The organism is Bradyrhizobium sp. SZCCHNRI1029 (assembly GCF_032487555.1).
In the GTDB taxonomy this organism is placed as follows: Bacteria; Pseudomonadota; Alphaproteobacteria; order Rhizobiales; family Xanthobacteraceae; genus Bradyrhizobium.
In genome coordinates, this window is record NZ_JAUEUK010000012.1 from 113,763 (window position 1) to 168,909 (window position 55,147).

55 protein-coding genes and 1 tRNA gene (1 of these 56 running past the window's edge) are annotated in these 55,147 nt (G+C 66.7%); 24 read left to right on the forward strand and 32 right to left on the reverse strand.

From position 1 onward, the window contains the following. Positions 1–388, reverse strand: the 5' portion of a protein-coding gene (locus QW861_RS28520; RefSeq protein ID WP_315750504.1) for a L,D-transpeptidase. It extends 161 nt beyond the left edge of the window; only the first 388 of its 549 coding nucleotides appear in the window; the start codon lies at positions 386–388; its stop codon lies beyond the left edge, outside the window. A 247-nt stretch (positions 389–635) separates the two neighbouring features. Between QW861_RS28520 and QW861_RS28525 the strand changes: the two genes are divergently transcribed. Both QW861_RS28525 and QW861_RS28530 read left to right on the forward strand, forming a co-directional pair. Then, the gene (locus QW861_RS28525; protein ID WP_315716813.1) at positions 636–1,322 is read left to right on the forward strand and encodes a response regulator transcription factor; all 687 of its coding nucleotides are present in this window, start codon (positions 636–638) and stop codon (positions 1,320–1,322) included. A gap of 66 nt (positions 1,323–1,388) precedes the next feature. Beyond that, positions 1,389–1,832, forward strand: a complete 444-nt coding sequence (locus tag QW861_RS28530) for a cyclic nucleotide-binding domain-containing protein (RefSeq protein ID WP_315716814.1) — start codon at positions 1,389–1,391, stop codon at positions 1,830–1,832. 13 nt (positions 1,833–1,845) lie between these two features. Here QW861_RS28530 and QW861_RS28535 read toward each other — a convergent pair whose 3' ends face one another. The 4 genes from QW861_RS28535 to rsmI all read right to left on the reverse strand — a co-directional run bounded on the left by QW861_RS28535 (position 1,846) and on the right by rsmI (position 5,111). Further along, positions 1,846–2,664: an exodeoxyribonuclease III gene (locus tag QW861_RS28535; RefSeq protein WP_315716815.1), complete on the reverse strand. Its 819-nt coding sequence runs from the start codon at positions 2,662–2,664 to the stop codon at positions 1,846–1,848. A gap of 115 nt (positions 2,665–2,779) precedes the next feature. Further along, on the reverse strand, positions 2,780–3,721 hold the full coding sequence (gene gshB / locus QW861_RS28540; RefSeq protein WP_315716816.1) for a glutathione synthase: 942 nt from the start codon (positions 3,719–3,721) through the stop codon (positions 2,780–2,782). 33 nt (positions 3,722–3,754) lie between these two features. Further along, positions 3,755–4,165, reverse strand: a complete 411-nt coding sequence (locus QW861_RS28545) for a YraN family protein (RefSeq protein ID WP_315716817.1) — start codon at positions 4,163–4,165, stop codon at positions 3,755–3,757. Further along, complete coding sequence (gene rsmI, locus QW861_RS28550) at positions 4,152–5,111, reverse strand: 16S rRNA (cytidine(1402)-2'-O)-methyltransferase (RefSeq protein ID WP_315716818.1); 960 nt, start codon at positions 5,109–5,111, stop codon at positions 4,152–4,154. The genes QW861_RS28545 and rsmI overlap by 14 nt, the downstream gene beginning before the upstream one ends. A 300-nt stretch (positions 5,112–5,411) precedes the next feature. On the opposite strand from rsmI, the gene QW861_RS28555 reads away from it, so the two are divergent. Further along, on the forward strand, positions 5,412–6,620 hold the full coding sequence (locus QW861_RS28555; RefSeq protein ID WP_316193791.1) for a penicillin-binding protein activator: 1,209 nt from the start codon (positions 5,412–5,414) through the stop codon (positions 6,618–6,620). Positions 6,621–6,633: 13 nt separating this feature from the next. On the opposite strand, the gene hemW is transcribed toward QW861_RS28555, so the two are convergent. The 3 genes from hemW to rph are packed head-to-tail and all read right to left on the reverse strand — an operon-like array spanning position 6,634 to position 9,132. After that, a complete protein-coding gene (hemW, locus tag QW861_RS28560) occupies positions 6,634–7,791 on the reverse strand; it encodes a radical SAM family heme chaperone HemW (RefSeq protein ID WP_316193792.1) in 1,158 nt (385 codons plus the stop codon). Beyond that, on the reverse strand, positions 7,778–8,422 hold the full coding sequence (gene rdgB / locus QW861_RS28565) for an RdgB/HAM1 family non-canonical purine NTP pyrophosphatase (RefSeq protein WP_315716821.1): 645 nt from the start codon (positions 8,420–8,422) through the stop codon (positions 7,778–7,780). The genes hemW and rdgB overlap by 14 nt, the downstream gene beginning before the upstream one ends. Continuing rightward, positions 8,419–9,132, reverse strand: coding sequence for a ribonuclease PH (gene rph, locus QW861_RS28570; protein WP_315716822.1), 714 nt, complete (start codon positions 9,130–9,132; stop codon positions 8,419–8,421). Before rph ends, rdgB begins: the two co-directional genes overlap by 4 nt. Before the next feature lie 164 nt (positions 9,133–9,296). Between rph and hrcA the strand changes: the two genes are divergently transcribed. Together hrcA and grpE are read left to right on the forward strand one after the other, a co-directional pair. Continuing rightward, a complete protein-coding gene (hrcA, locus tag QW861_RS28575) occupies positions 9,297–10,385 on the forward strand; it encodes a heat-inducible transcriptional repressor HrcA (RefSeq protein ID WP_315716823.1) in 1,089 nt (362 codons plus the stop codon). Between the two features lie 132 nt (positions 10,386–10,517). Further along, positions 10,518–11,138, forward strand: coding sequence for a nucleotide exchange factor GrpE (grpE, locus tag QW861_RS28580; RefSeq protein ID WP_315716824.1), 621 nt, complete (start codon positions 10,518–10,520; stop codon positions 11,136–11,138). 156 nt (positions 11,139–11,294) lie between these two features. On the opposite strand, the gene QW861_RS28585 is transcribed toward grpE, so the two are convergent. Both QW861_RS28585 and QW861_RS28590 read right to left on the reverse strand, forming a co-directional pair. Then, the gene (locus tag QW861_RS28585) at positions 11,295–12,230 is read right to left on the reverse strand and encodes a hypothetical protein (RefSeq protein ID WP_315716825.1); all 936 of its coding nucleotides are present in this window, start codon (positions 12,228–12,230) and stop codon (positions 11,295–11,297) included. 209 nt (positions 12,231–12,439) lie between these two features. Next, positions 12,440–13,948 (reverse strand): hypothetical protein, encoded by a 1,509-nt coding sequence (locus QW861_RS28590; RefSeq protein WP_315750499.1) that lies wholly within the window; start codon positions 13,946–13,948, stop codon positions 12,440–12,442. 420 nt (positions 13,949–14,368) lie between these two features. Here QW861_RS28590 and dnaK point away from each other — a divergent pair, with 420 nt between their 5' ends. From dnaK to QW861_RS28630, 8 genes are all read left to right on the forward strand, one after another. Then, a complete protein-coding gene (dnaK, locus tag QW861_RS28595) occupies positions 14,369–16,264 on the forward strand; it encodes a molecular chaperone DnaK (protein WP_315716827.1) in 1,896 nt (631 codons plus the stop codon). Positions 16,265–16,409: 145 nt separating this feature from the next. Continuing rightward, a complete protein-coding gene (gene dnaJ, locus QW861_RS28600; RefSeq protein WP_315716828.1) occupies positions 16,410–17,540 on the forward strand; it encodes a molecular chaperone DnaJ in 1,131 nt (376 codons plus the stop codon). Positions 17,541–17,776: 236 nt separating this feature from the next. Continuing rightward, positions 17,777–18,379: a class I SAM-dependent methyltransferase gene (locus tag QW861_RS28605; protein WP_315716829.1), complete on the forward strand. Its 603-nt coding sequence runs from the start codon at positions 17,777–17,779 to the stop codon at positions 18,377–18,379. Between the two features lie 45 nt (positions 18,380–18,424). Further along, the gene (locus QW861_RS28610) at positions 18,425–19,003 is read left to right on the forward strand and encodes an NAD(P)H-dependent oxidoreductase (RefSeq protein WP_315750830.1); all 579 of its coding nucleotides are present in this window, start codon (positions 18,425–18,427) and stop codon (positions 19,001–19,003) included. Between the two features lie 6 nt (positions 19,004–19,009). Continuing rightward, positions 19,010–19,741 carry an orotidine-5'-phosphate decarboxylase gene (gene pyrF / locus QW861_RS28615; protein WP_315750498.1) on the forward strand — a complete coding sequence of 244 codons (732 nt, stop codon included), beginning with the start codon at positions 19,010–19,012 and terminating at the stop codon, positions 19,739–19,741. A 33-nt stretch (positions 19,742–19,774) separates the two neighbouring features. After that, positions 19,775–20,077 (forward strand): DUF1330 domain-containing protein, encoded by a 303-nt coding sequence (locus QW861_RS28620; protein WP_315750497.1) that lies wholly within the window; start codon positions 19,775–19,777, stop codon positions 20,075–20,077. A gap of 94 nt (positions 20,078–20,171) precedes the next feature. Then, a complete protein-coding gene (gene dapB, locus QW861_RS28625; RefSeq protein WP_315716833.1) occupies positions 20,172–20,990 on the forward strand; it encodes a 4-hydroxy-tetrahydrodipicolinate reductase in 819 nt (272 codons plus the stop codon). A 24-nt stretch (positions 20,991–21,014) separates the two neighbouring features. Beyond that, the gene (locus QW861_RS28630) at positions 21,015–21,638 is read left to right on the forward strand and encodes a 2,3-bisphosphoglycerate-dependent phosphoglycerate mutase (protein ID WP_315716834.1); all 624 of its coding nucleotides are present in this window, start codon (positions 21,015–21,017) and stop codon (positions 21,636–21,638) included. 603 nt (positions 21,639–22,241) lie between these two features. On the opposite strand, the gene QW861_RS28635 is transcribed toward QW861_RS28630, so the two are convergent. Beyond that, positions 22,242–23,141, reverse strand: a complete 900-nt coding sequence (locus QW861_RS28635; protein WP_315750496.1) for a bifunctional helix-turn-helix domain-containing protein/methylated-DNA--[protein]-cysteine S-methyltransferase — start codon at positions 23,139–23,141, stop codon at positions 22,242–22,244. 320 nt (positions 23,142–23,461) lie between these two features. Further along, positions 23,462–23,995, reverse strand: coding sequence for a DUF2244 domain-containing protein (locus tag QW861_RS28640; protein WP_316193793.1), 534 nt, complete (start codon positions 23,993–23,995; stop codon positions 23,462–23,464). Positions 23,996–24,017: 22 nt separating this feature from the next. Between QW861_RS28640 and nth the strand changes: the two genes are divergently transcribed. The 4 genes from nth to QW861_RS28660 all read left to right on the forward strand — a co-directional run bounded on the left by nth (position 24,018) and on the right by QW861_RS28660 (position 28,223). After that, positions 24,018–24,842 (forward strand): endonuclease III, encoded by an 825-nt coding sequence (gene nth, locus QW861_RS28645; RefSeq protein WP_316193794.1) that lies wholly within the window; start codon positions 24,018–24,020, stop codon positions 24,840–24,842. A gap of 209 nt (positions 24,843–25,051) precedes the next feature. Beyond that, complete coding sequence (locus QW861_RS28650; protein WP_315716837.1) at positions 25,052–26,104, forward strand: type III polyketide synthase; 1,053 nt, start codon at positions 25,052–25,054, stop codon at positions 26,102–26,104. Next, a complete protein-coding gene (locus QW861_RS28655) occupies positions 26,101–26,607 on the forward strand; it encodes an isoprenylcysteine carboxyl methyltransferase family protein (RefSeq protein ID WP_315716838.1) in 507 nt (168 codons plus the stop codon). The genes QW861_RS28650 and QW861_RS28655 overlap by 4 nt, the downstream gene beginning before the upstream one ends. After that, positions 26,604–28,223, forward strand: a complete 1,620-nt coding sequence (locus QW861_RS28660) for a DHA2 family efflux MFS transporter permease subunit (protein WP_316193795.1) — start codon at positions 26,604–26,606, stop codon at positions 28,221–28,223. The genes QW861_RS28655 and QW861_RS28660 overlap by 4 nt, the downstream gene beginning before the upstream one ends. Here the strand turns inward: QW861_RS28660 and QW861_RS28665 are convergent. Continuing rightward, complete coding sequence (locus QW861_RS28665) at positions 28,161–28,913, reverse strand: sulfate transporter family protein (RefSeq protein WP_316193796.1); 753 nt, start codon at positions 28,911–28,913, stop codon at positions 28,161–28,163. The two genes, QW861_RS28660 and QW861_RS28665, sit on opposite strands and share 63 nt — an antisense overlap. 76 nt (positions 28,914–28,989) lie before the next feature. Continuing rightward, positions 28,990–31,692, reverse strand: coding sequence for a heavy metal translocating P-type ATPase (locus QW861_RS28670; protein WP_316193797.1), 2,703 nt, complete (start codon positions 31,690–31,692; stop codon positions 28,990–28,992). Positions 31,693–31,738: 46 nt separating this feature from the next. On the opposite strand from QW861_RS28670, the gene QW861_RS28675 reads away from it, so the two are divergent. Next, entirely contained in the window at positions 31,739–32,014 is a 276-nt protein-coding gene (locus QW861_RS28675; protein WP_315716843.1) for a metal-sensitive transcriptional regulator, read from the forward strand. 12 nt (positions 32,015–32,026) lie between these two features. Here QW861_RS28675 and QW861_RS28680 read toward each other — a convergent pair whose 3' ends face one another. Then, on the reverse strand, positions 32,027–33,004 hold the full coding sequence (locus QW861_RS28680) for a YiiX/YebB-like N1pC/P60 family cysteine hydrolase (RefSeq protein WP_315750486.1): 978 nt from the start codon (positions 33,002–33,004) through the stop codon (positions 32,027–32,029). A gap of 193 nt (positions 33,005–33,197) precedes the next feature. Between QW861_RS28680 and QW861_RS28685 the strand changes: the two genes are divergently transcribed. Next, positions 33,198–34,610 (forward strand): flavin monoamine oxidase family protein, encoded by a 1,413-nt coding sequence (locus tag QW861_RS28685; protein WP_316193798.1) that lies wholly within the window; start codon positions 33,198–33,200, stop codon positions 34,608–34,610. Between the two features lie 139 nt (positions 34,611–34,749). Here QW861_RS28685 and QW861_RS28690 read toward each other — a convergent pair whose 3' ends face one another. From QW861_RS28690 to rpmI, 7 genes are all read right to left on the reverse strand, one after another. Then, the gene (locus tag QW861_RS28690) at positions 34,750–35,694 is read right to left on the reverse strand and encodes an MBL fold metallo-hydrolase (protein WP_315750484.1); all 945 of its coding nucleotides are present in this window, start codon (positions 35,692–35,694) and stop codon (positions 34,750–34,752) included. A gap of 33 nt (positions 35,695–35,727) precedes the next feature. Continuing rightward, positions 35,728–36,504: a sulfite exporter TauE/SafE family protein gene (locus QW861_RS28695; RefSeq protein ID WP_315750483.1), complete on the reverse strand. Its 777-nt coding sequence runs from the start codon at positions 36,502–36,504 to the stop codon at positions 35,728–35,730. Continuing rightward, entirely contained in the window at positions 36,501–38,909 is a 2,409-nt protein-coding gene (pheT, locus tag QW861_RS28700) for a phenylalanine--tRNA ligase subunit beta (RefSeq protein ID WP_316193799.1), read from the reverse strand. The genes QW861_RS28695 and pheT overlap by 4 nt, the downstream gene beginning before the upstream one ends. Positions 38,910–38,925: 16 nt before the next feature. Next, entirely contained in the window at positions 38,926–39,345 is a 420-nt protein-coding gene (locus QW861_RS28705) for an endonuclease domain-containing protein (RefSeq protein ID WP_315716850.1), read from the reverse strand. Between the two features lie 92 nt (positions 39,346–39,437). After that, positions 39,438–40,520, reverse strand: a complete 1,083-nt coding sequence (gene pheS / locus QW861_RS28710) for a phenylalanine--tRNA ligase subunit alpha (RefSeq protein ID WP_316193800.1) — start codon at positions 40,518–40,520, stop codon at positions 39,438–39,440. Positions 40,521–40,663: 143 nt separating this feature from the next. Continuing rightward, entirely contained in the window at positions 40,664–41,023 is a 360-nt protein-coding gene (gene rplT / locus QW861_RS28715; RefSeq protein WP_012040570.1) for a 50S ribosomal protein L20, read from the reverse strand. 76 nt (positions 41,024–41,099) lie between these two features. Continuing rightward, positions 41,100–41,300 (reverse strand): 50S ribosomal protein L35, encoded by a 201-nt coding sequence (rpmI, locus tag QW861_RS28720; RefSeq protein WP_008539890.1) that lies wholly within the window; start codon positions 41,298–41,300, stop codon positions 41,100–41,102. Between the two features lie 261 nt (positions 41,301–41,561). On the opposite strand from rpmI, the gene QW861_RS28725 reads away from it, so the two are divergent. Then, positions 41,562–41,933: a hypothetical protein gene (locus QW861_RS28725; RefSeq protein WP_315716852.1), complete on the forward strand. Its 372-nt coding sequence runs from the start codon at positions 41,562–41,564 to the stop codon at positions 41,931–41,933. Positions 41,934–42,023: 90 nt separating this feature from the next. On the opposite strand, the gene infC is transcribed toward QW861_RS28725, so the two are convergent. Continuing rightward, the gene (infC, locus tag QW861_RS28730; protein WP_315716960.1) at positions 42,024–42,563 is read right to left on the reverse strand and encodes a translation initiation factor IF-3; all 540 of its coding nucleotides are present in this window, start codon (positions 42,561–42,563) and stop codon (positions 42,024–42,026) included. A gap of 327 nt (positions 42,564–42,890) precedes the next feature. Here infC and QW861_RS28735 point away from each other — a divergent pair, with 327 nt between their 5' ends. Beyond that, on the forward strand, positions 42,891–43,676 hold the full coding sequence (locus QW861_RS28735; protein WP_315716853.1) for an alpha/beta hydrolase: 786 nt from the start codon (positions 42,891–42,893) through the stop codon (positions 43,674–43,676). Between the two features lie 11 nt (positions 43,677–43,687). On the opposite strand, the gene queG is transcribed toward QW861_RS28735, so the two are convergent. Together queG and QW861_RS28745 are read right to left on the reverse strand one after the other, a co-directional pair. After that, positions 43,688–44,872, reverse strand: a complete 1,185-nt coding sequence (gene queG / locus QW861_RS28740; RefSeq protein ID WP_316191544.1) for a tRNA epoxyqueuosine(34) reductase QueG — start codon at positions 44,870–44,872, stop codon at positions 43,688–43,690. After that, complete coding sequence (locus tag QW861_RS28745) at positions 44,821–45,513, reverse strand: glutathione S-transferase family protein (protein ID WP_315716854.1); 693 nt, start codon at positions 45,511–45,513, stop codon at positions 44,821–44,823. The genes queG and QW861_RS28745 overlap by 52 nt, the downstream gene beginning before the upstream one ends. 357 nt (positions 45,514–45,870) lie before the next feature. On the opposite strand from QW861_RS28745, the gene QW861_RS28750 reads away from it, so the two are divergent. Next, positions 45,871–46,677, forward strand: a complete 807-nt coding sequence (locus tag QW861_RS28750) for an undecaprenyl-diphosphate phosphatase (RefSeq protein ID WP_315716855.1) — start codon at positions 45,871–45,873, stop codon at positions 46,675–46,677. Positions 46,678–46,801: 124 nt separating this feature from the next. On the opposite strand, the gene QW861_RS28755 is transcribed toward QW861_RS28750, so the two are convergent. After that, on the reverse strand, positions 46,802–47,770 hold the full coding sequence (locus QW861_RS28755; protein WP_316173498.1) for a complex I NDUFA9 subunit family protein: 969 nt from the start codon (positions 47,768–47,770) through the stop codon (positions 46,802–46,804). Positions 47,771–47,992: 222 nt separating this feature from the next. Here QW861_RS28755 and QW861_RS28760 point away from each other — a divergent pair. Then, positions 47,993–48,079: transfer RNA gene (locus QW861_RS28760), tRNA-Leu, on the forward strand. A gap of 1,333 nt (positions 48,080–49,412) precedes the next feature. On the opposite strand, the gene QW861_RS28765 is transcribed toward QW861_RS28760, so the two are convergent. The 6 genes from QW861_RS28765 to QW861_RS28790 form a co-directional block, all read right to left on the reverse strand. After that, the gene (locus tag QW861_RS28765; protein ID WP_315750478.1) at positions 49,413–50,297 is read right to left on the reverse strand and encodes an NAD(P)-dependent oxidoreductase; all 885 of its coding nucleotides are present in this window, start codon (positions 50,295–50,297) and stop codon (positions 49,413–49,415) included. Positions 50,298–50,328: 31 nt separating this feature from the next. Further along, a complete protein-coding gene (locus QW861_RS28770; RefSeq protein ID WP_315750477.1) occupies positions 50,329–50,487 on the reverse strand; it encodes a hypothetical protein in 159 nt (52 codons plus the stop codon). Beyond that, a complete protein-coding gene (locus QW861_RS28775) occupies positions 50,474–50,902 on the reverse strand; it encodes a hypothetical protein (RefSeq protein ID WP_315750476.1) in 429 nt (142 codons plus the stop codon). The genes QW861_RS28770 and QW861_RS28775 overlap by 14 nt, the downstream gene beginning before the upstream one ends. 127 nt (positions 50,903–51,029) lie before the next feature. Next, complete coding sequence (locus QW861_RS28780; RefSeq protein ID WP_315716864.1) at positions 51,030–52,322, reverse strand: TRAP transporter large permease; 1,293 nt, start codon at positions 52,320–52,322, stop codon at positions 51,030–51,032. Beyond that, positions 52,313–52,858 carry a TRAP transporter small permease gene (locus tag QW861_RS28785; RefSeq protein ID WP_315750475.1) on the reverse strand — a complete coding sequence of 182 codons (546 nt, stop codon included), beginning with the start codon at positions 52,856–52,858 and terminating at the stop codon, positions 52,313–52,315. Before QW861_RS28785 ends, QW861_RS28780 begins: the two co-directional genes overlap by 10 nt. A 105-nt stretch (positions 52,859–52,963) precedes the next feature. Beyond that, the gene (locus tag QW861_RS28790; RefSeq protein ID WP_315716866.1) at positions 52,964–53,935 is read right to left on the reverse strand and encodes a TRAP transporter substrate-binding protein; all 972 of its coding nucleotides are present in this window, start codon (positions 53,933–53,935) and stop codon (positions 52,964–52,966) included. A 479-nt stretch (positions 53,936–54,414) separates the two neighbouring features. Here QW861_RS28790 and QW861_RS28795 point away from each other — a divergent pair, with 479 nt between their 5' ends. Then, the gene (locus tag QW861_RS28795) at positions 54,415–55,029 is read left to right on the forward strand and encodes a ribonuclease D (protein ID WP_315716867.1); all 615 of its coding nucleotides are present in this window, start codon (positions 54,415–54,417) and stop codon (positions 55,027–55,029) included. Positions 55,030–55,147: the final 118 nt, after the last annotated feature.

The following is a 55,147-nucleotide window of genomic DNA, read 5'->3' on the forward strand; positions in this document are numbered from 1 at the left end:
GGTCGATCTCGATGATGAAATCGTACAGATGGTCCTGGCGCGCCAGCCGGTCTCCGGGATGGTCGCCGTGCAGCCGGATCGCCTGGTTGTAGTGCCGGTCGGCCGGGTCCTCGCACCACGCATCCTCCGGGCCAATCGGCCGGATCGGCAGAAAGGTGCGCGGACGCGAATGACGATCGGCCCGCCACCACAGCCGCCGGGGCCGGAAGGTCCCTCGGGGGGTGCCGCCATCTCCCTCGCGCTTGTTGGCCAGGACGCCGCCGCGGCCGAGCGCCACCGGGATGACATGGCCCCAGACATGGAGCCAGCCGCGCTGCCGCGACCCGGCTTTGGTGCGAATCGAGATCCGCGATGCTGGTATGCCAGGCTTCACCTTCGCTAACGACATGAAACAACGTGCCTTTTCATTGCCATGGATTGCCCGGTAATTGCCTTAATGTCGGCAAATGGTCCGCCGCGAGGGTCGAACAGGACAATCATCTCAATCCCTGCTCAATTCTGGAGTAGAGTCTCGGGCGCTTGTGAATCGGTAACAGCCCCCTACTTCAAGACGGAACAGGGCTGATGAGCCTGTTTGCCCACCGTTGACGGCGCCACCCATCCGATCCCGCCGGCGCCACCTAGAGGATTGTACAATGGCCAATGCCCGCAAGATCCTGATCGTGGATGACGACACCGATCTGCGCGATGCCCTGATGGAGCAGCTCTCGCTGCATGACGAGTTCGAAGCCCAGGCCGTCGATACCGGCGCCAAAGGCGCCACCGCCGCAAAGGCCAATTCACCCGACCTGGTTCTGATGGACGTCGGCCTGCCCGACACCGATGGCCGCGAAGTGGTGCGGTCCCTGCGCAAGGGCGGCTTCAAGGCGCCGATCATCATGCTGACCGGGCACGATACCGATTCGGACACGATTCTCGGGCTCGAATCCGGCGCCAACGACTATGTCGCCAAGCCCTTCCGCTTCGCCGTGCTGCTGGCCCGCATCCGGGCCCAGCTTCGCCAGCACGAGGCCAGCGAGGACGCGGTGTTCTCGGTCGGCCCCTACAGCTTCCGGCCGGGCTCGAAGATGCTGACCGGCGCCAACGCCCGCAAGGTCCGCCTGACGGAGAAGGAAACGGCGATCCTGCGCTTCCTGTACCGCGCCGGCCAGCAGCCGGTGTCGCGCGAGACCCTGCTGCAGGAGGTCTGGGGCTACAATTCCGGCGTCACCACCCACACGCTGGAAACGCACATTTACCGTCTGCGGCAGAAGATCGAGAAAGATGCCGCGAATCCGGAGATTCTGGTGACGGAGGCCGGTGGCTACAAGTTGGTACCGTGATAGGTTCGGGGATGGCGGTTTCGCCATTTATGATATTGGTTCCATTCAGCCTTCCCCGGGCCCTTGATGTCGATCGAAGACGATATTGCGCTATTGGAGCGCGTCCCAACATTGCGCCTGCTGGGAAGCGACTCGCTGCGCATGATCGCCATCGGCTCCGAGCAGCGTAACATCCAGAGCGGAGAGACCCTGTTCCGCGAGGGTGACACCGCCGATTGCGGCTATGTCGTGCAGCGCGGGTCGTTGCGCATCAGCGACGAGGTCGGTGCCGAGATCGTCGCCACGCCGACCATGCTGATCGGCGAGCTGGCGCTGCTGGTCGAGATGCGGCGCCCGGCGACCGCGACGGCCCTGGAATATTCGACCGTGGTGCGGATCTCGCGCAGCCTGTTTCAGCGTGTGCTGGAAAGCGACGCCAAGGCGGCGCGCCGGCTGCGCGACGAGTTCGCCCACCGCGCCAGCCGAATCGCCAACGACATCATGGCGGCCGGGGCCAAGCTGACTTCGTGACCGCGCGGGTCCGCTACGACACGTCCAGAGTCACCGTGACCGGCACGTGATCCGACGGCCGCTCCCAGCTGCGGGCGTCGCGCAGGATCCTGAAATCGCTGACCCGGTCCTTCAGTGCGCGTGACACCCAGATGTGGTCGAGCCTTCGGCCGCGATCGCCGACGGTCCAGTCGGCCGCGCGGTAGCTCCACCAGGTGTAGACCTTCTCCGACATCGGGATGCGCTCGCGAGCGACATCGACCCATTCGCCATGGGTCTGCGCCGCCAACAGCTTTTCACATTCGATCGGCGTGTGCGACACCACCTTCAGGAGCTGCTTGTGCGACCAGACATCGTGCTCATGCGGCGCGACGTTGAGATCGCCGACCAGGATATGCCGGTCGTCGCCGCGTGGATGCAGCGGCTCGCACGCCTTCATTTCGTCGAGGAATTGCAGCTTGTGCTCGAATTTCGGATTGAGCGCGGGGTCGGGAATGTCGCCGCCTGCGGGCACATAGAAATTGTGCAGCACCAGCGGCTGCGCGAGCTGCGCCTTTTCGCCGAACGCCACCGTGATGTGGCGCGAATCCACCTTGTCGCAGAAGGTGCGGACGTTGGTCTCCTCGAACGGCCATTTCGAGATCACGGCGACGCCGTGATAGCCCTTCTGCCCGTTCAGCGCGACGTGCTCATAGCCGAGCCGCTTGAAGCGCTTCAGCGGAAAGGCGTCGTCGATGCACTTGGTCTCCTGCAGGCACAGCACATCGGGCCTGACCTGCTTGATGAGCTTGGCGACGAGGTCGATGCGCAGGCGCACCGAGTTGATGTTCCAGGTGGTCAGGACGAGACGCATGAGACCCGCGTCATATCATGAATTGCGGCGATGTCAGCGATTCCGCCTCGCCTCCGACGCATCGGACTGACCGCGTTGGTTGGCGTTATCCCCAGCCATGTGGGACGGCGACTGATCAGCGCCGTTTGCTCTCGATGACGTCCCATACGCGGGCGGCGATGTCGGGTCCGCCGAGCCGGGAGATCGCGCGGATGCCGGTCGGCGACGTCACGTTGATCTCGGTGAGGTTGCCGTCGATCACATCGATACCGACCAGCAGCAGGCCGCGCGCGCGCAATTCCGGACCGAGCGTGTCGCAGATCTCGCGCTCGCGTGCGCTGAGATCGGTGGCCTGCGCGGCGCCGCCGCGCACCATGTTGGAGCGCAGATCGTCTGCTGCCGGCACGCGGTTGACGGCGCCGGCGAACTCGCCGTCGACCAGGATGATGCGCTTGTCGCCGTGCTTCACCTCGGGGAGGAAGCGCTGGATCACCCAGGGCTCCTTGAACGTCACCGAGAACATGTCGAACAGCGAGCCGAAATTCATATCCTGCGGCATCACCCGAAACACCGCCGCGCCACCATGGCCATGCAGCGGCTTCATCACGACAGCGCCGTGCTGATCGCGGAAGGCGTTGATCTCGTCGAGATCGCGCGAGATCAAGGTCGGCGGCATCAGTTGCGGGAAGTTCATCACGAACAGCTTTTCCGGCGCGTTGCGGACGCTTGCGGGATCATTGACCACCAGCGTCTTCGGATGGATGCGCTCGAGGAAATGCGTCGAGGTGATGTAGGCGAGATCGAACGGCGGATCCTGCCGCAGCAGCACGACATCAAAGGATGTCAGCGCGGTCGGTTTCGGTTCGCCGAGCGTGAAATGGTCGCCGACCTGGTCGCGCACCGTCAGCGCCTGCACCGGCGCATAGAGCTCGCCGCCGCGCAGCGACAGCTTGTCGGGCGTATAGTAACACAGGCCATGGCCGCGCCGCTGCGCTTCGAGCAGCATCGCGAAGGTCGAGTCGCCGCGGATGTTGATGCGCGCGATCGGGTCCATCTGGACGGCGACGTTCAGTTTCATGGGCAGGTCCCTGCTCTCTGCAATCAGTTCATGTCAGGTGCTGGCGTCGAACGCCGCTACCAGATGGCGCGGCAGGCTGCGCGGCGCAACCAGAATCGCGTCGAAGCGCAGCTCCAATTCGGCATGGTCGGGATGCGCCATCAACCAGGCCTGCGCGGCATCGATGATGCGCTGCTGCTGGCGCGGCGTCACCGCATAGGCGGCATCGTCGAGCGAGGCACGCGCCTTGACCTCGACGAAGGCAACCAGGCCGCGCCTGCGCGCGATGATGTCGATCTCGCCTTGGGGCGTGCGGAAGCGTTTGGCGAGGATGCGATAGCCCTTGGCGATCAGCAGCGCTGCGGCGCGGGCTTCCGCCGATAATCCGGTGCGGAAGGCGGCGACGCGTTCGGGTGCCGCCGTCTTCGCCGGCTTGTCAGGGGAGACGCGCTCAGTCTTCGCCATCGGCCGACCCTGACCGCGCGTCCTTCACCAGCTCGAGCGCGCGCGCATAGACTTCGCGGCGCGGCCGGCCGGACAGCTCGACGGCATGCATCACGGCATCCTTGACGCTCGATCGCTGCAGCAGATCCTTCAACACGGCGTCGAGCGCATCCGGCGTCAGCACCCCGGCGCCGCGCGGCGGCGGACCGATCACCAGCACGAACTCGCCGCGCGTTTCGAGATCGCCGGCCTCCGCAGCGAGATCGCCGATGGCGCCGCGCAGCACCTCCTCGTGCAGCTTGGTGAGCTCGCGGCAGATCGCGGCCTGACGTCCCGCCATGGCATCGGCGAGGTCGGCCAGCGTCTCCTGCACCCGGTTGCCGGCTTCGAACAGGACCAGCGTCGCGTCGATCCGCGCGAGCTCGGACAGCCGCGTACGCCGCGCCTGCTGCCTGGCCGGCAGGAACCCCTCGAAGAAGAAGCGGTCGGTCGGAAGCGCGGCCACGCTGAGCGCCGCGAGCACGGCGGAAGGTCCCGGCAGCGCGGTGACAACATGCCCGGCCTCACACGCCTCGCGCACCAGCTTGTAGCCGGGATCGGAGATCAGCGGCGTGCCGGCGTCGGACACCAGCGCGATGGCCGCGCCTTCGGCGAGGCGCTGCAGGATCCTGGGTCTGACGGCTTCGGCATTGTGCTCATGATAGGCTGCGAGTTCCGCGCTGAGGCCGTAGCGCTCGGTCAGGCGCCGGGTGATTCGCGTGTCCTCGCACAAGATGAGGTCGGCGCCGGCCAGGGTTTCCAGCGCGCGCAGCGTGATGTCGCCGAGATTGCCGATCGGGGTCGCCACCAGATGCAATCCAGGCCGCGCCTTGGGCGCCGCAACGATCTGCCCCGCCACCAGATAGGTCGACGTGGTGGAAGATTTGCCGTCATCCGGCGACGTCTTGGGGATTGCCTTCGCGCCCATCGAGGTAATTTAAAGGGCCTGCCGCGGGATTGCCACAGGGGAACAGCCGCGCAGCGATTTTGAAGTGCCGATCGGCACGGGGGGGCCGTTCATCGCAGCTTCAAGTTCGAAGCTGCACCTCGATGAGGGTGTGTACGAGCAGGGGATAGGCCGTGCAAAACGTCGAATTGATCGGCTGTGTGGCGCTGACAGCCTTTTGTTTTGCTTAACTATTCGTCGACAATATGAGTGAATCTGCACGGCCTGCGGGACGTGCGTTTGGGGAACTTCTGGCCGGACTCGGCCGAACGAAGAGATGCCATGGTGGGCCCGCGTCATCCCAACTCTCTCGGTCCGGGACCCCATGGGGTCGCCCGGCGAACGGCGCTGGGCCTGATTGTCGGCGCGCCGCTGCTGTCGGCGTGCTCCAACGTCCAGCAGGGCTTCAATCCGTTCGAGCAGCCGACCGCGCCGGCGGGACCGCCGCAGCAGCCGGCGGTGGCCGGCAACGGCCAGGTCAAGGTCGGGCTGATTCTGCCGCTGTCGGCGTCGGGCAATGCCGGCGTCGCCGCGCAATCGATGAAGAACGCCGCCGAGATGGCGCTGGCCGAGTTTCAGAACCCCAACATCCAGCTCCTGATCAAGGACGACGCCGGCAGCCCGCAAGGGGCGCAGCAGGGCGCGCAACAGGCCTGCGACGAAGGCGCCGAGATCATCCTCGGCCCCCTGTTCGCGGGCTCGGTGCCGGCGACGGCCCAGGTGGCGCGCGCGCGCAACATCTCGGTCATCGCCTTCTCGACCGATTCGAGTGTGGCGGGGCGCGGCGTCTATCTGCTCAGCTTCCTGCCGGAGTCCGATGCCAGCCGCATCGTCGAATATTCCGCCAGCGTCGGCAAACGCTCGTTCGCGGCGCTGCTGCCCGACAATGCCTACGGCACCGTCGTCGAGGGGGCGTTCAAGACCGCGGTCAGCCGCCGCGGCGGACGCATCGTGGCATTCGAGAAATATTCCGGCGACCGCACTGGGCCTGCGCGCACGGTGGCGCAGGCGCTCGGCGGCGCCGATGCGCTGCTGCTGGCCGATGACGGCGAATCGGTCGCGGCGACGGCCGATGCGCTGACCGCTGCCGGCGCCAATCTGCGCAACATCCAGTTGCTCGGCACAGGGCTGTGGGACAATCCGCGCGTCTATGCCAGCGCCAGCCTGCAGGGCGGCCTCTATGCCGCGCCGGATCCCTCCGGCTTCCGCGCCTTTGCCGGCCGCTACCGGACGCGATTCGGCGGCGATCCCGTGCGTACGGCGACCCTCGCTTATGATGCGGTGGCGCTCGTGGCCGCGCTGGCGCGCACCCAGGGCAACCAGCGTTTCGCGCCCGATGTCCTGACCAATGCATCCGGCTTCGCCGGCATCGACGGGCTGTTCCGGTTCCGCAGCGACGGCACCAATGAGCGCGGGCTTGCGGTGATGCGCGTCGGTTCGGGTGGCGGACAGGCGGTCGCCGGCGCGCCGAAGAGCTTCAGCGCGACCTGAGTCGCAGCACTTCTCAGGCGGCGAGGTCGGCGACGACCGCGTCGAGCACCGGAAAGCCGTCCTGGGTCACGCGCAGCCGCCCGTCCGGATCGACCGCGATCGCGCCCTCCTCGCGCAGCAGCGCGATGCGGCGCGGATCGAGCGTGCGGCCGGAGATCCTTGCGTAGCGCTGCGGGTCGATGCCCTCGGCCAGTCGCAGCCCCATCAGCAGGAATTCGTCGGCGCGCTCCTCGCGGTTGAGCTCGTCGTCGGTCATGACACCATGACCGTTGGACTCGACCCGCATCAGCCAGGCCTCCGGCCGCTTGTCGGTCGCGGTCGCGTGTCGGATACCGTCGATGTCGAGACGACCATGGGCGCCGGGGCCGATGCCGGCATATTCGTGGCCGCGCCAGTAGACGAGGTTGTGCCGGCACTCCGCGCCGGGCCGGGCGTGATTGGAAATCTCATAGGCCGGCAGTCCGTGACGGCCACAGATCTCCTGCGTGACGTCGTACAAGGTGCGCGCCAGGCCTTCGTCCGGCGTCTTCAGCTTGCCTGCGGCGTGCAGGCCGAAGAACGGCGTGCCTTCCTCGATGGTCAGTTGATACAGCGACAAATGCTCAGCCGCCTCGCCGATCGCCCGCGTCAGCTCCTCGGTCCACATCGCCGGCGTCTGGTCGGGCCGCGCGTAGATCAGATCGAACGAATAGCGCTCGAACGCATTACGCGCGATCGCCACCGCCTTCATCGCCTCTTCGGCGGTGTGCAGGCGGCCGAGCATCTTGAGCGACGCATCGTCCATCGCCTGGACGCCGAGCGAGACCCGGTTGACGCCGGCGGCGCGATAGCCGGCAAAGCGGGTCGCCTCGACGCTGGTCGGGTTGGCTTCGAGCGACACCTCGACATCGCCAGCGACGTGCCAGTGCCGGCCGATCGCGTCGAGAATGGCGCCGACCGTCTGCGGCTGCATCAGCGACGGGGTGCCGCCGCCGAGAAAGATCGACGTGACGGTGCGCGGCCCAATGCGGGCGGCCGTGGTCGCGATCTCCTGCGCAAAGGCGCGGGCGAAGCGGTCCTGATCGATGGCGGCATGCCGGACGTGGCTGTTGAAGTCGCAATACGGACATTTCGACAGGCAGAACGGCCAGTGCACATAGACGCCGAACGCTTCGCTGTCAGCGCTGCTCAAGACAGATCTCCGCGAGTTTCACGAAGGCGCGCGCCCGGTGCGACAGGCCGAGCCCGAGCGGCGGCAGGCCATGTTTCTCGATGCTGGTCATCTCGCCGAAGGTCCGGTCGTGGCCCTCGGGCAGGAACATCGGGTCGTAGCCGAAGCCCGCCGTGCCACGCGGCGGCCAGACCAGGGTGCCGTCGACCCGCGCCTCGACCTCCTCGACGTGACCGTCCGGCCACGCCACGCACAGCGCCGAGACGAAATGGGCGCTACGCTTGTCGGCACCAGTCGCGTCCCGCTCCTGCAGGAGGCGCTCGATGCGCGTCATCGCGCCGGCGAAATCCTTGTCCGGTCCTGCCCAGCGCGCCGAATAGATCCCCGGCGCCCCATCGAGCGCATGAACCACGATGCCGGAATCGTCGGCAAAGGCAGGAAGCTGCGCGGCTCTGGCCGCGGCGACCGCCTTGATGCGGGCGTTGGCCTGGAAGGTCTCGCCGGTCTCATCCGGCTCGTCCAGGCCGAGATCGCCGGCCGACACCGCCTCGACGCCATGGGGAGCGAGCAGCTCGCGCATCTCGGCAAGCTTGCCGGGATTGTGGGTCGCAATGATGATGCGACCGGTGAGCTTGCGGTGCGGGCTGCTCACGCGACCGCCATCTTCTGCAGGTCGACCAGCCGCGCGACGCCCTTGCGGGCGAGCGCCATCAGCGCCAGGAATTCGGCCTCGGTGAACGGCGTCTTCTCCGCCGTGCCCTGCACCTCGATGATGCGGCCGTCGCCGGTCATGACGAAATTGGCGTCGGTCTCGGCCTCGGAGTCCTCGGCGTAGTCGAGATCCAGCACCGGCGTGCCGTTGTAGATGCCGCAGGAGATTGCGGCGACGTTGGCGCGCAGCACCTCGGTCTTGATCATGTTGCGCGATTTCATCCACTTGATGCAGTCGGCCAGCGCCACCCAGGCGCCGGTGATCGACGCCGTGCGCGTGCCGCCATCGGCCTGCAGCACGTCGCAATCGACCGTGATCTGGCGCTCGCCGAGCGCTTCCAGGTCGATCGCGGTGCGCAGCGAGCGGCCGATCAGGCGCTGGATCTCGACGGTGCGGCCGGTCTGCTTGCCGGCGGAGGCCTCGCGCCGGGTCCGTTCCAGCGTGGCGCGCGGCAGCATGCCGTATTCGGCGGTGATCCAGCCGCGTCCCTGGCCCTTCAGCCAGGGCGGCAGCCGGTCCTCGAGCGTGGCGGTGACCAGGACATGGGTGTCGCCGAACTTCACCAGGCAGGAGCCCTCGGCGTATTTGACGACGCCGCGTTCCAGGCTCACGGCCCGCAGTTCATCCGGTGCACGGCGGCTCGGCCGCATGATTCTCTCCGTGAAAGCGCGCGAAAGACCGACTTTGACGGGCCTTGTAGGAGCCGGGACCGGCAGCGGCAAGGGTTTATCGTGGCTTCGCCCGCGAGCGCCGACCGGCTTGCCACCGAGCCGCCGCATGGACACATTATAGGCAGCTGGGAGGAGTGCATCTGGTGGCCCACCACGATCCGATCAACCTGATGACACCGCCGGCCGGTCTGGCGCACCTGAACGAGCGCTCGCGCGAGATCTTCCGGCAGATCGTCGAAAGCTATCTGGCGACCGGCGAACCGGTCGGCTCGCGCAACATTTCGCGGCTGATCGCGGTTCCGCTGTCGCCGGCCTCGGTGCGCAACGTCATGGCCGATCTCGAGCAGCTCGGCCTGATCTACGCGCCGCACACCTCGGCCGGCCGGTTGCCGACCGAGGCTGGCCTGCGCTTCTTCGTCGACGCCCTGATGCAGGTCGGTGACATGACGGAGGCCGAGCGGCAGTCGATCCAGAGCCAGCTCGCGGCCGTCGGCCAGGCGCAGTCGGTCGAAGCGGCGCTGGACGAAGCGCTGACCCGGCTGTCGGGTCTGACCCGTGCCGCTGCCGTGGTTCTCACCGCCAAATCCAACACCCGCCTGAAGCACATCGAGTTCGTCAGGCTCGAGCCCGAGCGCGCGCTCGTCGTTCTGGTCGGTGAAGACGGACAGGTCGAGAACCGGGTCCTGACCCTGCCGCCGGGCGTGCCGTCGTCGGCGCTGACCGAGGCGTCCAATTTCCTCAATGCCCGCATCAGAGGACGGACGCTGGCGGAAGCGCGGCTCGAGCTCGAGACCGCGCTGGCGCATGACCGTGCCGAGCTCGATCAGTTGACGCAGAAGGTGATCGCCGCCGGAGTCGCGAGCTGGTCCGGAGGGGACAGCGACGAGCGGCAGCTCATCGTGCGCGGCCACGCCAACCTGCTCGAGGACCTGCATGCGCTCGAAGATCTCGAGCGTGTCCGGCGGCTGTTCGACGATCTCGAGACCAAGCGCGGCGTCGTCGATCTGCTCGGACGGGCGGAGAGCGCGGAAGGTGTCCGCATCTTCATCGGCTCGGAGAACAAGCTGTTCTCGCTGTCGGGCTCGTCGACGATCGTGTCGCCCTATTCCGACGCCACGGGGCGCATCGTCGGCGTGCTCGGCGTCATCGGTCCGACCCGGCTCAACTATGCCCGGGTGATTCCGACGGTCGATTATGCCGCGCGTCTGGTCAGCCGGCTGCTGGGTGGCTGACGCGTGACTTGGTTCACCCGCGGACAGCGCCTCCGGGCGCAATGGTCAGGCTGCGCTTGATTTTCGACGCCCAAAGCACGATATCCCGCCCCATATCCCCCAAACCCGTCAGCCGAACTTGCGAGTCTGTCCATGACCGATCCCGACCTGCATAAGAATGATCCGGAAAACCCGGCGCAGGCCAGCGAACCCGTCGTCTCCAAGCCCTACATCATGCCCGATGATCCTGAGGCCGGCTCGGCCGAGGCCCTTGCCAAGGAGGCGGCCGACGCGCGCGACAAGATGCTGCGCACGCTCGCGGAGATGGAGAACCTGCGCAAGCGGACGGCCCGTGAAGTCGCCGATGCGCGCATGTACGGCATCACCGGCTTCGCCCGTGACGTGCTCGATATCGCCGACAATCTGCAGCGCGCGCTCGATGCCGTGCCGGCCGAGACACGCGCCAATGCCGATGCGGGCCTGAAGTCGCTGATCGAGGGCGTCGAGCTCACCGAGCGCTCGCTGCTCAACACGCTGGAGAAGAACGGCGTCAAGAAGTTCGATCCGACGGGACAGAAGTTCGACCCCAACTTCCAGCAGGCGATGTACGAGGTCCCGGATCCGTCGGTGCCGTCCGGTACCGTGGTGCAGGTCGTGCAGGCCGGCTTCATGATCGGCGAGCGCGTGCTGCGCCCCGCGCTGGTCGGCGTGTCCAAGGGTGGCGCGAAGGCGGCGCCGGCGGCGAGCAACGATCAGTCGAACAGCGCCGCCTGACGGCGAGCCTAGGCAGGCGTCCCGCTGCCGTCCTGTCGATCGAATGAACAAGCCACGGGCAACGATGCCCGTGGCTTCTTGTTTGTCGGCGCGACTTTGTAGTCCGTCTCACGGCGAGTGGCCAACGTGATCACGACGTCCGATGCCGGGCTGGTCTCAGCCTCTCGGCTGGATGCCGTCGCGGACGGCGCGGAAGCGCGGGAAGGCCGCCGACCACTGGTCGCGCGGCGCGCTGCCGATGATCCGCAACGTGTTCGGCCCGCCGAAGCGCAGCCACTGCACCACCGTCACCGGCGTATTGTCCTTGCCGCTGGTGGCGTCGATCCGGGTCTCATAGGCCGGCTGGCCGTCGATGCGGATCGGCTCGGACATCGTGATGCGCGCTTCGCGGACGCCCGGAATGGTGGTGGCCGCCTGCTGCGCGACGCGCGCGCGGTCGCCTGCCTCCGGGGCGACGCCGGCCACCAGCCCGATCACCACGAAGGGCGCGGCCTCGAAGCCCTTGTCCTCTTCGCCATCGGCCAGGATCAGGGCGCCCGGCCCGAGCGTGCGGATGGTCTTGAACCCGGAGAGGTCGGTGACCTTGAACGGCATCATCGCGAGCTGCTCGTCGACCGGAACGTCCTTGCGGACGACGGCGGAGGCGAACATCTGGCGCACGGCATCGTCGGTATAGATCCGGCTCGCGGTCTCCGGGATCTGCACGGCCACGTAGCCGGAGAAGCCGTTGCCGGGCAGGATCATCGAGTAGCGCCGCACTGGCGTGGCGCCATCCCGGCCGTTCTCCACCGTGTAGTAGGCGGTGCCGGCAGCGGTCTCGATGCTCTCCGGCTTGACGCTGCCGGTCCCGGCGGGATTGGCGGTAAACGCATTCTTCACCTCGCCATAGGCGGCCGCCGGCAGTTCGGTCAGCAGCACCTTGACGCTCTGGTCCTCGGTTTCGAAGCCGGAGAACGTCTTGGCCTTGGCGAGCCCCACCAGGGGCGCGAGCCCGATGCGGACGCCGGGCGGAAATATGGCGTCGGCGGCCAATGCGGGGTGCAGCAGCGACATCAGCAGGGTGGCCGCGGCGAAAAATCGAACGATCATCATCAACATTGCCTCGTTGACCGAGGCCTCGTGCCGAGGCGGTCGGGATCCTCGCCAGCGTGGTCTTCGGCGGGCACGCTTTTAGCGGCTTTACGCCCCCCGCAACAGGCCGGGCGCGCGGTTTTGATCGCCTGCGGCGATTGGCGGGACCCCCGCGGGGGCGCATTTCGCGGATAATTCGCCTCGAAAGGCGGATTCAGGATGGTCCAGCGCTAGCTGCGCTTCAGGATTTCGACGCCGTCGACGGTCTGTACCAGCACATAGGGCTCCAGCAGAGCCCTGAGTTCGGGGTCGGAACGCGCCCAATCGCCCCAGTCGCTGTTCTGATTGTCGATCAGGACGACGTCGGGCGGCTGTTTCCGGAAGTCGGCGACGATCCCGGCGCGTTCGCGTTCCACGTAGGGCGCGAGCCTCTGCGCCGTCTGTGAATCGATGGTTCCGTCCTGTTGCGAGCGGCGAACGATTTCCCGGACCCAGAACGCCTCCTGGCGCGAGATCCAGGTGCCATCGAGGGTCCGCACCATGGGGTGGCCGATGACCGCAGCCGCGCTGAGCACCAGCATGCTCGGGTGCGGACCGAGCCGCGCCACCTGGGCTTCGATCTGCCGGACGTCGACGCTGCCATTGAACCAGAAGCAGGTCTGCACGAACAGCACGGCGCCGGCGAGAGCGGTGGCGGCACGCGGCCAGCGTCGCGCGTCGCGGCTGCTGTCGATCGCCGACAGCGCAAGGCCGGCGGCCAGCAGCGCCAGCGCGACCATGGGGTAGGCGTGATAGCCCCAGCCTTTCTGCTGCGCGACGAACGACACCAGGAAGCCGAGCGATCCGGCCAGCGTGGTGAAGGACGCCGCGTCGCGCTCGTATTGCCGGCGCTGCAGGAGGAGGACGATGATTGCCGCGGCGAGCCACAGGCCCATCGGCAGAGTGACGAGGATGGTCGGTACGGGCGCCTTCAGAAGCAGATAGACGTCGCGGACCAGCGGATAGATGACCGTGAAATATTCGGGAAAGAACAGGTAGATGCACGCCGCGTTGAGCAGCACCAGGGCCGCGGCGATCCAGTTCTCCAGCGCGAGCAGCACGCGCCAGTCGCGCGCCTGCGCGGCGGCGGCGAGAATGCAGAAGCCGACGCTGAAGGCGAAATAGGGCTTGAAGCTCATCGTGAGGCCGGCGCTGAGCCCGGCGATGAGGATGGCCGTCGGGGCTACCCGCTCGCCCTCGGCGCGCAGGATATACACCGCGATCGCCGGCAATATCGTGATCAGGGCCAGATGTTCCCGCTGGCCGAAATCATACATCGGCGCGATCAGGAGCAGGGCGGTCGTCCACGCCGCCAGCCGGCCGTCCGCGAGCCGATGGCGCAGGGCCGATGTCCGCAGCACCAGCCACACCAGCGTCAGGGATGCCGCGGTCAGTGCGAAGATCAGGATATTCGTCGCCAGCTCGGGCCTGAGATGGATCGCACGCGCCAGTGCGACCGCCAGAAGATAGACCGATCCCGCCATGGGCGGATTCGTCTCGAGGATGTCGACGTAGAGTCGCTGGCCATCGAGCATGCGCTCGCTGACGAGGAGCCACCAGCTGACGTCGACATTGAGGGGAAGGACGTACCGCAGCCACGCGGCTGCAACCACGATGGCGCAGATCAGCAGTCTCGGGAACGTGGCCTGGCCGGCTTCACGCGCGCGTTGCGGAAAGCCCCAATCGGTGTCGATGACCATGCCTCATTCCCGTCCCAGGAGTGCGGCAGGCTAGGGCCCGTGGGTTAACAACGCATTTCGGTCGTTGGGGCAGATCAGCGGCACCGGGTCTGTCGCACTTGCCGGCGATCGCACACCCTGCATTTCGCACCAGCCGTTCGATGTGCCGACAGGTGGACCCGCGCAGTCGCCTCCGGTCCGAGCCGCCGTTCCGCGTCGCCGCCGGGCCCGATGGGCCGCTCTGATGTCTCCATGATGACCTTGGGCGGCGGCCGTGATTTTCGTGGGGTCGAACCCCTGGTCCGGTCCTTGCGGGCCACTCCCCCCCTCCTATATGACGCTCATCGTCGCAATATCGCGAGCATTTGATCTGAGGGGGTTTTGGATGGGGGCGCCGTCAGGGCCCCACCCAACCTGCCGCAAAAAGAAGGATATGAGACCATGGGAAAGGTCATCGGGATCGATCTCGGCACCACGAATTCGTGCGTGGCCGTCATGGACGGCAAATCGTCGAAAGTCATCGAGAACGCCGAGGGCATGCGCACCACGCCGTCGATCGTCGCCTTCAGTGACGACGGTGAACGTCTGGTCGGTCAGCCGGCCAAGCGCCAGGCCGTGACCAACCCCGAGCGCACCTTCTTTGCGGTCAAGCGCCTCATCGGCCGCCGCTACGACGACCCGATGGTCGAGAAGGACAAGAAGCTCGTCCCCTACAAGATCGTCAAGGCCGGCAACGGCGACGCCTGGGTCGAGGCCGACGGCAAGACCTATTCGCCCTCGCAGGTCTCCGCCTTCATCCTTCAGAAGATGAAGGAGACCGCGGAAGCCCATCTCGGCCAGAAGGTCGACCAGGCCGTCATCACCGTCCCCGCCTATTTCAACGACGCCCAGCGTCAGGCCACCAAGGACGCCGGCAAGATCGCGGGCCTCGAGGTTCTGCGCATCATCAACGAGCCGACCGCGGCCGCGCTCGCCTACGGCCTCGACAAGACCAAGGCCGGCACCATCGCCGTGTACGACCTCGGCGGCGGCACCTTCGACGTCTCGATCCTGGAGATCGGCGACGGCGTGTTCGAGGTGAAGTCGACCAATGGCGACACCTTCCTCGGCGGTGAAGACTTCGACATGCGTCTGGTCAGCTACCTCGCCGACGAATTCCAGAAGGAGCAGGGCATCAACCTGCGCAACGACAAGCTCGCTTTGCAGCGCCTCAAGGAAGCTGCCGAGAAGGCCAAGATCGAGCTGTCGTCGACCACCCAGACCGAGATCAACCTGCCCTTCATCACCGCGGACCAGTCCGGTCCGAAGCATCTGACGATGAAGCTGACCCGCGCCAAGTTCGAGGCGCTGGTGGCCGACCTCGTCGAGAAGACCATCGAGCCGTGCCGCAAGGCGCTGAAGGATGCCGGCCTCACCGCTGGCGAGATCGGCGAAGTGGTCCTGGTCGGCGGCATGACCCGCATGCCGAAGATCCAGGAGATGGTGAAGCAGTTCTTCGGCAAGGAGCCGCACAAGGGCGTCAACCCCGACGAGGTGGTGGCGATCGGCGCGGCCATTCAGGCCGGCGTGCTGCAGGGCGACGTCAAGGACGTGCTGCTGCTCGACGTGACCCCGCTGTCCCTGGGCATCGAGACCTTGGGCGGCGTGTTCACCCGCATCATCGACCGCAACACCACGATCCCGACCAAGAAGAGCCAGGTGTTCTCGACCGCCGAGGACAATCAGAACGCGGTCACCATCCGGGTCTTCCAGGGTGAGCGCGAAATGGCGGCCGACAACAAGATGCTCGGCCAGTTCGACCTGATGGGCATTCCGCCGTCTCCGCGCGGCATGCCGCAGATCGAGGTGACGTTCGACATCGACGCCAACGGCATCGTCAACGTGTCGGCCAAGGACAAGGCCACCGGCAAGGAGCAGCAGATCCGCATCCAGGCCTCGGGTGGTCTGTCGGAGGCCGATATCGACAAGATGGTCAAGGACGCCGAGGCCAACGCCGTGGCGGACAAGAAGCGCCGCGAGGCGGTCGACGCCAAGAACCATGCCGACGCGCTGGTGCACTCGACCGAGAAGGCTCTGGCCGAGCATGGCTCGAAGGTCGCCGACACCGAGCGCCGCGCCATCGAGGATGCCGTCAGCGATCTCAAGGAAGCGCTGAAGGGCGACGATGCCGAGGCGATCAAGGCCAAGACCAATACGCTGGCCCAGGCGTCGATGAAGCTCGGCGAGGCCATGTACAAGCAGCAGGCCGAGAGCGATGCGGCCCGCGACGCCGCCAAGGATGACGTGGTCGACGCGGAGTTCACCGAGGTCGACGACGACAAGAAGAAATCTGCTTAACTGAGGCAGAGGTAGTGACCATGACCCCCATTCCAAAGAGCGCTTTCAGCGGCTCGTTGGATGGGGGTCATTTTCATTGACCCGGAACGCGCGCGGCGATCGCGCCAGCCGTTCCTGTTGGGCGAAGTTCGGGCGGGTTTGATTGATGTCCACCAAGCGCTGCTACTACGAGACCCTGGAAGTCGAGCGCGACGCCGACGAGAGCAAACTCAAGGCCGCCTTCCGCAAGCTGGCCATGAAGTGGCATCCGGACAAGAATCCGGGCGATGCCTCCAGCGAAGTGAAATTCAAGGAAATCAACGAGGCCTATGAGGTGCTGCGCGACGCCGACAAGCGCGCCGCCTACGACCGCTATGGCCACGCCGCCTTCGAGCAGGGCGGCATGGGCGGGGCGCACGGCTTCGGCGCCGGTTTCGCCTCCTCGTTCTCCGACATCTTCGAAGACCTGTTCGGCATGGCCGGGCAGCGCCGCGGCGGCACCGGACGCGAGCGCGGCGCCGATCTGCGCTACAACATGGAAATCACCTTGGAAGAGGCGTTCCAGGGCAAGACCGCACAGATCGAAATTCCGGTCTCGGTGACCTGCGAATCCTGCTCCGGCACCGGCGCCAAGGCCGGCACCAAGCCGAAGACCTGCGCGATGTGCGGCGGCGCCGGCCGCGTGCGGCAGGCGCAGGGCTTCTTCACCCTGGAGCGGACCTGCCCCGGCTGTCACGGCCGCGGCCAGATGATCGAGGACCCCTGTCCGTCATGCTCCGGCTCGGGCCGTGTCACCCGTGACCGCACGCTGTCCGTCAACATTCCCCAGGGCGTCGAGGACGGCACCCGCATCCGTCTCGCCGGCGAGGGTGAGGCGGGCCTGCGCGGCGGGCCGCCGGGCGATCTCTACATCTTCCTGTCGTTGACGGCTCACGAGTTCTTCCAGCGCGACGGCGCCGACCTGCACTGCCGGGTGCCGATCTCGATGGTGACCGCGGCGCTCGGCGGCGAGTTCGAGGTGCCCACGATCGACAAGGGCAAGACCAAGGTGAAGATTCCCGCCGGTGCGCAGTCCGGGCGCCGGTTCCGGATCGCGGCCAAGGGCATGCCGGTGCTGCGCTCGCGCCAGACCGGCGACATGTATGTCCAGATCGTTGTCGAGACGCCGCAGAACCTGACCAAGAAGCAGCAGGAATTGCTGGCCGAGTTCGAGAAGCTGTCCTCGGGAGCAACCCAGCCCGAGGCCGCCGGCTTCTTCACCAAGGTCAAGGACTTCTTCGGCAAGGCGGCGAGCTGAGCCGTGAGTGCAGAACCGCGGGGCCGCATGCTTTCGCTGAACGGCATCGGAATGTCGATGTCGAGCGAATTTGCTGCTCCGCACATGCAAAAAATTATCGAATGCAACTGTAAGAGCGCGGACCCGCCAGCCTTAATCGTACGTTACGGTTCGGCTTGACCGCCCCGCCTGCGCCCTATACGTCTTTGTGACTCTTTTCTGACATCGCCGTGAAGACGGTCCCGTCTGGTACTGAGATGCCCCTGCAAACGTCCGTGCGTGCGTCGAAAAAGCCTCTCCGTCTGGACGACGAAGTGCGCTTCCTCCGCTCATGGATCGAAAAGCCGCTGCACATGGGCGCCGTCATGCCGTCGGGCCGACTGCTGGCCCGCACCATGGCGCAGTACGTCGATCCGCACGGGACAGGACCCGTCATCGAGCTCGGACCGGGCACCGGCGCGATCACCAATGCGCTGGTCGAACATGGCGTCGATCAGAAGCGGCTGGTGCTGGTCGAGTACAATCCGGGTTTCTGCGCCCTGCTGCGCGACCGCTACCCGCAGGCCAAGGTGGTCCAGGGCGACGCCTATCGCCTTCGCGACACGCTCTGGAACGTGCTCGGCGCCCCGGCCTCGGCCGTCGTCTCCGGCCTGCCGCTCGTGACCAAGCCGATGCTGACCCGCATGAAGCTGATCCGCGATGCCTTCGCGGCGATGTCGCCGAATGCGCCGTTCGTGCAGTTCACCTATTCCGTCGTGCCGCCGATTCCGAAGTCGCTGCCTGGCGTTACCACGCAGGCCTCCGAGCGCATCTGGATGAATCTTCCGCCGGCGCGCGTCTGGGTGTATCGCAAGCCCTGACCGGCGGCCGCGATCCTTCGTGGCGGGTCGTTGACCGACCTCACGATGTCCGCGCTGAAGATGCTCATCATCCCCGGTTCGACGCGGGCCGGCTCGCACAACGCGAAGCTCGCCGCGGCCGCCGCCTATCAGTTCGTGCAGGCCGGCGCCGAAATCACCCGCATCTCGCTCGCCGACTTTCCGCTGCCGATCTACGACGCCGACCTCGAGGCGCAATCGGGCATTCCACTTCACGCCGTGAATCTGACGCGCATGATCGGCGTTCATCATGCCGTGTTGCTGGTGACGCCGGAATACAACGCCTCGGTGCCGCCGCTGCTGAGCAACGCCATCACCTGGATCTCGCGCGTCGACGAGCCGCCGGGCAGCCGCGGCGCGGTGCTCCGCAGCCGGCCGTTTGCGATCGCTGCCGCCTCCGAGAATCGCTTCGGCGGCGTGCGTGCACTTTCGGCGTTGCGGCTGATGCTGACCGCCTGCAACGCGACGGTGATCCCGAGCCAGCTTGCGCTGGCCTTCGCCGACAAGGCCTACAACGACATGGACCGGCTCAAACTGCCCGCCGACATCACGGCGCTCGACGCCCTGGTGCGGGAGCTGATCGTTGTCGCGCAACATACGATGTGAGGTGACATGCCGACCGAGATTGCTCCCCGCGACCGCCTGATCGTGGCGCTCGATTTGCCGAGCGTGGCGGATGCCGAAGCCATGATCATCAGGCTCGGCGACGCCGTGACGTTCTACAAGATCGGCATGGAGCTGACCTATGCCGGCGGCCTCGGTCTCGCCGAACGGCTCGCGGCCGAGGGCAAGCACGTGTTCATGGACCTCAAGCTGCACGACATCCCGAACACCGTCGAGCGCGCCACCCGGCAGATCGCCAGGCTTGGCGCCCGCTTCCTCACCGTGCACGGCTTCTCCCAGAGCATGAAGGCGGCGCTCGCCGGCGCCGCCGGCTCCAGCCTCGAGCTGCTCGCCGTCACCGTCATGACGTCCTACGACGATGCCGATCTCGCCGCCGCCGGCTACGCCATGGGTGTCAAGGAACTCGTGGCGCACCGCGCCAGGCAGGCCAAGGAGATCGGCATCCACGGCCTGATCCTGTCGCCGGAGGAGACCCAGCTCATCCGCCCGCTGGTCGGCCCTGATATGCAGCTCGTGACCCCCGGGATCCGCCCGGCGGGATCGGACGTTGGCGACCAGAAGCGCATCATGACCCCGGCGCTGGCGATCGCCGGCGGCGCCGACCGCCTCGTCGTCGGCCGTCCCGTCACCGGCGCCGCCGATCCGGCGGCGGCCGCCGAGAGCATCGTCGCCGACATCGCCAGCGCCGTCGCGCTGGTCGGCAAGACCAACCGAGCTTGAGCAAGCGCGCCAGAGAGCAAGGAGACGACAGGGATGCCCAATGCCTATTGGATCGCGCGGATCGACGTGCACAACATGGACGGCTACAAGGACTACGTCGCGCAGAACGGCGCCGTGTTCCACCAGTACGGCGCCAAATTCCTGGTCCGCGGCGGCCAGTACGAGACCAAGGAAGGCACCTCGCGCTCGCGCAACGTCGTGATCGAGTTCAAGGACTACGCGACCGCGCTGGCGTGCTACAATTCCCCTGAATACCAGCGGCTGGTGGCGATGCGCGCGCCGCATTCGCAAGGCGATCTGGTGATCATCGAGGGCTATGACGGCCCGCAGCCCTGATCGCCGCCCGCCCCGGCCACCGTCGACGTGGCCTCGCTCGGTTGCCGCCGCTATCAGCCCCGGCTATAGCCCTTGAAGGGGCAGAGGAGTTGACATGTCCAAGATGCGCTTGATCGTTGCCGGAGCCGGCGGCCGCATGGGCCGCGCCCTGGTGCGCGCGATCGCCGAGACCGACGGCGCCGTGCTGGCGGGCGCGCTCGAAGCCCCCGGCTCGGAGCTGATCGGCAAGGACTCCGGCGCCCTCGCCGGCCTGCCCGCCAACGGCATCAAGCTGTCGGGCGACCTCTGGAGCATGTCGGCCGAGGCCGACGGCATCCTCGATTTCACCGTCCCGGCCGCGACCATCGCCAATGTCGCCATCGCCGCCCAGCGCGGCATCGTCCACGTCGTCGGCACCACCGGCCTGTCCGCGTCGGACGACGCCGTCATCAGGAGCGTCACCAAGCGCGCCATCGTCGTGCAGTCCGGCAACATGAGCCTCGGCGTCAACCTGCTGGCGGCGCTGGTCAAGCAGGTGGCGAAGTCGCTCGATGCCGGCTTCGACATCGAGATCCTCGAGATGCACCACAAGCACAAGGTCGACGCGCCCTCGGGCACGGCGCTGATGCTCGGCCGGGCCGCCGCCGAGGGCCGCGGCATCGCGCTCGACGAGCATTCCGCGCGCGGCCGCGACGGCATCACCGGCGAGCGCCGCAGCGGCGACATCGGCTTCGCCTCGCTGCGCGGCGGCACGGCGGCGGGCGATCACAGCGTCATCTTCGCCGGTCCCTCGGAGCGGCTGGTGCTGTCCCACCAGGCCGAGGACCGCATGATCTTCGCCCATGGCGCGCTGAAGGCGGCGCTGTGGGCCCATGGCAAGCCGCCGGGCTACTACACGATGGACGACGTGCTCGGCCTCAAGGACCTGTTCTAGTTCAACGTCGATGGAAGCGAACTGATGAGCGAACGTCTCCTGGTGCTGGTGCGCCACGGCCAGAGCGAGTGGAATCTGAAGAACCTGTTCACCGGCTGGAAGGATCCGGACCTGACCGAGCAGGGCGTGGCCGAGGCCAAGGAGGCCGGGCGCAAGCTGAAGGCGCAGGGACTGGTCTTCGACGTCGCCTTCACCTCGGTGCTGACGCGCGCCCAGCACACGCTCGACCTGATCCTGACCGAGCTCGGCCAGACCGGCCTGCCGACAGCCAAGAACCTCGCGCTCAACGAGCGCGACTATGGCGACCTCTCCGGCCTCAACAAGGACGACGCCCGCGCCAGATGGGGCGAGGAGCAGGTCCACATCTGGCGCCGCTCCTACGACGTCCCGCCGCCCGGCGGCGAGAGCCTCAAGGACACGCTCGCCCGCGCGCTGCCCTACTACGTCCAGGAGATCCTCCCCGGCGTTCTCCGCGGCCAGCGCACATTGGTCGCCGCCCACGGCAACTCGCTCCGCGCCCTGATCATGGTGCTGGAGAAGCTGACGCCCGAAGGCATCCTGAAGCGCGAGCTGGCGACTGGCGTGCCGATCATCTACCGCCTGAACGCCGACTCGACGGTGGAGTCGAAGCTGGACCTGGCGGGCTAGGACCGTCGCAAGATTCCACTGCTCATGGGTGATCGCATCCCCATGAGTCGAAGCCCAGCCCCCGCCGTATCGACGCTGCGCTCCCTCTGCCCGTTCTCAAGGGCAGAGAATTGAGAGCAGCCGAGGTGAGCCCCGCTGTCACCCTCCCCTGGAGGGGGAGGGTCGGCTCAGATGCGCGGAGCGCATGTGAGCCGGGGTGGGGTGATCTCTCCACTCGCACCGGTTTCCGCGGCTCACCCCACCCCGCTCGCCCGCTTCGCGCGCGATCGACCCTCCCCCTCCAGGGGAGGGTGAGACTGAGATCGCGGCGCCTGCCGTCGGCATCATCGAAAGTTGGCGACGTTCGCGCAGCGCAACCGCCACGATCTGCCATGCGATGGATTCCGGGCTCGTGTTGCGCACGCCCCGGAATGACAGCGGAGAGAGTGGCGCCTGACTGGAATTCGTGTCGTACGAAAAGCTGCGTAGTTTCTCAGTCGTCATGCCCCGCGAAGGCGGGGCATCCAGTACGCCGTGACGGTCGCGAGACTCGAGACGTCGGTGTTTACTGGATCGTCAGCGTTCGCGGACGGTGACAGCGAGAGTAGCAGCGGCCTCGCCGCTCTACCCCATCCCCACCTGCCCGGCCTCCCACCCGATCATCGCCTGCTTCCGGGTCAGCCCCCAATGATAGCCTGTCAGCGCGCCGGTCTTGCCGAGCGCGCGATGACACGGCACCACGAACGAGATCGGGTTCTTGCCGACCGCCGCGCCCACCGCGCGCGAGGCTTTCGGCGACTCCAGCCGGGTCGCGATGTCCGAGTAGCAGACGGCGCGGCCCATGGGGATCTTGAGCAGGGTCTCCCAGACGCGGACCTCGAAGTCGGTGCCGATCAGGACGACGCGCAAGGGCTGGTCGGGCCGCCACAGGGTCTTGTCGAAGATGCGCTGGGCGAGGCCGGCGGTGCCGGGGACGTCTTCGATATAGGTGGCGCGGGGCCAGCGGCTCTTCATGTCGGCGAGCGCGCCAGCCTCCTCGCCGGGGTCGGCGAAGGCGAGGCCAGCGAGGCCACGCGGGGTGGCCATCACCAGCGCGATGCCGAACGGGCAGGGGTGGAAGCCGTAGCGCAAGGTGGTGCCGGCGCCGCCGGTCTTCCATTCGCCGGGCGACATCGCTTCATGGGTGACGAACAGGTCGTGTAGCCGGCCGGGGCCTGACAGCCCCGAGTCGAGCGCTGCGTCGAGCACGCTGGCCGAGCTCTTCAGTAGACCCTTGGCGTGGTCGAGCGTCAGCGCCTGCATGAACGCCTTCGGCGTCAGCCCGGCCCAGCGCCGGAACAGATGGTGCAGCTCGTCCGGCGTCAGGCTGGCGGCGTCGGCCATGTCCTCGATGGTCGGCTGCCGCCGCCAGTGTTCCGAGATGAAAGCGATCGCGCGGCGCACCGCATCGTAGTCGCGCAGCGCGGCCGATTGTTGCGGGCCCGGCTTGGCCAGGGCGGAATCGTGAATGGCGAGGGTCATCATGATCCGGATGTAGGGCGGCCGGGGCGCGGACTCCACCCGATTTCCGATCGGGAGGCTAGGGGCGTTGCGATCGGCTTCGGCTTGAAACAGGAGTTTCCCGGCTTGCTCCGTCATTCCGGGGCATCGCGCAGCGATGAGCCCGGAATCCATAACCACGAGAAGACGTGTGAGGCGAGATGCCCACTACCCGCGTGCCCCACACAAGGTCCTGTGGGTATGGGTTCCGGGCTCGCGCTGCGCGCGCCCCGGAACGACGCCGGAGGGTGTTAGCGGCGCTTTCGCCTGGGTAGAGCTGCCCGCAGTCAGTGCCCTTGGACGCGCTACAGCGGGTTGTACACCGGCCCGCGCTTCGCCGCCTGCAGCCCCGCCGTCAGCGCCTTGGCAAAGCTCGCCTTCTCCTCCGGTCCCAGGAAGCTCGCGATGGCGACGCGCTGGCCGCGCGCCACCAGGTAGAGGCGCTCGATACCGAACTCCTCGTGGGTCTCCTGGTCGAGCCGCACCCAGAGCGGGTTGAAGCGCCATTCCATGACGTGGCCCTTGTGGCTGACGCGGCGCAGGCGCAGCTCGGTCAGCGTGATCGAGACGTCCTCATAGGCGTTGGCGCGGCGGAAGTTGACCTTGAAGGCCCAGTAGATCGCGAGCGCATCCAGGCCGAAGAAGCCGAGCACCGGCCAGGCGCCCATTAAGAGCGAGGCGATGCCGCCGATGAAGCTGATGGCGCAGACCACGACCATCAGCACCAGAAAGCCGGTGCGGCTGAGCGAGCGATGCGGCGTCAGCCGGGCCGAAAACAGCTCGGGATCAGCGGCGTCAGTGCCGGTCTCCTGATACGCAAAAGCATTGCCTGGCGTCATGGGGCCTCAGTATACCCGGATCATGGCCAAAATCACCCGCCCCCAACGCGCCAAGCCGGCGCCGGTTCGCAGCCCCTTGAAGAAGGCCGCTCCCAAGGCCGCTCCCAAGTCAGCCCTCAAGGCCGCCTCGAAACGGGCCGCCAAGAAGGCTCCGACGGCCAAGCTGAAGAGCCCTGCCCGGCCGGTCAAGACAGCGTCGAAGGCGGCCAGGCCCTGGACGCCGGCCGAGATCCGCGAGGCCTTCAGCCGCTTCGCTCAGGCCAATCCCGAGCCGAAGGGCGAGCTCGAGCACCTCAACCCCTACACCTTGCTGGTGGCCGTGGTGCTGTCGGCGCAGGCGACCGACGCCGGCGTCAACAAGGCGACGCGGCCGCTGTTCGCCGTCGCCGACACGCCGCAGAAGATGATCGCGCTCGGCGAGGACAAGCTCCGCGACTACATCAAGACCGTCGGCCTCTACCGCACCAAGGCCAGGAACGTGATCGCGCTGTCGCAGAAGCTGATCAGCGAATTCGGCGGCGAGGTGCCGCGCACGCGCGCCGAGCTCGAGTCGCTGCCCGGTGCCGGCCGCAAGACCGCGAACGTCGTGCTCAACATGGCGTTCGGCGAGCACACGATGGCGGTCGACACCCATGTGTTTCGCGTCGGCAATCGCACCGGGCTGGCACCCGGCAAGACGCCGCTCGAGGTCGAGCTCGGGCTGGAGAAGGCGATCCCGGCCGAGTTCATGCTGCATGCCCATCACTGGCTGATCCTGCACGGCCGCTACACGTGCCTGGCGCGCAAGCCGCGCTGCGAGCTGTGCCTGATCAAGGACCTCTGCCGCTGGCCGGAGAAGACCGCCTGATACGTTGTGTGTGACGAACGGTTTCGCCTGAGAACGTGTTTGACAGTCACTATTGTGTCACGGCGCGACGCCGTCTCACCATGGCCGGGCCACATCGCCGCCCGCATTGGACATAAGATGACACCCGTAATCCGGGGCGATGTGAGTGGCGCGTGACGATTCCCGCGTTCTCGGACCTTTCTGCGCCGGGACGTTGAAGGATCAGCCGCATGGACAACACTGCCGCACTCGTGTCGCTCGCGACCTCGGTGCCACCGCATCAGTTTCGCCAGAACGAAGTGATGGAGGCCGCCCGCGTGGTGCTGGCGCCGCGCTTTCCGCAGTTCGACACGATGGCGAGCCTGTTCGCCAACACCGGCATCCGCCAGCGCTACGGCGTCAAGCCGATCGAATGGTACATGGAGCGGCGCGGCTGGCCGGAGCGCACCGAAGCCTATCTCGAAGGCGCCGAGGCGCTGTTCGTCGACGCGGCGAACAAGGCGCTTGCGCAGGCCGATCTCAACGCCGCCGACATCGACACCATCGTCACCGTGAGCTCGACCGGCATCGCGACGCCGACCTTGGAAGCGCGCGTCGCCGGCCGCCTGGGTTTTCGCGCGGACGTGTCGCGCGTGCCGGTGTTCGGGCTTGGCTGCGCCGGCGGCGTCTCGGGCCTGTCGATCGCCGCGCGCCTGGCGCAGGCCCGGCCCGGCACCAACGTGCTGCTGGTGACCTTCGAACTGTGCACACTGGCTGTCCGCCATGATGAGTTGACGAAGGCCAACATCGTCGCGCTGAGCCTGTTCGGCGATGGCGCGGCGGCCGCGATCCTGCGCGCCGGCGATGGCGGCGCTATCCGCGTCGAGGCGACCGGCGAGAAGCTGTGGCCCGATACGCTCGACATCATGGGCTGGAGCGTCGATCCCGAAGGTTTTGGCGTGATCTTCCAGCGCACCATTCCGGACTTCGTCACCGAGAACATGGGCCCCGCGGTCAACGAGATCCTGGACCGGATGAAGCTCGCGCCTGCCGACGTCGACCGCTTCGTCTGCCATCCCGGCGGCGCCAAGGTGATCACGGCGCTGGAGCGCGCGCTGTCGCTGGATCAGGGCACGCTGGATCATGAGCGCGAGATCATCGCCGACTACGGCAACATGTCCGCGCCGACGGTGCTGTTCGTGCTGGAGCGCGCCCGCGCCCGGGGCTTGCCGCCGCGCTCGGTGCTCACTGCGCTCGGACCTGGGTTCACCGCAAGCTGCGTTTCATTGAGGCACGCCGCATGACCTTCGCCGCCTTCGTCCTCGCCCTCGTCACCATGCAGCGGCTCGGCGAGCTCGTGCTCGCCCGCCACAACACCAAGCGCCTGCGCGCCATGGGCGCGGTCGAGGTCGGGGCGGATCATTATCCGCTGATGATCTCGATGCATGCGGCTTGGCTGGTATCGCTGTGGCTGCTCGGCGCCGACCAGGAGGTCGACCCGTGGCTCTTGAGCGGCTTCGTGCTGCTGCAGGGGCTGCGCTGGTGGGTGCTGGCGACGCTCGGTCCGCGCTGGACGACGCGCATCATCATCCTGCCGGGGGCGCCCCTCGTCACCGATGGTCCCTATCGTTACATCTCGCATCCGAACTATCTGGTGGTCGCAGCCGAGATCGCGCTGCTGCCGCTGGCGCTGCATCTGCCACTGATCGCCCTGATCTTCTCCGGCCTGAATGCGGCGGTGCTGTTCATCCGCATCCGCGCCGAATCGGAAGCACTCACCGGCATCGGCGGCGGCCAGACCGCATGAGCGCATCGGCCGCGCCGCAGGATCGTCCGAGCCTCGCCACCTGGCTCGGCTTCATCCTGATGTGCGTCGGCATGTTCATGGCGATCCTGGACATCCAGGTGGTGGCGACGTCGCTGCCGACCATCCAGGAGGCGCTCGGCATCACGCCGGAGGCGATGAGCTGGATCCAGACGGCGTATCTGATCGCCGAGATCATCGCCATTCCGCTCACCGGGCTGCTCACGCGGGTGTTCACGTTGCGCTGGCTGTTCGTCGGCGCCGTCGGCATCTTCACCGCCGCCTCGCTCGGTTGCGCGTTCAGCGGCGATTTTCACACGCTGCTGGCGTTCCGCGTGCTGCAGGGCTTCTTCGGTGGTCTCTTGATTCCGGTCGTGTTCTCCGCCGTGTTCCTGCTGTTTCCACCGCGCCTGCACGCGGTCGCGACGACGATCGGCGGCGTGGTCGCGGTGCTCGCGCCGACCATCGGCCCGGTCGTCGGCGGCTTCATCACCAACACCTGGTCGTGGCCCTGGCTGTTCCTGATCAACATCGCGCCCGGCCTCGTCGCCGCGCTGGCGACGCCCGGCCTGCTGCCGAAGCAGCGCATGGACCTCGCGGAGCTCGACAAGCTCGACCTGTTTGCGCTGCTGCTGCTCGCAGTGTCCCTGGCCAGCCTCGAGCTCGGGCTGAAGGAGGCGCCGAAGGGCGGCTGGCTGTCGTCGAACTGCATCGCGTTCCTGGTGCTGAGCGCGTCGTGCCTCACCTTGCTCGTCCAGCGCCTGCTGACCTCACCGCATCCGATCCTGCGGCTCGGCAGCTTTCAGCGGCGGTCGTTCACGCTCGGCTGCCTGTCGAGCTTCTGTCTGGGCATCGGGCTGTTCGGCTCGGTGTATCTGATGCCGGTGTTCCTCGCCTTCGTGCGCGGCCACGATGCGTTCGAGATCGGCAAGATCATGCTGGTCACCGGCGTGGCGCAACTGATCGCCGCTCCGCTGGTGACGGCGCTGGACGGCAAGGTCGACGCGCGTCTCCTGACGGCGTTCGGTTTCGTGCTGTTCGGCTCCGGTCTGGCCGCGAGCGCGTTCCAGCCGCCGACCGCCGACTATCAGGAGATGTTCTGGCCGCAGGTGGTGCGCGGCGTCGGCATCATGTTCTGCCTGCTGCCGCCGACGCGGATCGCGCTCGGCGACCTGCCACAGGCCGAGGTCGCCGACGCCAGCGGGCTGTTCAACCTGATGCGTAATCTCGGCGGCGCCATCGGCATCGCGCTGATCGACACCATCATCTATGGCCGCGTCGCCATGCATGCCCAGGCGTTTCGCGACCGCCTGCTGGCCGGCGATACCGCGGCGGCCAAGGCAATCGGGCTCGCGCCGGAGCTGCTGCGCAACCGGCCGCGCGGCATCTCGGAGGAGCAGGCGATCGCCTATGTCCGGCCGCTGGTGGAGAAGGCCTCGCTGGCGCTGTGCGTCAACGAGGCCTGGTCGCTGCTCGCTGGTGTCGCGCTGCTCGGCTTCCTGCTGATCCCCTTCGCCCGCAGCAAGGCGACGAGCCTGTCGCCGCGGATGATGGCGCTAGAGGCTGCGCAGCCGGCGCTCCGGCGACGGCTCGATCAGCTCGGGCCGCGGTCCGGATAGGCGCTTGTGCAGGTGGACCATGAAGGCCATGCCGAACAGCGGCGTCGCCAGGTTCACGATCGGGATGGTGACGAAGGCCGCGATGATCAGCCCCGCGGTGAACACCGTGATCGCATTGTCGCGCCGCATCGCCTTGGCCTCCGCCGGCGGCCGGAAGCGCATCGCGGCGAGCTCGAAATATTCGCGGCCGAGTAGCCAGGCCGTGGCGAGGAAGAAGATCACGAAGCCGGCGCCGGCGAGGAACACGAAGGGCAGGGCGACCAGGTAGACCAGGATGGTGAGGCCGGCGGCCTTGAGGCCCTCGATGATGGCGACGCCGAATGGCAGGGCGACGCCGGGGCGCTCGGCCGGATAATGCTCGCGCTCGACAAGGTCGGCGACGTCGTCGACGAACAGGCTCGCGATCACCGAGGTGATTGCCGGCATCAGCATGATGCCGCCGAACACGACGCCGAAGCCGGCGGCGATCGAGATGATCCAGGTCAGCACCTCGAGCGTGCCGTGCGAGTTCGGCCCGAGCATGGCCTCCGCCCAGCCCTCGCCGGCAGTCGCGAGCCAAGTCAGGAGCCGCTGCAGCCCGATCGCGAGCACCGTGACCAGCACCAGCGCCAGCCCGATCGAGCGCCACAGGATCGAGCGCATCGGCGGCGACAGAATCTGCGAAATCGCCTTGATGGCGGCGTCGATCATGGCGGGGTCCCTCGCTGCAAAGCCCGCGGCAGAGGTAGACATGCCGGCGGGCTTCGGCAAGTCCGCCGGCATCGTATCAAAGATCGGTCGCCCGCAGCCGCAGCGCGTTGCCGACCACGCTGACCGACGACAGCGACATCGCGGCGGCCGCGATGATCGGCGACAACAGGATGCCGAACACGGGGTAGAGGATGCCGGCGGCGATCGGGATGCCGGCGGCGTTGTAGATGAACGCGAAGAACAGGTTCTGGCGGATGTTGCGCATCGTCGCCGCCGACAGTTTTCGCGCCCGCGCGATACCGCCGAGGTCGCCCTGCAGCAGCGTGATGCCGGCGCTCTCCATCGCAACGTCGGTGCCGGTGCCCATGGCGATGCCGACGTCGGCCGCGGCGAGCGCCGGCGCATCGTTGACGCCGTCGCCGGCCATCGCGACGATCTTGCCGCTGGCGCGCAGACGCGCGACCACGGCGCTCTTCTGCTCGGGCAGCACCTCGGCCTCGACCTCGGTGATGCCGATCTTGCGCGCGACCGCGGTGGCGGTGGTGCGGTTGTCGCCGGTCAGCATGATCACCTTGATGCCGTCGGCCGCGAGTGCCTTCAGCGCCTCCGGCGTCGACGCCTTGACCGGATCGGCGACCGCAAACAGCGCAGACGGCTTGCCGTCGACGGCCATCGTGATCACGGTGGCGCCCTCTTCGCGCAGCCGCTTGCTCTCGACGCCGAGCGTATCGGTGATGATGCCGAGCGAGGCGAGATAGGTCGCATTGCCGAGTACGATGGCCTTGCCGTCGACCTCGCCGCGCGCGCCCTTGCCGGTCGGCGCGTCGAAGTTCTTGACGTCGGCGAGCTTGATGTTGCGCTCCGCGGCATGCCGGACGATGGCCTCGGCCAGCGGATGCTCGCTGGCGCGCTCGACGCTGGCGGCCAGCCGCAGCGCGTCGGCCTCGTCGAAGCCCTGAGCGGTGACGATGCTGGTCACCCTCGGCTTGCCCTCGGTCAGGGTGCCGGTCTTGTCGACGACCAGCGTATCGACCTTCTCCATCCGCTCCAGCGCCTCGGCGCTCTTGATCAGCACGCCGGCCTGGGCGCCGCGGCCGACCCCGACCATGATCGACATCGGCGTCGCAAGACCGAGCGCGCAGGGACAGGCGATGATCAGCACGCTCACGGCGGCGACGAGGCCGAAGGCGAAGCGCGGCTCGGGACCGAACGCGTACCACGCGACGAAGGCGGCAATGGCAGCAGCGATCACCATCGGCACGAACCAGCCCGCGACCTGATCGGCGAGGCGCTGGATCGGCGCGCGCGAGCGCTGCGCATCGGCGACCATCTGCACGATCTGCGACAACAGGGTCTCGCGGCCGACCTTGTCGGCGCGCATCACGAAGCTGCCGGTCTGGTTCAAGGTGCCCGCGATGACGCGCTCGCCCTCGTCCTTGGTCACCGGCATCGACTCGCCGGTGACGAGCGATTCGTCGAGCGACGAGCGGCCTTCGAGAATGATGCCGTCGACCGGCACCTTCTCGCCCGGGCGCACACGCAGGCGATCGCCGACCGCGAGCTCGGCGATCTCCACCTCATGATCGTTGCCGTCGGCGTCGAGCCGCCGCGCCGTCTTCGGCGCCAGCTGCAGCAGCGCCTTGATCGCGCCCGACGTTGCCTCGCGTGCGCGCAGCTCCAGCACCTGGCCGAGCAGGACGAGAATGGTGATGACCGAGGCCGCCTCGAAATACACCGCCACCGCGCCGCCATGGCCGCGGAACGCCGGCGGAAACGCCTGCGGCGCGACGGTCGCGATGACGCTGTAGACATAGGCGACGCCCGTGCCCATCGCGATCAAGGTGAACATGTTGAGATTGCGGGTCTGGACCGACTGCCAGCCGCGCACGAAGAACGGCCAGCCGGCCCACAGCACGACCGGCGTCGCCAGCGCGAACTGGATCCAGTTCGACAGCACGGGATCGATCAGGCCGTGGCCGCCGACGAGGTGGCCGCCCATCTCCAGCACGACCACTGGGGCTGCCAGCACAGCGCCGATCCAGAATCGTCGCGTCATGTCGGCGAGCTCGGGATTGGGCGCATCGTCGAGGCTGATGACGTCGGGCTCCAGCGCCATGCCGCAGATCGGGCAGGTACCCGGGCCTTCCTGACGTATCTCGGGATGCATCGGGCAGGTGTAGATCGTGCCCGCCGGCATCTCCGGCGGCGGCTCGCGTTCGCCGAGATATTTGTCCGGCTCGGCCGCGAACTTGGTACGGCAGCCGGCCGAGCAGAAATGGAACGTGTGACCCGCGTGTTCAAAGCGATGCTTCGAGGTCGCGGGATCGACGCTCATGCCGCAGACGGGATCGATGACCTTTGCCGTCTCGCCATGCTGATGCGCGTGATGATCGTGGCCGCCGCAGCACGACCCCGTGGCTGCCGGTGAAACGGCGGCTGCGAGATACTTGGCCGGATCGGCGGCGAACTTGGTGCGGCAGCCGGCGGAGCAGAAATGGAAGGTCTGTCCCTGATGCTCGAAGCGATGCTTCGAGGTCGCGGGATCGACCGACATGCCGCAGACCGGATCCGTTGCCTTCGCTGGTTCAGGCGCGGCGTGGTTCGAGCCGCCGCAGCAGGCGCCCGAAGCGCTGGCAGGCGCCGCGCCGGCACGATCGCTGCAACAACTGTCCGCGGATGCCTGTTCGTGTCCGGTTTCCACCGCGCGCGCGCGCGATCCACAGCCGCATCCGCCCTCGCCGCCCGCCGCGACGCCATGCTCGTGTCTGGTTTCCGACATCGCTCAGCCTCTTGAAACCTATACCCTGTAGGGGTATATAGGCTCCATGCGCGAGGACATCAAGACATCCTGTCAGAAACGTTTGAGTCGGATCGAAGGGCAGGTCAGGGGCCTGTCGAAAATGGTCGAGGACAACCGCTACTGCATCGACATCGTCACCCAGATCTCCGCTGTGCGGGCGGCGTTGCGCCGGGTCGAGGAGGAGATTTTGCGCGACCACGTCGCCCATTGCGTCGAGCACGCCATCGCATCGGGCGACAAGGCCGATCAACGGCAGAAGATCGCGGAGTTGATGGATGTGATCGGCCGGTCGGATCGCTGAGGTCAGCCCAGCTCAGACCGCCACCTTGTTGCGGCGGCGTGCGGTCGGACGTGGCGCGACGTTTCGTACCGGCTCGGCGACGAGAAAATGCTCGTTGACCACGAGCCGTTCGCCGAGCTTCGCAACTATTTCCTCAGCCGTAACCTGCTGCGTCGCCTCTTCGTCAGCCGTCTCAGGAACGAGCGGCGGCGCTGTGATGGCTCCTGGAAACACGGCGAACTCGCCCGCTACCTCCGCGAGCGGCTTCTGCTTGTCGGCCCAATGCAGCGTCGTGTAGTCGAATCCATTGACGATGGTCGGCTTGACGATCTCGAAATAGGGCGAGATGTCGAAGTCGCGCGGCATGTAGAGCGAGGAATCACGGATGTGCAGGATCTCGCGCTTGGCGCGCCGCGATGGCGCCCGCGTGATCTTGGGCAGGATCGGGTAGCGCACCGCATCGAAGGCCTGCGCGATCAGCGCCGAGCAAATCATCTTGGTCGGATCGCCCGAGCCCAGCGCGATCATGCGCCGCCGCCAGCGTTGCGGAATCGGCATCGGGATCAGATAGCGCATCAGGTCGATGATGTTCTTGGTGTCGTAGCCGAAGCCGATGCGATTGATGGCGTAGCGGCACACCGTGTGCCGGTCCTCATAGGTCAGGCCGACCGGACGGCACACACGGGTGTGATAGGCGAAATATTTCGACAGCGGCGCCGAGATCACGCCGTCGCCGACATAGGCCTCGACCAGCACATGCGGCTCGCCGTCGGGCTCGACGGCGCCGTCGATCGGTCCGACATAGAGCGCGGCGTGCGACCAGGTCGACTGCGTGAGGTATTTGATGATGCCGGAGATGCGGCTGTTGCCCTCGACGAGCAGCACGTCGCCGGGCTGGACGTCCTTGCGCAGATAGTCCGGATCGCTCGGCGTGAACGGCTCATAGCCGGGGATCTCCTTCTGGAGATAGGCGGCAATCAGCTTGCCGATCTGATCAAGCACGATACCCATAACGCTCCCCGGGCGACCTTGGCCGGTCGCCGGTTTTTTTCCCTTCTTCCATGATGGTCGATTGCGGTTGCAATTTGGTTCATAGTGGACGCGTTCTGCACGGTATCACGTTTACCATCCCGGTTGCCGCAGCGCGGCAGATGCGGCAAATTCGCGGGTATTCGTTTGGTTCAAAGCTTTCGGAAACCATGTCATGAATGTCACGCGCCGCGGCTTCCTCTCCGCTTCCGCGGCGCTGGCCGTGCTGCCCATCGCCGGCCGCGCCGCGCAGGCGGCTGTTCCACGAGAGGCTGACATTGTCGTGATCGGGGCGGGTGCGGCGGGAATCGCCGCGGCCCGCCGCATCGTCGCGGCCAATCGCAAGGTCGTGGTGCTGGAGGCCGCGCCACAGCTCGGCGGCCGTTGCCGCACGGATGCAGCCACCTTCGGCGTGCCGTTCGATCGCGGCGCCCGCTGGCTGCTCAACGCCGACGGCAATCCCATCAGCAGGCTCGCGCGCGGTCTCGGACTCGATCTCGTCGCGGCTCCCGTCGGGCAGAAGATCCGCGTCGGCCGGCGCAATGCGCGGCCCGGCGAGACCGAGCAGTTCCTGGCGGGGCTGGTGCGCGCCAATCGCGCCATCGACGAGGCGGCGCGCGGCAAGCTCGATACCTCCTGCGCCGCGGCGCTGCCGAAAGATCTGGGCGACTGGACCAGCACCACCGCGTTCGTGCTCGGCGCCAGCGCGACCGGGAAGGATCTCGCCGATCTCTCCGCGATGGACAAGGCGCGTGCGCAGGATCGCAGCGCGCCGCTGGCCTGCCGCCAGGGGCTGGGCACGTTCATCGCCAGGCTCGGCGAATCGTTGCCGTTGTCGCTGTCGACTCCAGCAACGCGCGTCGTGTGGGCCAACCGCGACGTCGCGGTGGAAACGCCGGCGGGGCGAATCGCGGCGCGCGCCGTCATCCTCACGGTGTCGACCAACGTGCTGACATCAGGCGCCATCAAGTTCGCGCCCGAGCTGCCCAAGCGGCAGCTCGACGCCGCCGCGAAGCTCAGCCTCGGCAGCTATGATCACATTGCGCTGATGCTGGCGGGCAATCCGCTCGGCCTGTCGCGGGACGAGGTCATCATCGAGCAGAGCAATTCCAGTCGCACAGGTCTGCTGCTTGCCAATATCGGCGGATCGTCGTTTTGTACCGTCGATGTTGCCGGCGCCTTCGGCCGCGAACTATCAGCGCAGGGCGAGGCGGCGATGGTCGACTTCGCCAGGGAGTGGATAGGCAAGCTGTTTGGAAGTGAGGCCGCCGCAGCGGTGAAGTCGTCCGCAGCGACGCGCTGGAACCTGGCGCCGGGCGTGCTCGGCGCGATGTCGGCGGCCACGCCCGGCAGCCAGGGCGCCCGCAAAATATTGGGCGAGCCCTTGGGTCCGCTGTTTCTTGCGGGAGAGGCCACGCACGAAACGCTGTGGGGCACGGTCGACGGCGCCTGGGACTCCGGCGAGCGCGCCGCGGAAGCCGCGCTGCGCAGGATCGGCGCGATCAAGGACGCTGAGCCGGAGCCGAGCAGTGAGCGGCAACGACCGCGCCGTCGCGGCAAGGTGCGCTCGGCATCGCCGGAGGATTGACCGTCGATCCGCAAGCTCATCAGCAAGAGGGTGGGCACGGCGCAACTGCGATCTCAAGCGTTGAAATGGCACGGCTGCGCCTTTGCCCACCCTACGGCTGATGCAGGCGAGCTGCCGATTGAAGCACGCCCAGCCTTGGCTACACCGGCAGCTTCAATTCCATCAGGTCTTTCGCGACCACGATGCGGCCCGTGTAGTTCTTCTTCACGTCCCGCGTCCAGTCCTCGTCCGTCACTTCGGGATCATCACCGGGCACGAAGTGGCTGAGCACCAGCACCTTCACGCCTGCAGCCGCGGCGATGCGTCCGACGTCTTCCGTGGTCGTGTGACTGTCGAGCAGGTGCTTCTTCAGCGTCGAGCCGTTCTTCGTCTTGGCGACCAGCCGATCGACCGCGGGCACATAGAGGCATTCATGCACGAGCACGTCTGCGCCCTTGGCAAACTCTGCAAGCTTCGGGTTATAGGCCGTGTCGCTCGAGAACACGATCGTGCCCTCGGGCGTCTCGAACTTGTACGCGAAGTTGTCGGTGATCGGCGGATGTGGCGTGCGGAACGCGGTCACCGTCACGTCCGCCGTCTTCAGCACGACGCCGTCCGCGTCGATATCCTTCGCGACCAGGAGTGGTCGCGGATCTGGCCGGCCTTCATCCGCGATGCGGGTGTCGACGTCGAACTTGTTGGTTTCCCAGAAGCTCCTGGTCATCGCCTCCAGGCCCTTCGGTCCGAACGACTGGATCGGCGTCGACAATCCTGCGGCCCAGGCGTTGTAGAACAGATTGCCGTATTCGAGATTGTGATCGGAATGGTGATGGCTGATCAGGATGTACTTGATCGATGGGATCGGAACCCCAGCGCTGACGAGCTGACGGCTGACGCCCATGCCGCAATCGATCACGAACGGCGTGCCGTTGACGACGACGAGATTGGCCGGATTCGAAGCGCCGACGCCGACGCGCGGGCCGCCCTTGGTGCCGAGGAAGACCATCCGCGTGCCGGTCTTTGCGCCTTGCGCGAACGCCGCGGGCGCCGCGATGGCGCCGGCCGTTCCCAGCGCGAGCTTGAGCATTGTTCGCCGATGGATCACGGTGACCTCCCAATCTGCTTCGTTGCAGGAAGGCTAACCCCGCCCGAGCACGCCGTCGAGGGCCGGCAGGCCGGCGATCACGGCGATTGCGATCAGCGCATAGCAGATGGCGCGGAACACCTGCTCGCTGGCGCGGCCGAACAGCGACGCGCCGAACGCGACACCGAGCGCGTAGACCGGCCCGATCAGCAGCGAAAGCTTCAGCGAATCCCAGGTGATCAGCCCGCTCATTGCGTAGCTCACCATCGCGAAGAAGTCCGATGCGCCGAAGAACAGCACGATGTTCGCCCGTGCGATCTTTGGCGGGATCGGGCGTCCCAGCCAGTAGCCGACGATCGGCGGCCCCCCGGTCTGCGCCAGTCCGCTGCAGAATCCGGAGATGCAGCCGACAACGACCGACAGCGCGGTGTACTCCCTGCCGCGATAGCGCCAGCCGGACAGCAGCAGCGCAAGCAGCCCGATCACGAAACCGGTGATGATCCAGCGGACGGTGACCGGGTCCAGCCGGCTGAGGAAATAGGTGCCCACGGGCACGCCGACCAGCGCACCCGCGACGATCACCGCGGTGGCCTTGCGGTCGGCCTCGCGCCAGGCCGGCGCCACCATCGGGGCCATCGAGACGAAATCGATCACGAGCAGGAGGGGCGCAACGAGACGGGGCGTCGCAAAGCTGCTCGCCAGCGGCATGAAGATCAGCGCGGCGCCGAAGCCGGAGAAGCCGCGCGCGGTTGCGGCAATGAAGGCGACGATCGCCAGCGCGATCGTCGCGAACAGGCTGAGATCGGCAGGGATGAGCCCGGAGAGGCTCATCCGCGCAACGTGCCGCCGGTCTTCTTGGCCACGTCGGCCGTGATCTTCGCCGCGACCGCGTCGATCTCCTCGTCGGTCATGGTCTTGTCGCGTGGCTGCAGGGTCACGGCGATCGCGATCGACTTCTTGCCGTCCTCGATGCCCTTGCCCTCGTAGACGTCGAACACGGTGACATCGGTGATCAGCCTCTTGTCGACGCCCTGCGCGGCGCGGACGATGTCGCCGGCCTTGACCTTGCGATCGACGATGAAGGCGAAGTCGCGCGACACCGGCTGGAATGCCGAGAGCTCCAGCACCGGCTTGGCGCGGGTCGGCTTCGCCTTGGCCGCCGGAATGCGATCCAGGATCACCTCGAAGGCGACCAGCGGCCCGTCCGCCTTCAGCGCCTCCAGCGTGCGCGGATGCAGCTCGCCGAAATGCCCGAGCACGTTCTGCGGGCCCATCTGGATCGTGCCGGAGCGCCCCGGATGCATCCAGGCCGGCCCGCCGGCGACGATCTGCAGCGAGGCCATCGGCGCGCCGGCCGCCGCGAGCACCGCGAGCGCATCGGCCTTGGCGTCGTAGGCACTGGCCGGCTGCGATCCGGTCCAGTGCCGGCCGAGTCCCTTCGCCGGCGCGATGCCGCGGCGGATGCCGCTCGCGGCCACGAACTGATCCGTGGGGCGATCGCCCTTGAAGACCTGCCCGACCTCGAAGATCGCCGCATCGCCGAAGCCGCGATCGGCATTGGCCTGCACCGTCGCGGTCAGGCCCGGCAACAGGCTTGGGCGCATGTCCGAGAGATCGGCCGCGATCGGATTGGCGAGAGCGAGCTCGGCCTTGCCGCCGCCGAACAATTCGGCGGCCGGCTTGGAGATGAATGACCACGTCACGGCTTCGACCATGCCGCGCGCGGCCAGCGCGCGCTTGGCGCGCCGCGTGCGCAATTGCAGTGGCGTCAGCACCGGCTTGCGCGGGGCGTCGCCGCGCTCGAACGGCGTCATCGGCACCTTGTCGACGCCGACGATGCGCACGACTTCCTCGACGATATCGGCCTTGCCGTGCACGTCGCTGCGCCAGGACGGCACCGCGACCTTCACGACGGGGCCGTTGCCGGCGACCACGAAGCCGAGATGCGTCAGGATCCGCCGCATCTCGGTCAGCGGCACCTCGATGCCCGCCAGCCGCTTCACCTCGGTCAACGGGAAGTCGACGATGCGGTCATCGCCGAACGGATTGCCGACGACGACAGTCTCCGATGGCGTGCCGCCGCACAGGTCGAGCACGAGCTTGGTCGCCATCTCCAGGCCCGGCACCATGAAGGCCGGATCGACGCCGCGCTCGAAACGGTAGCGCGCGTCGGAATTGATGCCGAGCTTGCGGCCGGTCTGGGCGATGTTGATCTCGTTCCACAGCGCCGATTCGATCAGCACGTCGGTGGTGCCTTCATCGCAGCCCGAAGCCTCGCCGCCCATGATGCCGGCGAGCGATTCGACGCCGGAATCGTCGGCGATGACGCACATCGAATGGTCGAGCGTGTAGGTACGGCCGTCGAGCGCGAGCAGGGTCTCGCCGTCACGCGCGCGGCGGACGACCAGATTGCCCTTCACCTTCTTGGCGTCGAACACGTGCAGCGGACGCGCGCGGTCGAAGGTCATGTAGTTGGTGATGTCGACCAGCGCGTTGATCGGGCGTAGGCCGATCGATGTGAGGCGCTGCTGCAGCCACTTCGGCGACGGGCCGTTCTTGACGCCGCGCACCAGTCGCAGCGCGAAGCCGGGACATAGCTTCTCGTCTTCGACCTTGACCTTCACGGGGCAAGGGAATTCGCCTCTGATCGGCTTGATGCCGGGATCTTTCAGCTTGCCCATGTCGGCGGCGGCGAGGTCGCGGGCGATGCCGTGCACGCCGGTGCAGTCCTGGCGGTTCGGCGTCAGGTTGATCTCGAATTGGGGATCGCCGAGCCCGGCCCATTCGGCGTAGGGGGTGCCGATCGGCGCATCCGCCGGCAGCTCCATGATGCCGTCGTGATCGTCGGAGATCTGCAGCTCGGCCGCCGAGCACAGCATGCCGCGGCTCTCGACGCCGCGGATCGTGCCGACCGACAGCGTGATGTTCTTGCCGGGGATGTAGGTGCCCGGCGGCGAGAACACCGACACCAGTCCCGCGCGCGCATTCGGCGCGCCGCACACCACCTGCACCGGCGCGCCACCGTCGCCGGTGTCAACCATGCAGACGCGCAGCCGGTCGGCGTTCGGGTGCTGCTCGGCGGAGACGACGCGCGCGATTTTGTACGGCGCGAGCAGCTTCGCCTTGTCCTCGAGATGCTCGACCTCGAGGCCGATCATCGTGAGCTTGTTGGCGAGCGTCTCGACCGACTCGTCGGTGTCGAGATGGTCCTTCAGCCAGGACAGCGTGAATTTCATGGCTCTTTCCGCTGATTCAGTCCCGTTCCCTCCCCCGCTTGCGGGGGAGGGTCAGGGTGGGGGCTCTCGCCGCAATGGCAGCGGCAATGGTTTCAAGAACGCCGGCGCGATTGGCCAGGACGTCGTTATTGGCAAAGCGCAGGATGTGAAATCCTTTGGCTTCGATCGCAGCTGAGCGTGAAGCGTCGCGCTGTTCGCCTTCAGTTGAGAAGTGCTGTCCGCCATCGAGCTCGATGACGAGACGTGCGGTGTGGCAGACGAAGTCGACGATGTAGCGGTCGATCGGGACCTGACGGCGAAAGCCCGCGCCGAGCAGGCGATGGCCGCGCAGCTCGGACCATAATATTCTCTCGGCATCCGTCGAGTTTTGGCGGAGGGCGCGCGCATTCGTTCGAAGCTTCGGCGAGACTGTCCAGATGGGCTTCTCGTCGTCCATCGACACCTCCTGCGCGGAGAGACCCCCACCCCAGCCCTCCCCCGCAAGCGGGAGAGGGAGTTCGAGCGTTTGCTGAGAGAGGGCGAGGCTCATCACGAACTCAGCCCTCCGGCCAAGGTCGGGACCTCCAACGGCTTGAAGCCGTAATGCGACAGCCAGCGGACGTCGCCGTCGAACAGCTGGCGCAGGTCGCTCATGCCGTATTTCAGCATCGCGATGCGGTCGATGCCCATGCCCCATGCGAAGCCCTGGTATTCGTCGGGATCGATGCCGCAGGCGCGCAGCACGTTCGGGTGCACCATGCCGCAGCCGAGAATCTCCAGCCAGTCCTCGCCCTCGCCGAAGCGGATCTCGCCCTTGTCGCGGCGGCACTGGATGTCGACCTCGAGCGACGGCTCGGTGAACGGGAAGAACGACGGCCGGAATTTCATGTTGATGTGGTCGACCTCGAAGAACGCCTTGCAGAACTCGTGCAGGATCCATTTGAGGTGACCGAGATGCGAGCCCTTGTCGATGACGAGGCCCTCGACCTGGTGGAATTGCGGCGTGTGGGTCGCGTCCGAATCGATGCGATAGGTGCGGCCCGGGCAGATCACGCGGATCGGCGGCTTCTGGCTGAGCATGGTCCGCACCTGCACCGGCGAGGTGTGGGTTCGCAGCAGCATGCGCGAGCCGTCCGGCTTCGGATTGAAGAAGAACGTGTCGTGCATCTCCCGCGCCGGATGTCCTTCCGGGAAGTTCAGCTTGGTGAAGTTGTAGTCGTCGGTCTCGACATCCGGGCCTTCCGCGATCGAGAAGCCCATGTCGGCGAAGATCGTGGTCAGCTCGTCCATCACCTGGCTGAGCGGATGGATGCGGCCGGTCTCGGCCGGCGAATCCTGCAGCGGCAGCGTGACGTCGATGGTCTCGGCCGCGAGCCTCGCGTCGAGCGCCGCGGCCTTGAGCACGTCGCGGCGCGCGGTCAGCGCCTGCGTGACCTTGTCCTTGGCGAGGTTGATCGCCGCTCCTTGCGTCTTGCGCTCGTCCGGCGACATCTTGCCGAGCGTCGCTAGCAGCGCCGAGATCGAGCCCTTCTTGCCGAGCGCCGAGACGCGGACGGCTTCCAGAGCGGCCTCATCGCCGGCGGCGGCGATCTGGTCGAGGATCGAGGTTTCGAGCGTAGCGAGGTCGGACACGGTCAAAATCTCCGCGGGACAAAAGGCGGCTGGGTTGTCGCCGCGCGGGCGACACGGGTCAAGCGAAAGCAGGCATGTTGCCGGATAGCAAAAAGCGGCCGAGAGCATCGGCCGCTTTTGAAATCCTCACGATGCGGAGGCGATCAGGCGGCGAGCGCCGCCTTGGCCTTCTCAACGATCGCCTGGAACGCGGCGGGCTCGTTGATCGCGAGATCCGACAGCACCTTGCGGTCGACGGTGATGCCGGACTTCGACAGGCCGTCGATAAATCGGCTGTAGGTGAGCTCGAAGGGACGCACGGCGGCGTTCAGGCGCTGGATCCAGAGCGCGCGGAAGGTGCGCTTCTTGCGCTTGCGATCGCGGAACGCATACTGGCCGGCCTTCTCGACGGCCTGCTTGGCGGTGCGGATCGTGTTCTTGCGGCGGCCGTAATAGCCCTTGGCGGCCTTGAAGACTTTCTTGTGCTTGGCGTGGGCGGTCACACCGCGTTTGACGCGAGACATGCCGGAAATCCTTGGATTCAGAGATGACGATCAGCCGCGGCTTTGAGGCGGCCAGGGTTCGGAAGCGAGAGGCCGGTCAGGCGTTCGGCAAGAAGTACTTCTTGACGTTGTCGCCGTCGGTCTTGAACAGCACGCGGGTGCCGCGCAGCTGCCGGATCTGCTTCTTCGTCCGCTTGATCATGCCGTGGCGCTTGCCGCGCTGGGCGTGCATCACTTTGCCGGTGGCAGTCACCTTGAAGCGCTTTTTGGCGCCGGATTTGGTCTTCAGCTTGGGCATTTGGCTCTCCTTGATGCCAACGGCAAGCCGCCCGCAAAAGCGGCGCCATCCGGCGAAAATGCTCGTTAGAGCGTTGGTTGTGCTCAGGTTTCGGGTCCAAACGAGGACCCACCCGCACAGAAATATCGCCACGGCAGCCCTTGATCAGCCGGGCGACGAAGGCCGCGCTTATGCCAGAGACAAAGCCCGTTGGCAACGTCGAACCACGGAATCGGCTATTCCGACCCATGATCAGCCGACCATGACAGTCGAGGATCGACCATGACCCGCCGCGCCATCTCCGCCGCCTTCACGACCGCGCTGCTGACGGGCCTCGCGGGCCTGACGGCAAGGCCGGCGCACGCTGCCGGCTTCGATGGCGCCTGGACCGTGCTCATCATCACCGAGGCCGGCAGTTGCGACCAGGGCTACAGCTTCCCGATCCGGATCAGCGGCGGCCGGGTCCTCTCGAACAGCACCGCCAACATTACCGGCTCGGTTGGCCGCGGCGGCGCCGTCACCGTGCGGGTATCCCAGGGTGGTGCCTCGGCCAGTGGCACCGGCCGGCTTGGCGCCACGTCCGGCGTCGGCCGCTGGAGCGGCAAAGGCTCGTCCGGGACCTGCAGGGGGCGGTGGCAGGCGACGCGGTCCTGACCCGGGCCCGCAAGAGCGGTCCTGACGGGCGCAAGAGAAAAGCCCGCCAAACGCGTGGCGGGCCCGGCTTCAGGTGTCGGCGTGCTGGACTTAGCGCGGCGCCAGAACCATGACCACCTGACGTCCCTCGAACCTGGCGTCCTGCTCGACCTTGGCGAACGCCGCCACGTCGGACTTCACCTTGTCGAGCAGCTTGGTGCCGATCTCCTGGTGCGCCATTTCGCGGCCGCGATAGCGCAGCGTGATCTTGACCTTGTCGCCCTCTTCGAAGAACCGCTGCATCGCGCGCATCTTCACGTCGTAGTCGTGGTCGTCGATCATTGGGCGGAGCTTGATCTCCTTGATCTCGACGACCTTCTGCTTCTTGCGGGCCTCGGCGGCCTTCTTCTGCGCCGAATATTTGTACTTCCCGTAGTCCATGATCTTACAGACGGGAGGCGAGTTGTTCGGCGAAATCTCGACCAGATCCATGCCGGCATCAGCGGCCATCTTGATCGCGACAACGGTCTCGACGACACCACGGTTGGTGCCTTCGGCATCGATCAGCTGGATCTGCGCATTGCGAATCTCATCATTGGTACGCGGCCCGTCTTTGACGGCAGCGGGCGGGGCTCGATTGGGGCGGCGAATGGGTAGTGCTCCAAGGTTGTGGAAGAAGGCGGCTAGTTTGAAGGAAGATGCTTTCGCGGGCAAGGTCGCAACGGTCCGGTGCGTCGAAATTCCGCCCGGTCGTCGCGGCTCCTGCGTCGCATGCGCGAGACTTGCGCGTCGGTGCATTCCCCCAAGGAAGCCACACGGCCGAGAATTGCGATCAAACTCGCGCTTTTTCGGGCCCTCGTGGTTCCGCCGGGGGACATAGAGTGCGCGGCGCGCTTTCGCAAGCGGCTGCGTCGGGCCGCGCCGATTGACGGAAACGGCCGGTTCGCCCACACAACACCCGACAGCGAGTAACGATCCATGAACCCTGCTGCAGAAAATGCCGATCCGCCCGTCTTCGTCGCCGTCGGCGCGGGCGAATCGTCGCGCCGGATCGCGGTGCGGGCGCGGCCAGGCCGTCCGCCCGGGCTGTTCTGGCTCGGTGGCTTCAATTCCGACATGAAAGGCACCAAGGCCCTGGCCCTCGACGCCTGGGCCGCCGAGCGCGGCCGCGCCTGCGTCCGCTTCGACTATTCCGGGCACGGCGAATCCGGCGGGCGCTTCGTCGACGGCACCATCAGCCGCTGGCTCGAGGAGAGCGTCGCGGTGTTCCGGCAATTCTGCCGCGGACCCCAGGTCGTGATCGGTTCCTCGATGGGCGGCTGGATGGCGCTGCTGCTGGCGCGCGAGCTGCTCAAGGACCCGGCCGAAGCAACGCTGGCGGGCCTGGTCCTGATCGCCCCGGCGCCCGATTTCACCGAGGAGCTGATGTGGAAGGGCTTTGCGCCGGCGGTCCGGACCGAGATCGAAACCAACGGCGTCTGGATGCGTCCGTCGGAGTACGGCGAGCCCTATCCCATCACCCGGGCGTTGATCGAGGACGGGCGCAACCATCTCCTGCTCGGCGCTGCCATCAAGGTCGGCTGCCCGGTGCGCATCCTGCAGGGCGCGCAGGACCGCGACGTCCCCTGGCAGCATGCGTTCGCACTGACCCACCGCCTGCCGGCCGAAGACGTGGTGCTGACCATGATCCAGGACGGGGACCACCGGCTGTCGCGTCCGCAGGACATCACGCGTATGCTGGCCGCCGTCGGCGAGATGGGCTGACGCGGCCCGCTTCAGCATCGCGCCTGCCATTCCGCGCGGACGCTCTCGTCGGTCTCCGACGTCAGCGCCGCCTCCGCACGTCGCGCGTAAGCAGCCTCGTCGAGCAGCCCAGCGAGCGCCCAGGCGGCGGCACCGCGCACCAGCGGACTCGGATCGGCGGCCAGCCGCTCGGCTGACGACGTCAGCGCCACATCGCCGGAGTTGCCGATCGCGATCAGCACGTTGCGCAGGAAGCGGTCGCGGCCGATGCGCTTGATCGGCGATTTCGCGAACAGTGCGCGGAACGCGGCATCGTCGAGCGCCGCCAGCTCCGCCAGCGAAGGCGCGCGCAACGCGTCGCGCGCCGCCAGCTTCGCCTCGCGTCCCGCCTGCGCGAACTTGTTCCAGGGACAGGCGGCGAGGCAGTCGTCGCAGCCATAGATGCGGTTGCCCAGCGCCTTGCGGAACTCGCGCGGGATCGGCCCCTTGTTCTCGATCGTCAGATACGAGATGCAGCGCCGCGCATCGAGGCTGTAGGGGGCCGGGAACGCCGCGGTCGGGCAGCTGTCGAGGCAGGCCCGGCACGAGCCGCAATGATCCCGCTCCGGCGCGTCCGCCGGCAGCGCCAGCGTCGTGTAGATGGCGCCGAGGAACAGCCAGGAGCCGAAGCCGCGCGACACCAGGTTGGTGTGCTTGCCCTGCCAGCCGAGCCCGGCCGCTTCGGCCAGCGGCTTCTCCATGACGGCCGCGGTGTCGACGAACACCTTCACATCACAGCCGGCCTGCGCGACCAGCCAGCGAGCGAGCGCCTTGAGGTTCTTCTTGATGACGTCGTGATAATCGTCCCCGCGGGCATAGACCGAAATCGCAGCATTGCTGCGCCGGGACAGGACCGCGCGAGGGTCCTCGTCGGGGCCGTAATTGACGCCGAGCATGATGATGCTGCGGACCTCGCGCCACAGCGTGGTGGGATCGGTGCGGCGGGACGGCTCGCGCGCCAGCCAGTCCATGTCGCCGTGCTGGCCGGCGGCGAGGAAGCGTTCGAACGCAGCGGCCCGTTCGGCACTCACGACCGGGGCGGTGATACCGACGACATCGAAGCCCAGCCGTTGCGCCTCGGCGGCCAGCGCCGCCTTCAACGTCTCCGGCGTGGGCCTAGCGGCGCTCAGAAGTCCAGATCCACATAGGTCCGCGACGCCGGCACGCCCGCCAGCCAGTCGGAGAGCAGCGGCCGGAACGACGGCCGCGACTTCACCCGCGCGTACCACGCCTTCGCGGCGTCGTCCTCGATCCATGGCACGTCGCCCAGATAGTCGATCGCCGACAGATGCGCGGCGGCGGCGAGGTCGGCATAGGTCAGGCGGTCGCCGGCCAGGAAATTGCGCCGCTGCGCCAGCCAGCCGATATAGGCGAGATGATAGCGCACATTGGTCTTGGCGGCGCGAATCACGTCGGTCGACGGCGGCCCGCCGCCATCCTCCTCGCTCATGAAGCGCTTGTAGATGCGCTCGGTGACCAGCAGGTTCGAGGCCTCCTCGAAGAACTTGGTGTTGAACCAGTCCATCAGCCGGCGCACCTCGATGCGCTCGGCCGCCGAGGCCGGCATCAGCCGGCGATCACCCATCTCGGGCCCGCAGGTCTCGTCGATGAATTCGGCGATCACGCCGACACCGGGCACCGGCGGCAGGCCTTCGACCGACAGCACCGGCGTGGTGGCCGCGGGATTGAGCACGAGAAACGCCTCGCGGCGCTCCCAGGCGCGTTCCTCCACCAGGCGCAGATCGAGCCCGTATTCGCCGAGCACCAGCCGGACGAAGCGTGAATGCGGGCAGAAGGGATGGTGGTAGAGCGTGTACATGGAGCCTTTCGACGATTCCGCGGCTACGGCGCTTAACGAACAATCAACCATCGGTTCGCACCGACGCCTCGTCCCGATACCGGCGCGCGGGTGCGCTCGCGAATCGGACCATTAGCGCATGGTCGGCGAAAGTGTAAGCAGTAGGGCGACGGGCGGTCATGCGGGAAACGACGCTTTCGGGAACAGCGATCAGCGCGCCCGATCCGCCGTCCGGCATTGCCCCGTTCTGATTCGCATGGCCGATCACACGCCGGTTCATTCATCGGATGTGGCCGGTTCGAGCGCTTTTTGCAATTGCGGGCGCGGGCCGAATAGGCGAGAAGGGCGGCGTTTTGCCGGCCATCCAGGATCCGATCAATGATGTCAGATACGCTGCGGGCGGTGCTTCTCGGCATCGTCGAGGGCGTCACCGAGTTTCTTCCCGTATCCTCGACGGGCCATCTGCTGCTCGCCGAGCGCTTTTTCGGGCTCGGCGACGAGGGGTTCTGGAAGAGCTTTGCGATCCTGATCCAGCTCGGCGCCATCCTCGCCATCGTCGCGCTGTACTTCTTCAAGCTGTACCGCGTCGCGATCGGCGCGCTGACGAACCCTGACGACCGCCGCTTCATCATCGGCGTGCTGATCGCCTTCCTGCCCGCGGTCATCATCGGCCTCATCGCCGGCAAGTACATCAAGGCGCTCCTGTTCGATCCCTGGGTCGTGTGCTTCTCGCTGATCGTCGGCGGCGCCATCCTGCTGTGGGTCGATCAGATCGATCTCAAGCCGCGGGAGCACGACGCCACGCGCTATCCGCTGATGATGTATCTGTGGATCGGCGTCGCGCAGTGCGTCGCGATGATCCCCGGCGTGTCGCGCTCCGGCGCCACCATCGTGGCGGCGATGCTGCTCGGCGGCGACAAGCGCTCGGCCGCGGAGTTCTCCTTCTTCCTGGCGATCCCGACCATGGTCGGCGCCTTCGTCTACGACTTCTACAAGAGCCGCGCCGAGATGACGGCGGACCATCTCGGTTTGATCGCGATCGGCTTCGTCGTCTCCTTCATCACCGCGATGATCGTGGTGAAGGCTTTCCTCGGCTACGTCACCCGCCACGGCTTCGTGCTGTTCGCCTGGTGGCGCGTCATCGTCGGCACCCTCGGCCTGATCGCGCTGGCGCTGGGGAAGTGAGCTGAGCCCCAGCTCCATCCACCGTCATTGCGAGCGTAAGCGAAGCAATCCAGTGTGGTGTCCGGGACTCTGGATTGCTTCGTCGCTTCGCTCCTCGCAATGACGTGGAGAGGCCGGTGGCCCCTCACGCGTTCTTGCGCTGGAACTGCCCGGACGGACGGAAGCGCCAGAGATATTGCGGGGCGATCGCCTCGAGCGAGTCAGGCGTGATGCCGAGGCCCTGCAAGGTCAGCCCGGCCGCCTTTGCCGCCTCCGACACCACGTTGTCGTGGCGCAAGAGCTCGACCTGGTCCGGCGTCAGCTTCAGCGGCCCCGGCGCGAACTGCAGGATTGCGGCCTGCAGTTTGGCGAGCCCGAACGGCAGCGGCAGCAGCGCGCGGTCGCGGTCGGTGATGTCGAGGATGATTTTCAGGATTTCCCGGAAGCTCAGCACCTCGGGCCCGCCGAGCTCGTAGGTCGCGCCCGGCTGCGCCTTGCCGTCGACCGCATCGGCCACCGCGGTGGCGACGTCGCCGACATAGACCGGCTGCATCTTCGTCTCGCCGCCGCCGATCAGCGGCAGGAACGGCGAGATCCGGGCGAGCCCCGCAAAGCGGTTGGTGAACTGGTCCTCGGGGCCGAACACGACCGAGGGGCGCATGATCACGGCCTCGGGCACCGCGGCCAGCACGGCGGCCTCGCCGGCCGCCTTGGCGCGGGCATAGCTCGACGCCGACTCTGCGTCGGCGCCGATCGCCGAGACGTGTACCATGCGGGCGCCAGCGGCGGCCGCCGCCTTGGCGACGGTGGCGGCGCCCTCGGCCTGCACGGCCTCGAAGGTCTGCGCGCCGCTCTCGGTCAGGACGCCGACGAGGTTGATCGCGACATGGCTGTCACGCAGCGCCGATGCGACCGAGTCGGGATAGCGCAGATTGGCCTGTACGGCGTGGATCTGGCCGACCCGGCCGAGCGGCTGCAGGTGGCCGGCGAGCTCCGGCCGGCGCACCGCGACGCGGATGCGATAGTCGCGCTTGGCCAACGCCCGGACCACGTTGCGCCCGACGAAGCCGGAGCCGCCGAAGACGGTAACCAATGTGTCCAGATTCGATGCCATGGAATGAGTCCTGGGATTGCCGGGCGGTCGGTCCGCCCCGGACGAGATAGCTGTCAGCGGCGATTCGCACCCCGCGGCCCGCCATCCTGGGCCGCTGTATAGCCCATCGCCCGCACCGCGGAAAAGGGAGCCGTGTTTTTGCGCATGGCTTCAGAAAAATTGTCATCTTGGGCGTTCAGCGGTTTGACAAGCGCCCGTTCGATCCGTACACAGCGCCCCCATGCCCAGGTGGCGGAATTGGTAGACGCGCTGGCTTCAGGTGCCAGTGGCTTAACGGCCGTGAAGGTTCGAGTCCTTTCCTGGGCACCATTTTTGGTGGTGACCTCCCCCGCACAGAACTCTGTGACAGACGACGGCGCTGATGCGCCTCGCGATCTGATTGGGTGGCATCGATTTAGCTGATGTCTTCGCGACATCAGCGACACGCTCGTCCCCGAGCCAGCCGATAATCCTCCTTTCAACGCCCGTGATGTAGCCGCTGCTGCCGGCTGCGAGCCTCCACCCTCCCCTGGAGGGGGAGGGTCGATCGCACGCGAAGCGGGCGAGCGGGGTGGGGCGATCTCTCCACGCACGCCAGCGCCAGAGGAGAGATCACCCCACCCCGCCTCACGTTTCGCTTCGCTCTCCGTGAGGCGACCCTCCCCCTCCAGGGGAGGGTGGGCACCGCCTTCGTGTTGAGTGATCACCATGACCGCCGTGGTCTTTCTCGTTTAGGGCAAGACCTATCAGCCTCGCGGCGCGCTTTGCGCCCGAGCCATGCCGATCGTCTCGCCCTCGAAATCATGAGGGCGCAGGGAGAGCCGGGTGCCGACCGCACCCATGGCCCGCCAGCGAAGGAAAATGCTGGCGGCAGGAACCACAGGTACGCGCCGGATCATCCGGCCCTCCCTGCGCGATTGGTTTTAACGGCTGCTTCGCGTTCTCCCTGGTGCGCCGGGCTTGGTGGCCACCATCCCCACGCGAAGCGAAAGCTTCGTCATGAGTTGATATCAGCGTCGGGATATCAGGACCGCGCGACTTGACCGTGCGTGCATCCTTGTTCGTCCGCGCGAACTGATCACGCTGCAACGACACACGCCCATCGCATCCCACTGCCAACGTCTCGTGACGGTCGCGACACGCCCCTCATGCGGCAGCAGGGACGCGCGGAAATGTGCAGGTGATTTGCCCGACGGCGCAAGGGAGAATGTTGCGACAGACTGGCACGACGGGCGATTTGCGCATGACAGGCATGCCATCTCCACCGTGATTGCGAACGAAGCAATCCAGAGCCACGGGTGTCGCCCGGGATCGCTTCGTCGCTTCGCTCCTCACAATGATGGTGGTGAGCACTACGCCCCGAGCTGGCTTAGGAGCAACCTCACCAATCAACTTGCATTGGCGCACAGGATTAGCACGTGAGTTCGGCGCAGAGCTTTCGCTTCACCGCCGGTGTCGTCCCCACGAACGCGGGGACCCATACCGCGCAGGCGGTACGTTCCGCGCGACTCGTCGCAGCCGGTGACCATGTGTCTCGGATCGGCGCCCGCCGACGCGTTGCGTCGGCGAGCTTATCGGCGACGACAGAGGATGCCGTTGTCAGCTGGCCGTCACAGGCGCAGTTCGCCCGTCCAGGGGAGGCCGACAAAGCCCGATGGGCGGGTCATGCCGTGCGTGATGCCGCGATCACGCGCGCCAGCACTGGCCAATACAGATCGCCATAGCCCGCCTCGATCGCCTCTCCGAGTCGCCTGTCGGCAAGCTCCGCGCCCGGCAGGTCGATCTGCACGGACCTGGCGAGATCGAGAGCATAGCCGATGTCCTTGCGCGCATATTCGGTCGAGAACGCGCGCTCCGGATATGTGTCGGGCAGCATCGCCTTCATGCCGTGGTTGCGCAGCGCGAAGCTGTCGGCCGAGCCTTTGGCCAGGGTCTCGAACAGCAGCGTGGCATCAAGGCCAGCGCGCTTGGCAGTCTCCAGCGCTTCCCCGAGCGCCACCACGGTCTGCATCAGCACCATGTTGTTGAGGATCTTCACGACCTGGCCGGCGCCCACGCCGCCGCAATGGGTGATGTCAGTCGCAAACATCGCAATCAGCGGCCGCAGCTTTTCGAACGTTGCCGCGTCGGCCCCCACCATCACGCTCAGCGTGCCGTCCTCGGCCGCCTGCCGGGTGCGGGCGATCGGCGCATCCGCGTAGGCGGCCCCCTCGGCCGCGAAACGCTCGGCGAGCTCCCGGCTGGCCTGCACCGGCGAGGTGCCGAGGTCCACGATGGTGTGACGCGCCTCGACGTGGCGGAGCAAGCCGTCGTCGCCGTCGCATACGGCTTGGACATGCTTGCCGCTCGGCAACGCCATGAAGATCACGTCGGTCTGGCGCGCCAGCTCCGCGAGCGACACGGCACGCTTGACGCCGACGGCGGCGAGGCGCTGCAGCGGCGCGTCCGCACGATCGAAGCCGAGCACCGGGACGCCTGACTTGAGGGCTAGGTTGCGGCACATCGGCTCGCCCATGACGCCTAACCCGATAAATCCGATCGCCCCCATTGCAAGTTCCTCTTCATTCGGACCTGCCTGTTCAATCGACCATGGCGCCGCGCTGCAGGTTGGCCCAGTCCCGTTCCGGATAGTCGTCTGAATAGTCGCAGGTGTCGATCGAGCAGACGATCCTACCGCTCATGCCGGTGACACGGATCTCGTCGCCGAGCCTGGCGATCTGACCGTCAGGGGAGCGCATCTGGTTCGTCCTTGCGCTCGGGACCGGGTGGGTTGCGAAAAGGATACACGGTGATGCCGATAGCCGCGCCGAGCGTTGCGATCCGCAGCAGCAGGTCGGCGGGGATGGTGGTGTCGAGCGCGGGGAAGTCGCGGCCGCCTTCGAAGCCATAGGAGAACGTGCGCGACGTGCAGCTGTCCCACAGCTCCCTCGGGGTCTGGGGCAGCGATTCGATCAGCGTAAGGAATTGCTCGGTGGATGTGGTCGGATGCGGGGATCCTGTATCGTTGATCTCCAGCACCAGCAGAAACTCCTGCTCATGCTCCTCATGATGCAGGACATGCGCGTTCTGATGCAGATGCGCGATCAGCGGCGAGAAGTCGGACTTCGACTTCAGGACGAGATCGAGATTCAGGAAATGCGAGAGTGCGGCCATGCTCGCTCGCGCGGGTTGCTGCGGACGACGGGTGTCGAAGCTCCGCGAGCGCTAGCGGCAAGTCGGGACCGAACGCATCGGGATGCGGCCAAGGTTCGCCGGCCGAAGCCGGCGAACCTTCAGACCGCTATCCCTTATACCCCATCAGCAGCCGCGGCAGCCACAGCGAGAACGCCGGCACGTAGGTCACGAACATCAGGGCTGCGATCAGGGCGGCGTAGAACGGCAGGATGGTGCGCATGACGGCGCCGACCGAGATGCCGCCGATGGCGCAGCCGACGAACTGCGTGGTGCCGACCGGCGGGGTGTTGAGGCCCAGCGCGCAGTTGATCAGCATCAGCATGCCGAACTGCACCGGATCCATGCCCGCCTTCATCGCGATCGGCAGGAAGATCGGGGTGCAGATCAGGATGGTCGCCGCCATGTCCATGAACGTGCCGAGCAGGAACAGGATGACGTTGATCAGCAGGAAGATCATCCAGGGCTGCGTCGACACCTTGCTCATCAGGTCGCCGGCGAAATCGGCGACCTCGTACAATCCCATCAGGTACTGGAACATGGTGGAGACGCCGATCAAGAGCAGCACCACGCCGGTCGTCTTGACCGCCTTGGCGGCGGCCCGCAGGAAGTTCTGCAAGGTCATCGTGCGGTAGATGAAGAACGTCAGCAGGATCGTGTAGGTGACGGCGACGGCCGCGGACTCGGTGGCCGTGAACACGCCGGACAGGATGCCCGCCAGGATGATGCCGACGATCAAGAGGCCGGGCAGCGCCGCCGCGAACGAGCGGAACACTTCCGCCCAGCCCGGAAACTTGCCGGCGGGATAGCCGCGCTTCACGGCGACCGCGTAGGCCGCGACCAGCATGCAGACCATCAGCACGAGCGCCGGCAGAAGACCGGCGGCGATCAGCGCGCCGATCGACACCTTGCCGCCGGCGGCGAGCGCATAGATGATCATGTTGTGGCTGGTCGGCATCAGAGCGCCGACCAGCGAGGCGTGGGTGGTGACGTTGACGGCGTAGTCGGTGTCGAACCCTTCCTTCTTCATCATCGGGATCATCACCGCGCCCATCGCCGACACGTCGGCCACGGGAGAGCCGGAGACGCCGCCGAACAGCGTGCAGGCGACGACGTTCGACATGCCGAGCCCGCCGCGAATGTGACCGACGAGATTCTTGGCGAGCTGCACGATCTTGTCGGCGACGCCGCCATGCAGCATCAGCTCGCCGCTGAAGACGAAGAACGGGATGGCGAGGAACGAGAAGATGTTCATCCCCGACATCATCTGCTGGAAGATGACGGCAACCGGCAGGCCTTCATAGAGGATGGTGCAGATCGCCGAGAGGCCGATCGCAAACGCAACGGGAACGCCGAGGACCAGGAAGCCGAAGAAGGTGACGCCGAGAATAATCAGTTCCATGAGGGGACGACCTCTTCGCCGCGCAAGAGAGCAATAATGTGCTCGATGGAAAACATGACGATCAGGATTCCCGAAGCGATCAGCGGCACGTAGCGGACGACTTCGGGCAGGCCGAGATTGGCGATCTTCACGGTGCCCACGGAGGCGCCGAGGATCCAGCCGTTGTAGGCCATCGCGACGCCGAACATCGCGACCAGCACGTGGATGACGAGCTCGATCTTTTCCCGCATATGATCCGGCAGCATCACGAGGAGGCTGTCCATGCCGATATGGCCGGCGTCGCGAACGCCGACGGCGGCGCCGATCAGCGTGACATAGAGGATCAGGACCAGCGCCAGGTTCTCGGTCCAGGTCGGGCTGGAGTTGAGAACGTAGCGTCCGAACACCTGGTAGAACACGATGGTGACGATGACGAGCAGGCCGGCGACGGACAGATACATGCCCAAGCGCGCGATGATGGCGTTGATCCGCGTCAGCGGGCCGCGCGACGGGTGCCCCTCCGGCTGCTCGTGGTCTGCGACGTGTGGGTCTGTCATTCCCGTCCCTCTCCCCTGCCTGCGTCCGGCGTCGCCGCGTGGCGACGCCGGGGCCGGCTACTCTTGCTTGGTGATTGTTACTTCGCGGCTGTGACTTCGTGTCCGCTACTTCGTGTCCTGGATGCGCTTGACGAGGCTCGAGAGCTTCTCGTCGCCAGCGAACTTCTGGTATACCGGCTTCATCGCGTCGACGAATTCCTGCTTGTTGGCGATCGTCACGACCTGGACGCCAGCGGCCTCGACGGTCTTGCGGGAGGTCTGCTCGCGCTCGTCCCAGAGCTTGCGCATGACCGGCACGGATTCCTTTGCCGCCTTGCGGATCATCGCCTGATCCTCCTTGCTCAGCGTGTCCCAGACCTTCTTGGACATCACGAGGACTTCGGGCGCCAGCGAGTGCTCGGTGACGTTGTAGAACTTGGCGGCCTCGAAGTGGCGCGAGGATTCATAGGACGGCCAGTTGTTCTCGGCGGCGTCGACGAGGCCGGTCTTGAGCGCGGTGTAGACCTCGCCATAGGGCATCGGGGTCGGGTTGGCGCCGAGGCTCTGGATCATGCCGACCCAGAGGTCGGACTGCTGGACGCGGATCTTCAGGCCCTTGAGGTCGGCGAGCGACTTCACCGGCGCCTTGACCGTGTAGATCGAGCGCGCGCCGCTGTCATAATAAGCCAGGCCGACCAGGCCGGCGGGCTCCATGGCCGCCAGGATCTCGTCGCCGATCGGCCCGTCCAGGACGTTGCGCATGTGCTGCGTGTCGCGGAACACGAAGGGCAGGCACAGCGCGACGGTCTCCGGCACGAAATTGTTGAGCGGCGAGGAGTTGATCCGCATCATGTCGAGCGCGCCGATCTTGAGCTGCTCGATCGTGTCCTTCTCGGAGCCGAGGGCGCCGTTCGGAAACACCTTGACGCCGAGCTTGCCGCCGCTCGCGGCAGCGAGCTGCTTGCCCATGAACTTGACGGCTTCGACGGTCGGATAATCGGCGGGGTGCACGTCGGCGGAGCGGAAATCGCGCGCGGTCGCCAGCGGCGACGAGACCGCCAGCACAGCGGCCGCAATGATACCTGTAAGTGCCTTCATCTTGGCTTCCTCCTCAATTGATTATGTCGTTGTTGGGCAGATGCTGCAGACCGCCTTGGGTCGCTGCGCTCCAGATGCGAAGTCCTGCGACAATATCACGCGTAGGGCCAGTGGCTATTTCTGTCCAAGCCAAAGGCGGCATCGATCAATGCAAGAGTTGCATCGATCGATCGGGTGCGATCTGGCGCGATGCAACCAGCGGGTCGACCGCCCTCAATGACGACGGCGCCGCCTCGAACGGCCGCGGAGACACTGCCGGCGCCACCTCAGATGCGATCACTTGAGATGCGATCACTTGGCCCTGTCCGGCCCTTGCGCCCGGGCGGCGGGGCTGGCATTCCCACGGCTGATCTCCGGACCGGCCCGGCGCGTTTGCCGGTTGGTTACCAGCGCCGGGCTACAGCCGGTTCCCGAGCGCTTCCCGCGGCGTTGCTCCGGCCCGTCGCGTCCGATTTCGATTCGACGAGGTTTTGAGAGCCATGACCGTACGCCTGCACCGCGGCGACCTGCCTGATCTTTCCCGCTATACCTCGTCGGTCGCGATCGACACCGAGACGATGGGGCTCAATCCGCACCGCGACCGGCTGTGCGTGGTGCAGCTGTCGCCCGGCGACGGCTCGGCCGACGTGGTGCAGATTCCCAAGGGGCACACCGACGCGCCGAACCTGAAGGCGCTGCTCGGCAACCCGGACATCACCAAAATCTTCCACTTCGCGCGCTTCGATGTCGCGGCGCTGTTTCACGCGTTCGGGGTGATGCCGCAGCCGGTCTATTGCACCAAGATCGCCTCGCGGCTGGCGCGCACCTATACCGACCGCCATGGCCTGAAGGATCTCGTGCGCGAGCTGCTCAACGTCGATCTCTCCAAGCAGCAGCAGTCGAGCGACTGGGGCGCCGAGCAGCTCAGCGAGCCGCAGCTCGCGTATGCCGCCTCCGACGTGCTGCATCTGCATGCGCTGCGCGAAAAGCTCGACGGGATGCTGGCGCGCGAAGGGCGGTTGGCGCTGGCGCAGGCCTGTTTCGCGTTCCTGCCCCACCGCGCGACGCTCGATCTGGGCGGATTCGAGGCCGAGGACATCTTCGCGCATTCCTGAAGCCGGCGAATCGCGGGCGCGTTCACGATCATTAATGTCTCGTAATGATCGCAAGTTGCCCCGCGTCGCGATTTCGCGCCAGTTCCAGGCTGCAATGGTGAAGGCGTCCATGGTAGGA

What these genes read in the sequence shown, in the direction of transcription:
- QW861_RS28555 (WP_316193791.1), top strand. Translation starts at nt 5,412, where the DNA reads ATGGTGGGCCCGCGTCATCCCAACTCTCTCGGTCCGGGACCCCATGGG.
- QW861_RS28605 (WP_315716829.1), top strand. Translation starts at nt 17,777, where the DNA reads ATGCCCCTGCAAACGTCCGTGCGTGCGTCGAAAAAGCCTCTCCGTCTG.
- rpmI (WP_008539890.1), bottom strand. Translation starts at nt 41,300, where the DNA reads ATGCCCAAGCTGAAGACCAAATCCGGCGCCAAAAAGCGCTTCAAGGTG.
- grpE (WP_315716824.1), top strand. Translation starts at nt 10,518, where the DNA reads ATGACCGATCCCGACCTGCATAAGAATGATCCGGAAAACCCGGCGCAG.
- QW861_RS28725 (WP_315716852.1), top strand. Translation starts at nt 41,562, where the DNA reads ATGACCCGCCGCGCCATCTCCGCCGCCTTCACGACCGCGCTGCTGACG.
- rph (WP_315716822.1), bottom strand. Translation starts at nt 9,132, where the DNA reads ATGCGGCCGAGCCGCCGTGCACCGGATGAACTGCGGGCCGTGAGCCTG.
- QW861_RS28745 (WP_315716854.1), bottom strand. Translation starts at nt 45,513, where the DNA reads ATGTACACGCTCTACCACCATCCCTTCTGCCCGCATTCACGCTTCGTC.
- QW861_RS28585 (WP_315716825.1), bottom strand. Translation starts at nt 12,230, where the DNA reads ATGATGATCGTTCGATTTTTCGCCGCGGCCACCCTGCTGATGTCGCTG.
- QW861_RS28750 (WP_315716855.1), top strand. Translation starts at nt 45,871, where the DNA reads ATGATGTCAGATACGCTGCGGGCGGTGCTTCTCGGCATCGTCGAGGGC.
- QW861_RS28655 (WP_315716838.1), top strand. Translation starts at nt 26,101, where the DNA reads ATGACCTTCGCCGCCTTCGTCCTCGCCCTCGTCACCATGCAGCGGCTC.
- QW861_RS28785 (WP_315750475.1), bottom strand. Translation starts at nt 52,858, where the DNA reads ATGACAGACCCACACGTCGCAGACCACGAGCAGCCGGAGGGGCACCCG.
- QW861_RS28755 (WP_316173498.1), bottom strand. Translation starts at nt 47,770, where the DNA reads ATGGCATCGAATCTGGACACATTGGTTACCGTCTTCGGCGGCTCCGGC.
- QW861_RS28665 (WP_316193796.1), bottom strand. Translation starts at nt 28,913, where the DNA reads ATGATCGACGCCGCCATCAAGGCGATTTCGCAGATTCTGTCGCCGCCG.
- dnaJ (WP_315716828.1), top strand. Translation starts at nt 16,410, where the DNA reads ATGTCCACCAAGCGCTGCTACTACGAGACCCTGGAAGTCGAGCGCGAC.
- QW861_RS28590 (WP_315750499.1), bottom strand. Translation starts at nt 13,948, where the DNA reads ATGGTCATCGACACCGATTGGGGCTTTCCGCAACGCGCGCGTGAAGCC.
- nth (WP_316193794.1), top strand. Translation starts at nt 24,018, where the DNA reads ATGGCCAAAATCACCCGCCCCCAACGCGCCAAGCCGGCGCCGGTTCGC.
- QW861_RS28670 (WP_316193797.1), bottom strand. Translation starts at nt 31,692, where the DNA reads ATGTCGGAAACCAGACACGAGCATGGCGTCGCGGCGGGCGGCGAGGGC.
- QW861_RS28535 (WP_315716815.1), bottom strand. Translation starts at nt 2,664, where the DNA reads ATGCGTCTCGTCCTGACCACCTGGAACATCAACTCGGTGCGCCTGCGC.
- QW861_RS28770 (WP_315750477.1), bottom strand. Translation starts at nt 50,487, where the DNA reads ATGCGCTCCCCTGACGGTCAGATCGCCAGGCTCGGCGACGAGATCCGT.
- QW861_RS28795 (WP_315716867.1), top strand. Translation starts at nt 54,415, where the DNA reads ATGACCGTACGCCTGCACCGCGGCGACCTGCCTGATCTTTCCCGCTAT.
- QW861_RS28660 (WP_316193795.1), top strand. Translation starts at nt 26,604, where the DNA reads ATGAGCGCATCGGCCGCGCCGCAGGATCGTCCGAGCCTCGCCACCTGG.
- QW861_RS28640 (WP_316193793.1), bottom strand. Translation starts at nt 23,995, where the DNA reads ATGACGCCAGGCAATGCTTTTGCGTATCAGGAGACCGGCACTGACGCC.
- QW861_RS28680 (WP_315750486.1), bottom strand. Translation starts at nt 33,004, where the DNA reads ATGGGTATCGTGCTTGATCAGATCGGCAAGCTGATTGCCGCCTATCTC.
- QW861_RS28675 (WP_315716843.1), top strand. Translation starts at nt 31,739, where the DNA reads ATGCGCGAGGACATCAAGACATCCTGTCAGAAACGTTTGAGTCGGATC.
- dapB (WP_315716833.1), top strand. Translation starts at nt 20,172, where the DNA reads ATGTCCAAGATGCGCTTGATCGTTGCCGGAGCCGGCGGCCGCATGGGC.
- QW861_RS28530 (WP_315716814.1), top strand. Translation starts at nt 1,389, where the DNA reads ATGTCGATCGAAGACGATATTGCGCTATTGGAGCGCGTCCCAACATTG.
- QW861_RS28635 (WP_315750496.1), bottom strand. Translation starts at nt 23,141, where the DNA reads ATGATGACCCTCGCCATTCACGATTCCGCCCTGGCCAAGCCGGGCCCG.
- dnaK (WP_315716827.1), top strand. Translation starts at nt 14,369, where the DNA reads ATGGGAAAGGTCATCGGGATCGATCTCGGCACCACGAATTCGTGCGTG.
- pyrF (WP_315750498.1), top strand. Translation starts at nt 19,010, where the DNA reads ATGCCGACCGAGATTGCTCCCCGCGACCGCCTGATCGTGGCGCTCGAT.
- QW861_RS28525 (WP_315716813.1), top strand. Translation starts at nt 636, where the DNA reads ATGGCCAATGCCCGCAAGATCCTGATCGTGGATGACGACACCGATCTG.
- rsmI (WP_315716818.1), bottom strand. Translation starts at nt 5,111, where the DNA reads ATGGGCGCGAAGGCAATCCCCAAGACGTCGCCGGATGACGGCAAATCT.
- QW861_RS28775 (WP_315750476.1), bottom strand. Translation starts at nt 50,902, where the DNA reads ATGGCCGCACTCTCGCATTTCCTGAATCTCGATCTCGTCCTGAAGTCG.
- QW861_RS28765 (WP_315750478.1), bottom strand. Translation starts at nt 50,297, where the DNA reads ATGGGGGCGATCGGATTTATCGGGTTAGGCGTCATGGGCGAGCCGATG.
- QW861_RS28685 (WP_316193798.1), top strand. Translation starts at nt 33,198, where the DNA reads ATGAATGTCACGCGCCGCGGCTTCCTCTCCGCTTCCGCGGCGCTGGCC.
- QW861_RS28610 (WP_315750830.1), top strand. Translation starts at nt 18,425, where the DNA reads ATGTCCGCGCTGAAGATGCTCATCATCCCCGGTTCGACGCGGGCCGGC.
- QW861_RS28630 (WP_315716834.1), top strand. Translation starts at nt 21,015, where the DNA reads ATGAGCGAACGTCTCCTGGTGCTGGTGCGCCACGGCCAGAGCGAGTGG.
- QW861_RS28735 (WP_315716853.1), top strand. Translation starts at nt 42,891, where the DNA reads ATGAACCCTGCTGCAGAAAATGCCGATCCGCCCGTCTTCGTCGCCGTC.
- pheT (WP_316193799.1), bottom strand. Translation starts at nt 38,909, where the DNA reads ATGAAATTCACGCTGTCCTGGCTGAAGGACCATCTCGACACCGACGAG.
- QW861_RS28780 (WP_315716864.1), bottom strand. Translation starts at nt 52,322, where the DNA reads ATGGAACTGATTATTCTCGGCGTCACCTTCTTCGGCTTCCTGGTCCTC.
- QW861_RS28650 (WP_315716837.1), top strand. Translation starts at nt 25,052, where the DNA reads ATGGACAACACTGCCGCACTCGTGTCGCTCGCGACCTCGGTGCCACCG.
- rplT (WP_012040570.1), bottom strand. Translation starts at nt 41,023, where the DNA reads ATGTCTCGCGTCAAACGCGGTGTGACCGCCCACGCCAAGCACAAGAAA.
- gshB (WP_315716816.1), bottom strand. Translation starts at nt 3,721, where the DNA reads ATGAAACTGAACGTCGCCGTCCAGATGGACCCGATCGCGCGCATCAAC.
- QW861_RS28620 (WP_315750497.1), top strand. Translation starts at nt 19,775, where the DNA reads ATGCCCAATGCCTATTGGATCGCGCGGATCGACGTGCACAACATGGAC.
- QW861_RS28790 (WP_315716866.1), bottom strand. Translation starts at nt 53,935, where the DNA reads ATGAAGGCACTTACAGGTATCATTGCGGCCGCTGTGCTGGCGGTCTCG.
- QW861_RS28705 (WP_315716850.1), bottom strand. Translation starts at nt 39,345, where the DNA reads ATGGACGACGAGAAGCCCATCTGGACAGTCTCGCCGAAGCTTCGAACG.
- QW861_RS28695 (WP_315750483.1), bottom strand. Translation starts at nt 36,504, where the DNA reads ATGAGCCTCTCCGGGCTCATCCCTGCCGATCTCAGCCTGTTCGCGACG.
- QW861_RS28545 (WP_315716817.1), bottom strand. Translation starts at nt 4,165, where the DNA reads ATGGCGAAGACTGAGCGCGTCTCCCCTGACAAGCCGGCGAAGACGGCG.